Genomic DNA, 55767 nt, shown 5'->3' on the forward strand with positions numbered 1-55767 from the left:
GCCGGGGCGGGTTCAGCGGCGCGCGGGCGGCGGGCCGGTTCCGGGGCCGGCGCAACCGCCGCCACCGCCGGTTCGGCCTCGGTGCGCTCGTACTGGGCGCGGAACTTGGCCAGCAGCGGCAAGCCCAGCTGCTGCGAAAGCAGGTCGGTTTCGTTGCTGCCGTAGGCCAGTGCCACCGGCAGCACGCCGGCGCTGCGCAGGCCGTCGAGCAGGGCCTGGGCGGTGGCCACGTCGGGCATCTGGCTCAGCCCGCCGAAGTCCAGGATCACCGCGGCGCGGCCGAACAGCTTCGGCGCGCGGGCCACGCGGTCGTGCATCTCACGGGTGAGGCGTTCCACATCGAGCGTGCGGATGCGCAGGTTGGCGATTCCCACCTGGCCGATCTTCAGCTCACCGGCCTGTTCAAAATCCATGTTTGCCGCCACTTCAGGTCCCCGTCGGTCGAGGCGCGCGCTGCAGCTCGCGACGGTGGCCCACCCAGGGCACGTCGGGCAGCGCATCGCCGTAGGTGTCGTGCACCCATTGGTAACTGCACAGGTCCTTGAGCAGCATGCTGGCGCGCACGTCCACGTGCGGCATGTTGTTCTGGCCGACCTCGCGGAAGCCGAAACTGCCATGGAACAGCAGCGCCGCATCGGCGCCATGGTCCAGGAATACTTCGCAGGTCAGCTGCGGATAGCGCAGTTCGGCAAAGCTCTGGGCGTCGGCGTAGAACGCGCGGCCAACGCCACCGCCGCGGCGGCGGCTGGCCACTACGATGCGGTCGATATAGAAGAATTTCTGGCTCAGGTGCTGCTGGAACCAGGCGAAGTTGCTGCTGTCGTGCTGGCTGTCGCTGCCAAAGCCGATCAGGAAGCCGGCCAGGTTGCCGTCGCGCTCGGCGACGCGGAAATATTCAGCGGTATCGAAGAACAGGCGCAGGCGGGCGGCATCCAGAGGAAGGATGGCCAGACCGGCGTTGTTGTTCAGGGCCAGGACGGAATCGAGCTCGTGCTCGCGCACGTCGCGGATGACAATCGACATTGTGACTCCGTGGGGTAACGCGGTTGGTCCGTCAAATTGGACCCTGCGCACGATTATTGCATGCCCGGGGTGGGCTGCGGCATGAACAGGGGACCGCAGATGCATGACTTCCGTGGGAGTGCGCGACGCAGGCCGGGCCCGTAGAGTGCTGGCATGTTGGGAGTCCTCAGCCATACCCGCGTCCTCCGTCTGGCCGGCCTGTTTACCTGGGTCATGGTCGGCCTGCCACTGGCGTACTCGCAGTTCGAGAACCTGCACAGCCGCAGCGATACGGGCAGCTGGGCGATCCTGCTGTTCGTCGCCTACCTGTCCTTCGGCGCCGCGTACTACTGGCTGACCCGCCTCCTGCGCAGCGACAGCGACAGTCACACCACCTGGCTGGACCGCGGCCTGCTGCTGCTGCTGACGGTTTCGGCGCTGGGCGTCAGCTACCTCAGTGGTTCCGGCCTTGGCAGCATCCTGATGATGGTGGCTGCCGGCGTCATTCCGTGGATGCTGTCGGCGCGCCTGTGCGTGCTGTGGCTGCTGGTCAGCCAGCTGGCGGTGGCCCCGGTCTATTACATGCTGCTGCACTTCCCGCTGTTCGAAGCCGTGATGCAATCGCTGCTGTATGGCGGCTTTTCCATGTTCATCTTCGTGACCAGCCTTGTCGCGCGGCAGCAGACCCAGGCCCGCGACGAGCAGCGCAGGCTCAATTCGGAGCTCCGCGCCACCCGCGCCCTGCTGGCCGAAAGCGCCCGGGTCAATGAGCGGACCCGCATTTCGCGTGAACTGCATGATCTTCTGGGGCATCAGCTGACCGCGCTGACCCTGAACCTGGAAGTGGCCGGCCACCTGGCCGAGGGCCAGGCGCTGGACCACGTGAAGCGCTCGCACGCCCTGGCCAAGCTGCTGCTGGGCAACGTGCGCGAGGTGGTCAGCCAGTTGCGTGAGACCGGCGCCATCGATCTGGCCGCGGCGCTGCGCCCGCTGACCGAGAATGTGCCTTCGCTGGACATCCAGCTGGACATCGAGGATCCGCTGAACGTGGAGGACCCGCAGCGGGCCCACGTGCTGCTGCGCTGTACCCAGGAGATCATCACCAACGCGGTGCGCCACGCCGGTGCCCGCCACCTGTGGATCAAGGTGTACCGTGAAGCCCCCGACCGGGTGGTGGTGGAGGCCCGCGACGATGGTGTCGGCGCGGATATGGTCAATGTGGGCAATGGCTTGCGCGGCATGCGCGAGCGCCTGCAACAATGTGGTGGCCAGCTGCAGGTCGAAACCCGTCCCGGTGAAGGCTTCCGGTTGCGGGCGACGGTGCCGGCAACGGTGCTGGTGGCCACCCTTACCAAGGTTCCTGAAGGAGTGCGTTGATGATTCGCGTCTGCCTGGTCGACGACCAAACCCTGGTGCGGCAGGGGATCCGTTCGCTGCTGGCACTGGACGACGGGATCGAAGTGGTGGCCGAGGCGGCCGATGGACGCCAGGCCGTCGACCTCATCCCCACGATCCGCCCGGACGTGGTGCTGATGGACATGCGCATGCCGGTGATGTCCGGGCTGGAAGCGTTGCAGAGCCTGTCGCGCACGGCCCAGCTGCCGCCGACCATCATCCTGACCACCTTCGACGACGACCAGCTGGTGCTGGCCGGCCTCAAGGCCGGGGCCAAGGGCTACCTGCTCAAGGACGTGACCCTGGAGCAGCTGGTCGGCGCCATCCGCACCGTTGCCGACGGGGGCTCGCTGGTGCAGCCGGCGGTGACCCAGCGGCTGCTGTCGGGCCTGGAGCACATGCGCAACGAGTTCGTGAGCCTGGACCGACCCGACCCGCTGACCGACCGCGAGACCGAGATCCTGCGCCTGATGGCCAGCGGTTTCTCCAACAAGGAGATCGCCAACTCGCTGGGCGTGGCCGAGGGCACCATCAAGAACCACGTCTCCAACATCCTGTCCAAGCTGGGCGTGCGCGACCGCACCCGCGCGGTGCTGAAGGCGTTCGAACTGCAGCTGGTGTGAAGGCGGACTTCTGCTGAAAATGAACGCCAGTTGAAAGCGTTGTGGGACAAGGCATGCGGCCGTCGTTGACGGCCCATTTGCCGATACCGGCAAATAAATATCGCGCGGGGCCACGTGCTGGCCCACCTGATGCGCTATCTTTCCGCTCCTTGCCTTCTGAAAACCGCTCCCGGTATGGAAACCGGTGCGCCAATCCTGATCCATTACACCCGCGAAGCCTGCTAGGATTGGCGCTTCGCTTCAATCAACCCGGCCGTGGGATCGGCCCCGGAGACTCTCTGAATGACCCGTATTATCGAGTTCCTGATCGCCTTGGGGATCGTGGCTGGCCTGTTCGTCATCATTGGCGTTGTGCTGCCGGGCGAGCGTCACATCACTGAAAGCATCGAGACCAACCGCAAGATGACGATCGTGTACGACACGGTCAACAGCCTGCGCCGCTTCAAGGACTGGAACCCGCTCGTGCTGCGCGATCCCGCCGTTGAACTGAAGCACTCCGGCCCCGCCTCCGGCGTGGGTGCCCGCCTGGACTTCTCCTCCAAGGAGCCGTCGCTGGGCAATGGCAGCTGGGTGATCACCGAGTCCGAGCCGAACAAGCGCGTGGCCATCGACATCGAAGACGCCACCAAGGGTCACGACAAGAAGACCAGCTTCACCCTCGAGCCGACCGGCAAGGGTGGCCGCAACGTCAAGATCACCCAGGACTACAGCGTCAAGTACGGCTTCAACCTGTTTGGTCGTTATGCGGGCCTGTACGTCAGCCGTCACGTCGGTGACGACCTGAAGCTGGGTCTGTCGCGCATGGCCAACATGCTGGCCACCGTGCCGAACGTGGACTACCGCACCGCCGAAGCCCCGCTGACCGACCTGGCCATCGTGGACGCCCCGGCCGAAGATCTGCTGGTGGTCACCGCCGGTAACGTTGATCGTGGCGAAGCCACCATCAGCAAGTCGATCAAGGACAACCAGGAGTGGATCAAGCGCGTGATGGAGGCCAATGACCTCGAAGCCGCCGGTCCGTTCCGCATCATCACCACTGACTTCGGTCAGGAAAAGTACGCCTTCGACGTGGCCCAGCCGGTCAAGAAGAAGGGTACCGAAGGCGCTTCGGCTGAAGCCCTGACGGTGAAGATCGACGGTGGCGCCCCGGTCAAGTACGTGCACGTCGCACCGCACCGCACCGCGCATGCGAAGTACACCGGCCACATGGCTGGCCTGGACATCGCCCGCAACGCCCTGCGTGCCTGGGCCGTGACCGGTGGCAACGAAGTGATCGACCGTCCGTACGAGTCCTGGAACGCAGGCGTTGAGAAGTCCTTCACGCCGGAAGCGACCTACGACATCTACTGGGCCGTCAAGTAATCCGACGGTTGCCGTGATGTAACGCAGAACAGAAAACGCGCCGCTTCCTGCGGCGCGTTTTTTTTTGGAGGATGCAGCATGCTCAACCTGGAACGACGCGCGCGTAGACCTTCGCTGCTGGCCTGCCTTGGCGGGTTGCTGGCGGCCACCGCAGTGGGCCTGTCGGCCTATGCCTCGCACGGCATCGCCGAGCCGCTGGCGCAGTCGCATGTGAACACCGCTGCGCTGTTCGCATTTGGCCACGGCGTCGCGTTGGCGGTGCTCGGTCCGACCCAGCAGAACAGCGTGGGCAAGCTGGCGCTGTACGTCCTGCTGCTAGGCACGCTGCTGTTCTCCGGCAGCCTGGTGGCGGGCGCGCTGTGGCAGCTCAGTACCGGGCTGGCCCCGGTCGGCGGTACCGCGCTGATGCTCGGTTGGGTGGTGTACGGCTTCAACGCACTGAGGCGCTGACATGCCGCGCTTCCGCCGTGGGTTCGACGTGGACGAAGCGCATGCGTGGCTGTCCAGGCGCGACCGCCGGCTGGGCACCTGGATGAAGCGCCTGGGCCCGATCGAGCCACCGCCGGGCTGGGCGCGCAGTTTCGACCCGGTGGACGCGTTGGCCCGCGCGATCCTGTTCCAGCAGCTCAGCGGCAAGGCCGCTTCGACCATCGTGGGGCGGGTGGAAACGGCGATCGGCAGCACCCGCCTGCACGCGGACACGCTGTCGCGCATCGACGATGCCGGCCTGCGCACCTGCGGCGTGTCCGGCAACAAGGCGCTGGCATTGCGCGACCTGGCCCGTCGTGAAGCTGCCGGCGAAGTACCGGACCTGCGCCGGATGTCGGTGATGGAGCACGACGCCATCGTCGAGGCGCTGGTGCCGATCCGCGGCATCGGCCGCTGGACGGTGGAGATGATGCTGATGTTCCGGCTCGGCCGGCCGGACATCCTGCCGATCGACGACCTCGGCATCCGCAAGGGTGCGCAGCGCGTGGACAAGGCAGAGGTGATGCTGACGCCGAAGGAACTGGCACTGCGCGGGGAAAAGTGGGGTCCGTTCCGGACCTATGCCAGCCTGTACCTGTGGCGGATTGCGGATTTCAGCGAAGTGCCGAAGACGGCGACAAACCGGTCGCAGGATTGATCGGCGGCCGAAACATCTCCGCGTAGTGACACGCCATGCGTGTCCCCGGGGTGTCGAACGACATCGCGCCTGGTTCGTTCGTGCGATGACACGCGTGGCGTGTCACTACGCCCGGCGCCAGCACCAATGCCAGGGCTCGTAGACAATCCCGTGCGGATTACCTCGCGGATAGCTCATCTGGAAGCCATGCGCTCCGGCATGCTGCTGCAGCCACTCAAACGCGGGAGTCGCCTCGAAACTCTCCTCGGCAGGTGGTTCGCCGGGCGCACTGATGTCCAGCGCCCGCCCGCTGTGATGCTCGCTGTACCCGGGCGCGGCATTGACCTGCAGAATGTCCGCCACTTCAAGCCCGCGCGCACGCTTCCGGTCAAAGATGCCCAGCTGGTAATCATGGCTGCGATAGCCCGAGATGGCGTCCAGCACCACGCCCTCGCGCGCGGCATGCTGCTGCATGCGCTGCCATCCCTGCGCCGCGCCCTGCTGCAGCCAGAGCGGCCGGCGGTAGCGGTCAAAGCCGGCCAGTGACAACCGCGCAGGCTCCGCTTCCAGTACGAGCCCGGTATCGTCCTCATATCGCTCCGCGTCGATGCCCAGTTCCTCCAGCCGCGCCTGCAGCCCGCTCAGCGGCAGCAGGTCATCGGGGGCATGGGCACGCCGCGTGCCACTCAGGGCCTCATCAAGGGCGTCCAGCGCCTCCTCGATGCCCGGCTCGCGCATCAGGTGCGGCACCAGCGGCAGCAGCCCGTGTGCGGTGGCGGCCGCCAGGTACTGGCCGTCGCGCTTGCGCCGCAGTACCCAGCGCGCCCGGGCCAGCGCCCGCGCGTCGGCATTGCTGCGCGCGCGCAGCAGGCCACCGGGCCACAGTTCGATGTCGGGGGTGTTGATCAGCAGGGCAGGGTATCGGCGCATGCGCCCAGCTTAGCGCGTGGCCTGCGCGTTCAGCGCATCGAGCAGCGCACGCGGGTTTTCCGGGCTCAGCAGCAGCGCACTGCCGTCGCGCAGCGGCAGGTACAGCACGCGGCTGGCATCGGTCACCAGGCAGAACATCTTCCTGCCGCCGCTGCGGTAATGGCCGGACTGGAAGCCGGGCATGCCGAAGCCGTTGATCTTGATGCCCGGCTTGAACTCGGCGTGCTCGGCCAGGTCCACGATGCGGGCCCGGTCCAGCTGCAGTGCCGAGACCGCGGTGCGCCGGCGGTAGAAGGTGGCGGTGACCACCAGCTCGCTGCCCTGCAGTTCTATGCGGCGGCGAAAGAACGCCCAGGTGAGCACGCCGCTGACCAGCAGCAGGAACGGCAGGGTGATCGCCAGATCCATCGGGGTGCGCTGTTCGGACTGCAGCGTAGTGGCCACGATCATCACTGCCACGCCCAGCATGGGCAGCCACAGCCAGAGCAGGCGCGAGACCGGGGCGGGCGCGACCGCGAATTCCCTGCGGGTGTCCGAGAGGGTGTTCATCCCTGTTCCTTGATCCACGCGGCGACATCGTCGATCAATGTTGGCGACACCGTACCAGCGGCACGGTATTCCTCCAGCGAACCAGGGCCTTCCCCGGCGATGCCCAGGTGGTTCAGTGCCAGGTAGCGGTGGAAGCGCGCTTTCGGCCCTTCCGGCAGGCCCTGCGTCCAACGCTGCCAATCGGCGTCCACCACCTGGAAGTCGCGCCCGCCCTGCAGCAGCAGGATCGGCTGCTTCAGCGACTGTGCGTCGGCAACCGGATCCACCGCGTCGAACGCGCGCCAGTAGCGGGCCGGTTGACCGAGCGGCAGGTCCTTGGGAGCCACCACGCCGGTACCACGCGCGGCAGCGATCTGTGCGTCGAGCCTGTCCAGCGCGGCCTGCTCGTCGGCGCTGATCTCGCCATCCAGATTGAGCAGGTAGCGGTTCTGTTCGGGCAGGAGGGTCAGCAGGGAACGCGCGGGTGCCGACCACAGCACCACGCCGGCGACCTTGCCCGAGTGCGCGGCAATGCGCGGGGCGAGCATGCCACCCTGGCTGTGGCCCATCACGTAGATCTGCTTCGGGTCGATGCCCGGCGTGTTGGCCAGCAGGGCAACGGCGGCCACCGCGTCGTTGGTGGTCTCATCGTCCATGGTGTAGTCGCCGTCGCTGAAATCCTGCGGCCGCACGCGGGTGCGCTTTTCGTAGCGCAGCACCGCGATGCCCTGCGCGGCCAAGCCACGCGCTACGTCCAGGAACGGGCGGTTGGGGCCGATGGTTTCATTGCGGTCCTGCGGACCCGAGCCGTGCACGAGCACCACGGCCCGGAACGGGCCGGCACCGTTGGGAAGCGCCAGGGTGGCCGGCAGCGGCCCCTTGCCGGCCACGATCTGCAGCTCGCGCTCGGTGTAGGTGGCTGAGGCGGGCGGCGGCGGTGGGGACGCTGCGGCTGCCGGCTGGAGATACAGGGCTGCAACGCGCCCCTCGGCATCCACGGCAATGGTGGCCGTGACCGCGCCGCTGCCGAACTGCAGCGATTGCTGGACGACCTGCAAGCCCTGCTGCTCGACCACGCGCGCTGCACCACGGCTGCGCAGCCCGCCGAACGACTGCCACAGTGCCTGCAGCGACGCGGCGGGTGCGGCCTTCGCCATTTCCGGGGTAAACATGGCTTCGGCAGCGGCCACGTCGCCGGCGTCCAGCCTGTCCAGCAGTTGGCTGGCCGTCTGCTGGGGCGTGGCCGCGTTTGCCGCCACTGCCACCGACGCCAGCATCCACGCAACCAGATACCTGCTCCAGGTGCGCATGTCAGCTCTCCTTCTTGAAGAACAGCAGCGCCACACCCATCGGGGTGCCCTGCAGCACGTTCACCAGCTCCCAACCGAGTTGGCCCTGGCGGTTCATTTCGGCCTGCAGGTCCTCCGGCTTCAAACCGGTCCACGACGGCTTCACTTCAACGGTCAGGTACGTCCAGCGCTTGCTCATTCCTTGCTCTCCGGATCAGGTGCGGGTTTGGGAAGGCGTCCAGCCTTGCGCAGTGCGTCGCGCAGCACGTACTCGATCTGCGCGTTGAGGCTGCGGAGCTCGTCGTCGGCCCAGCGCTGCGCCGCTGCCAGCACGTCGGCATTGATACGCAGCGGATAGGCTTTCTTCTCACTCATGCTCAGTACAACGAGCCGACGTTGACGATCGGCTGGGTACCGCGGTCGGAACACAGCACGGTGAGCAGGTTGCCGACCATCTGCGCCTTGCGCTCTTCATCCAGCTGCACGACGTTGTTCTTCTGCAGTTCGGCCAGGGCCATTTCGACCATGCCGACCGCACCGGCGACGATGCGGGTGCGTGCGGCGATCACTGCGTTGGCCTGCTGGCGCTGCAGCATGGCCTGGGCAATTTCCGGGGCGTAGGCAAGGTGGCTGATGCGGGCGTCGAGCACCTGCACGCCGGCGTCGGCCAGGCGCTCGGCCAGTTCGTCCTTGAGGTGCTGCGAGATCTCGGCGGCATGGCTGCGCAGTGAGAGCTGGCCTTCCTCATGCTGGTCGTAGGGGTAGCTGGTGGCCATCGCGCGCAGCGCCGATTCGGACTGGATGTGCACGAAGCTCTCGTAGTCGTCGACGTTGTAAACCGCTTCGGAAGCGTCCACGACCTGCCAGACGATGACGGCGGCGATTTCAATCGGGCTGCCGTCCAGTTCGTTCACCTTGAGCTTGCCGCTTTCGAAGTTGCGCACGCGCTGGCTGACCTTCTTCTTGCTGAAGAACGGGTTGTTCCAGCGCAGGCCGTTGTCCTTGACCGTGCCGACGTACTTGCCGAAGAGGCTGAGCACGGCGGCCTGGTTGGGCTGGACGGTGTAGAGGCCTACCAGGCTGAACGTGCCTGCCAGCCCAAGCAGCAGGCCGCCGAGGATCAGGAGCAGATTGACGTTGCCGCGCTCTACGCCAGAAAGGAACATCCAGGCCGCCACGGCCAGCAGGGCCAGGATGGCCAGCAGGAAGGGGACGCCGGAGAGCGAGCGGACGGGCTTTTCTTTCATGGCGGGGCATCCTTTGCGGTGGGTTTCAGCTATTGATATCAATTTGATATCACTTCTGCAAGGGGCGGGCTGGGGTCGGGTCCGGCCTGTCAGCGGGAGCAGGCCATTCATTGACGTCTGACCAGGCACGGATGTGACCGCCGCGCACCGTCGGCGGTGCACGGCTCTACAATGCGTTCCCGTCCGCTGTCCGGAATGAAGCACCATGATTACCCTCGGCACCCCGCTGTCCCCCTCCGCCACCCGTGTCCTGCTGCTGGGCTCGGGCGAACTGGGCAAGGAGGTCGCCATCGAGCTGCAGCGGCTGGGGGTGGAGGTGATCGCGGCCGACCGCTACGAGAACGCGCCGGCGATGCAGGTGGCGCACCGCTCGCACGTGATCGACATGCTGGATGCGATGGCGCTGCGCGCGCTGATCGCGGCGGAGAAGCCGCACCTGATCGTGCCGGAGATCGAGGCGATCCATACCGAGACGCTGGTCCAGCTGGAGCAGGAAACCGGTCAGCGGGTGGTGCCGACGGCGCGCGCGGCGCGGCTGACGATGGACCGTGAGGGCATCCGGCGGTTGGCGGCGGAGACGCTGGGGTTGCCGACCTCGCCGTACCGCTTCGTGGATACGGAGGCGGAGTACCGGGCGGCGGTGGCGGCGATCGGGCTGCCGTGCGTGGTGAAGCCGGTGATGTCGTCGTCGGGCAAGGGCCAGAGCACGCTGCGCAGCGAGGACGATATCGCGCCGGCGTGGGAGTACGCGCAGACCGGCGGTCGGGCGGGTGCGGGGCGCTGCATCGTGGAGGGCTTCATCGACTTCGACTATGAGATCACGCTGCTGACGGTGCGGCATGCGGGCGGGACGTCGTTCTGCGCGCCGATCGGGCATTGGCAGAAGGACGGGGACTATCGCGAGAGCTGGCAGCCGCAGCCGATGTCGGCGGCGGCGCTGGCGCGGGCGGAGGAGATTTCGCAGGCGATCACCGACGACCTGGGTGGCTGGGGGTTGTTCGGGGTGGAGTTGTTCGTGAAGGGCGACGCGGTGTGGTTCAGCGAGGTGTCGCCGCGGCCGCACGATACGGGGCTGGTGACGCTGGCGTCGCAGGAGCTGAGCGAATTCGCGCTGCATGCACGGGCGATCCTGGGCCTGCCGATTCCGCTGATCCGTCAGAGCGGTCCGTCGGCGTCGTGCGCGATGCTGGCGCACGGCGAGGGCGTGCCGGTGTTCAGCAACGTTGAGGCGGCACTGGTGCATCCGGACACGGCGCTGCGCCTGTTCGGGAAGCCGAGCGTGCACGGGCATCGGCGCGTGGGTGTGACGTTGGCGCGTGGCGCGGACGTTGATGAAGCGCGGAAGATTGCGCGTGAGGCGGCTGAGGCGATTTCTATTGAGTTGCGCGCGTAAAGCGCTGGCGTTTCTATCTCTACGTGCTGGGGCGACCGTCGGGCAGCCCCGCTCCGAGATATCGCGTGCCTTCGGCCCGCGATATCCGAGCATTCCACCTTAACCCCCCGCCTTCGGCGCGCCCCCTTCAACAAGAAGGGGGCTTTCCTCCAGATGGTCTTTTGGTGCCGTCGGGACCTGACACGCATGGCGTGTCACTACGCGGATTCTGCTTTGGTAGGGTCGGTCCCCAGACGACTGCCGTGAAATCCGCCGCGCCCGGTAACGCATTCGAATAATCGGAACGGCTTTTACCGCACGTCCACCCACACCAGATGGTGGTCGCTGCCATCGGCAATCTTCGCCTCGGGCGTTTCATTCGCGGGCCAGAACACGCCGCTGCCGATGTAATTGAATCCCACCGACGGCAGCACGTAATCCAGGCGCATGGTGCCGGACTTGGGGCCGAAATCGCCGGTGGCGTGGAACGGGGCGCCCTTCCGCACGATGCCCTTTTCGGCGTACGCCAGGCTGGTCTGTTCTGCACCGACGCTGCGCGGGGTGGGGTAGCGCAGCACGCGCGCGTTTTCGATCAGTTCGACGATGGCGTCATGGCGGCCATCGCCGTCCACGGGATCGTTGTTGAGGTCGCCGAGGATCACGAAGCGGGCGTCCTGGGCGAGGCCGCCGCACTGGCCACGGTCGTCGCAGAGCCAGGGCTTGTCGCCGGCGGAAAGGTATTCCTGCCACAGCCGCAGTTCGTCGTGGTTGCGCGCGGCGTTGCGCTTTTCCGGGCCGTCGAACACGGGCGGGGTGGGGTGGGAGACCAGCGCATGCACCACGCCGTTGGGGGTGTTCACCGGGACGTCCCAGTGCGACTTGGAGGACAGGCGCAGCTGCGACCAGACGTGGTCGTTGTAGAAGGACTTGCCCGTGCGCGGGTCGATCGGGCGTAGCGCGCCGGGCATCGTGCTCCACTTCAGCAGCTGGAAGCTGCGCACCTTGGCTTCGTCGATCGGGTAGCGCGAGAGCACCAGCATGCCGTACTGGCCGGCGTGGAGACCGTAACCCCAGGCGTCGTTGCCACGGGCGCGGCCGTCGCCGCCGATCTGGCCGTTGTTGTCCAGGTCCAGGCCGCTCTGCACGCCGGTGTTGACCGGGGCCAGGTAGCGGTAGGCGAAGTGCAGGGGCTCGCCGCCGCCGGGCTGGGCCACTTCCAGATAGCGCTGCTGGAACAGGTCGGCGGCGCGGTGGGCGTCGTCGAAGTCGAATTCGTTGAGCAGCACCAGGTCGGGGCGGACCTGCTGCAGCACCGCGGCGATCTTGCGCGCGTGCGCGCTGTCGCCTTCGAGCTCGGCGATCAGGCCGCCGGTCTCGTCGCTGTACAGCGAGGTGTTGTAGGTGGCGATCCGCAGCGGTGCGGGGGCGGCATCCGGCATGGCGGCGGTCTTGGTCGAGGTTTGCGCGCAGGCGCCGCAGAGCAGGGCCAGGGCGAGGATCAGGGGATGGGCTTTCATGCGCCTATTCTGCACGGGCGCGCGTTGCAATGGCGGGTCAAATGCCGTCGCGGGCGTCGTCGAACGCGTGCCAGCGGCGGCCGTCGTAGGCCTCCAGCGGACGGAAGCGGCGCTTGTAGTCCATCTTGCGGTGGCCGCGGATCCAGTAGCCGAGGTACAGGTGCGGCAGCTGCTCGCGACGGGCCCACGCGATCTGCTGCAGGATCGCGAAGGTGCCCAGGCCGCGCTGGGCATGATCGGGGTCGAAGAAGGTGTAGACCGCCGAGAGCCCGTGCGCGGTGACGTCGGTGACCGCCACCGCCAGCAGGGGGCCGCGGTGGCCATCCACGGCAGGCCCGCGGACCTCCAGGAACCGGCCCTGCGACCACTGGCCGATCAGGAACTGGTCGAACTCGTGCGGGCCGTGCTCGTCCATGCCGCCCTGGGCATGCCGGTGGGTCAGGTAGCGGTGGTACAGCGCGAACTGTTCGTCGGTCTGCTCGGCGGCGACGATGCGTACTTCCAGGTCGTCGTTGCGCGCCAGGCAGCGGCGCTGGCTGCGATCAGGCGCGAAGCGGGCCACCGGCACGCGTACCGAGACGCAGGCGTGGCAGTTGGCGCAGTGCGGGCGGTAGACCAGGTCGCCGGAGCGGCGGAAGCCCCAGCTCAGGGCCATCGGATACAGGCTGCCGAGGCGCTGGTCGTGCGGATCCAGCACCAGGTCGCGCGCAGCGCGGTCCGGCCAGTAGCCACAGGGATGGTCCCCGGTCTGGAACAGGCGCAGCTCGTCGTCGCGGTCGGTGTGGATCGCCATGGCCACAGCATAGCGCCGGGGCGTCGCAGGCGCCGCGACTGTCTGGTGAATGAACGCGACCGTGTGGGCTGTCAACGCGGGTCGCGTCCGGGCGTTTTCTCTCCCGTGGGTGCCGAGCACCGCACGACGCTTCCCCCCAAAGAACCGGAGTACCCCATGCGCAACCGCAAACCCCTTCTGCTGCTGGCCCTGCTGATGACCACCGGCGCTGCCGGCCTGGCGGTGGCCGCCGATACCCCGACCGCGCCCGCCGCGCCGGCCCGCGTGAAGCTGGATACCAACGGTGACGGTTTCGTTGACCGCACCGAAGCCGCCAAGGCGCCGCGCCTGGCCGAGAAGTTCGACAGCCTGGACACCAACAAGGACGGCAAGCTTTCGCGCGAAGAAATGCCGCGCTGGCAGGGCAAGCGCCACGGGCGTGGCCCGGGTGGCGGCCACGAGCGCATGGAAAAGCTGGATGCGAACAAGGACGGCCGGATCAGCCGTGACGAAGCCAAAGCCGACCCACGGTTGGCGGAACGTTTCGACAGGATGGACGTCAACAAGGACGGCTACCTGGACAAGACCGACCGCGAGCTCGGCATGAAGCAGCACCGTGACGCGTGGTTCGCTGCCGCCGACACCAACAAGGACGGCCAGCTGAGCAAGGCCGAGTTCGACGCAGCGAAGAAGCCGTTCGGTGGCCCGCGCGGCGACAAGCCGCCGATGCCGCCGAAGGCGAAATAATCGGGTAGAGCCGCGCTCTGCCCGGCTGCGAAAACAAAAGCGCCGGTCAATGACCGGCGCTTTTTCATGCCTCAGATCAACCGGGCATCCCACGCCATCGCCAGCACGATGCCGATCACCAACAGGTTGGTCACGATCAACGCAGGCCGACCATACATCGACTGATACACCCAGCTCGGCCCTTTGCGTCCATGCCGCGCCGCATCGCGCGCGATCATCGGCGCCATGATGCGTTGCAGGGGCACCAGGCACTGGTAGTTCACCACGCCGGTGCCGAGCACCATGACGATCAGCGGCCAGTGCAGCGGCACGTGCAGCATCGTCAACGCGAGTACGGCCATGCAGACGAGCATTGCGGTGAAGGTGCTGTAATGCACGAAGCGAAAGACGGCAGCGCGTTCGGCCGGTGTCTCGGTGTAGCACAGCAGGTAGCGCCCGCCGAGGTAGCTGCCGATGATGCCGCCGAGCATGCCGGTGATTGCCACGCCCAACCCCATCCCGGGGCTCATCAGCGGGGTCTGGCTGACCGCCGCGCCGAGCGAGCCCATCGCAGCACCGCCAGTCAGGCTGGCGCCGCCCAGCCCTAACTTGCCGCTGCCCACGCCCACGCCGGTACCCAGCAGGATCGCGGCACTGGCGGTGCCCGGCGCGGCAATCATCACCATCGACACCACCGTGGTGGCGAACGCGGCGCCGGGCGCACTGCTGCGCGCGAAGTCGCCGAAGCGGCGCAGCATCTCTTCCCGCACCGAGGCGCGCGCACGCGACAGGCGCTTGCGCACGGCCGCGTCGCTCAGGCCGAGCAGGTCGGCCACCTGCTGCGAGCGTTGGCCTTCGCGGTAGTACAGCAGGAGGGTTTCGCGGCTGTCTTCGGGCAGTGCCGAAATGATCTCTTCGGCAGCCAGTTCTTCTTCCACCCGCTGCAGGTAGTCCGGCGCGCTGGGGCTGGGGTCGGCGGCCATGCTGATCGCGATCTCGGCCGCTTCACCGGACAACGGCCGGCCGCGGTTGGCGCGCAGCCAGTCGCGGGCCAGGTTGCGGGTGATCTGGCGCAGCCAGGGCAGGAAGCTGGCGGTGCTGTGCAGCTGGTTGAGCTGCTGCCAACCCTTGATGAAGGCTTCCTGCGCGATGTCTTCGCTGGCCTGCACGTCGCGGGTAATCGCCAGCGCGATGGCGGTGACGGTGTTCTGGCAGGCCAGCACGATGCGGCCATAGGACTGCTGGCAGCCGCTGGCGGCGGCGGGCAGTTCGCGTTCCAGCGTGTCGGTCAGGGGCAGGGTGGTCATGGCGTCGATCCCGGCGGGTGGTGACATCATGACGGGGTGGGGCGCGGAATGTGACCGCGCCCCGGGCGGGGTCTTACGGTTGTTGCACCGGCTGGATGCGCACGCGGACCTCTTCCTCTTCCTGCGCCGGTGCCGGTTCGTTTGCCGGGGTCTGCGGCTGTGCCTGCTGCACGGGCGCCGGTACCGCGGTGGGCGCGCTGCGGTGGCGCATCATCACCACCATCGCTACGGCAGCGATGACCAGCAGCAGACCGATGCGGATGCGCCAGGCCCAGTTGCGGCGCGGCGCGGTTTCGGCGACCTGGTCGCGGAAGGCGAATTCGGCGGTAGGGTGGTCGCGCCGGGTGGTTTCCAGCAAGCGCGCGTCGCGCAGGATCTCGCGGGCGCGGGGCTGGTCGTTGGCGTGCACCACCCACAGAGTGGGGTGGGTGCTGGCCTTGCTGGTGTCGAGGTAGCTGAACTGGCTGCCGCGCTTGCTGTGGTACGAACGGCCGTTGGTGATGCGCACCTCGATGCCGGCATCGCGCAGCAGCTGGGCCACGCCTTCCACGGTTTCAACGCGCTGGCTGCTGAAAATCTGACGCATGGCGAATTATTCCTTGGCCGGTACGGCGGCGGCCGCGGCACTGTCGTCGACCACGCGGATCAACCCTTCCTGCGCGGTGCTGGCAACCAGGATGCCGTTACGGGTGTAGAACTGGCCACGTGCCAGCCCGCGCGAATCCTGCGCGCTGGGACTGTCCAGCGAGTACAGCAGCCAGTCGTCGGCGCGGAACGGGCGGTGGAACCAGATCGCGTGGTCGAGCGAGGCCATCTGCACGTGCGGGTGGTAGTAGCTGATCCCATGCGGGAAGGTCGCTGTGCCCAGCAGGTGGAAGTCGGAGGCATAGGCCAGCAGTGCCTGGTGCAGTTCCGGGGCGTCGCCGACCGGCTCGCTCAGGCGCAGCCACACCTGGTGGTAGGGCGGGCGCTTGGGCGGGTTCAGTTCGTCACGCGGGTAGACATGGCGGAACTCGAACGGGCCGCCGCGCGACAGCCAGCGCTGCACCTTGATCGGCAGCCGCTCCAGCACTTCGGCCGGCAGCGGACGGTTCGGTTCGATGTCTTCCGGCTGCGGCACTTCGGGCATCTTGTGCTGGTGCTCGGCGCCGGTCTCGGCCTGCTGGAACGAGGCCGCGCAGAAGAAGATCACCTTGCCGTGCTGGATCGCGGTGACCCGGCGCACCGAGAAGCTGCCGCCGTCGCGGGTGCGGTCCACGTCATAGACGATCGGGTGGTCGATGTTGCCGGCGCGCAGGAAGTAGGCATGCAGCGAATGCACGTGGCGGCCGTTGTCGACGGTCGCCTGTGCGGCCGAGAGCGCCTGGCCCAGCACCTGGCCGCCGAACACGTACTTGGTGCCGATGTCGCGGCTCTGGCCACGGAACAGGTTGTCTTCCAGGCGTTCGAGCGTGAGCAGGTCGATCAGCTCGGAAACGACGGGTTCTTGCGGCTGGGACAAGGCGGCGGCCTGCAGGGGGACGAACAGGAATTATACGGGTGGTGGCCCCGCCTCAGGATTTACCCAATCGAGCCACCAGCGTCTGCAGCGCCTGCTGGGCGTCCGGCGCGTACCAGGCTTCGACGAACCGGTCCAGCTGGATCAGGTCGGCATGCAGGGCCTCGTGCAGGTCGGCGCGGGCGACGCTGCGGGTGTGCAGCATCGGCTGCCGGGGCAGCTTGAGCAGACGAGCCAGCCAGGCTACCGCGCGCGGCACCACCTCGGCCGGGGCCGCCAGCTCGTCCACCAGCCCGATCTCCAGCGCACGCTCGGCCGGCACCATCTCACCACCGATCAGCAGCTGCGAGGCCCGGTGGTGCCCCACCACGCGGCGCATCAGCCGCTGGATGCCTTCCGGCGCCACCAGCCCCACCTGCACTTCGTTCAGGCCGATCACGGTCGGCTGCGCCGGGTCCGCGCTGCGCGCCATGATCCGGTAGTCGCAGCACAGCGCCAGCACGCAGCCGCCGGCCGGGGCATGCCCGGTCAGCGCGGCCACCACCGGGATCCGGCTTTCAGCGAGGGTGCGCACCGCGCCGAAGAAGGCCTGCCAGCTGTCCAGCAGCTTGTGCCTGTCCTCGCCGTGGCTGAGCAGGTGCGGCACGTCCATGCCGGCGCTGAAGATGCGCTCGCTGCCCGACAGCACGATCCCGTGCGCGTCGTCGGCCATCGCCTGGTTGATCGCCTGGATCAGGTGACGGCACAGCTCGGTGTCCAGCGCGTTGACCGGCGGGCGGGCAAGCCGCAGCTCGCGGATGGGGCCATGGTTGATCACCTCGATAAGCGTCGTCATGCTGCGATCTCGTTGCGGGCAGGGAACTGAGGCGATGATAACCAAACCATTCGTGTGCGTATTGTTGGGTCTGTGTGCGGCCGCAGCATCTGCGGGTGCGGCGGAGCCGGCGTGTGTCAGCCTCAAAGGGGGCTGGGTGCGGTTGCCGCCGCCGGGGATGACGATGGCGGCCGGCTACGGAACGATCCGGAATGACTGCAAGGCCGCAGTGACCGTGGTCGGCGTGGGCAGCAAGGCCTTCGATGATGTGTCGCTGCACGAGACCACGATGGCCGATGGCGTCAGCCGGATGCGCGCGGTGGAGGCGTTGCCGATTGCGCCCGGGGAAGAGGTCACATTGAAGCCGGGCGGGCTGCACCTGATGTTGATGGAGCCGGTGGTGAAAGTGACGGAAGGCGCAGAGCTGCCTGTGCGCCTGAGCCTGGAGGACGGGCGCAAGGTGGATGGCACGTTGCAGGTGCGGCGGTAGGGTCGCACCCCAGTCGACCGCACGTGGGCTGTCCACGTGCGGTAGGGCATGACCTCAGATCGAAAAAGGCTGTTGCAGGGCGTCAGCTCGACGCGCTGCGAATGGCGTCCGGCAGCGGGGCGCTCTTTCCGGTCTGCGTGTCCATCCAGACCACGACCACATTCCCATCCGAATACAACGTGCTGTCGTTCTTCTGGTCGACGATGCGGTGGCCGATGGTCACGCTGCTGTTGCCCAGGCGCTCGACGAACAGCTCCACCACGATGTCGTTGGGCCACACGATCGGCAGGCGATAGTTCACGTTGGTCGCAGCCACCACGGGTGCGATGCGGTCGGTCATCGACACGCCTTCCACGCCCAGCATCCAGCGCACGCGCGCTTCTTCCAGGTAGGAAATGTACTTGGCGTTGTTGACGTGGCCCATGCTGTCCATGTCGCGCCAGCGCACGCTGATCGGTACGCGGGCCAGGATCTTGTGTTCGCTGCTCATTACTTCTTCTTCGCCTTCGTGGTCTTGGCAGGGCTGGTCTTGCTGGGGGTGGTGGCGCGCTTGGCCGCGACCGCCTTCTTGGCGACCTTGGCCGGCTTTTCCGGCTTGGCCTTGCGCGGCGGACGCGCGTCGGGCTTGTTGGCCGTGGCCGCCGGACGTTCCGGACGCGCACTGGTCGACGGCAGCATCTTGGCCAGGAACTGGCCGGTGTACGACGCCGGGTGCGCCGCCACGTCTTCCGGCGTGCCGGTGACCAGGATGGTGCCACCGCGATGGCCACCTTCCGGCCCCAGGTCGACGATCCAGTCCGCGGTCTTGATCACGTCCAGGTTGTGTTCGATCACCACCACCGTGTTGCCTTCGTCGCGCAGCTTGTGCAGCACGCCGAGCAGCGCCTCGATATCGTGGAAGTGCAGGCCGGTGGTCGGCTCGTCCAGGATGTACAGCGTGCGCCCGGTATCGCGGCGCGACAGTTCCTTGGACAGCTTCACGCGCTGCGCTTCACCGCCGGACAGCGTGGTCGCGCTCTGGCCCAGCTTGATGTAGCTCAGGCCCACGTCGACCAGCGTTTCCAGCTTGCGCGCGATGCTCGGCACCGGCTCGAACAGCTTCAGCGCATCTTCGACGGTCATCTGCAGCACGTCGTTGATGTTGTAGCCCTTGTACAGGATCTCCAGCGTTTCGCGGTTGTAACGCTTGCCATGGCACACGTCGCAGGGCACGTACACATCCGGCAGGAAGTGCATCTCCACCTTGATCAGGCCATCGCCCTGGCACGCTTCGCAGCGGCCGCCGCGCACGTTGAAGCTGAAACGCCCCGGCGAATAACCACGCGCACGCGCTTCCGGCACCTGCGCGTACAGCTCGCGCAGCGGCGTGAACAGGCCGGTGTAGGTGGCCGGGTTGGAACGCGGCGTGCGTCCGATCGGCGACTGATCGATGTCCACCACCTTGTCGAACAGGTCCAGGCCATCGACCGACTTGTACGGTGCGATCGGGTGCGAGGAACCGTTGATCTCGTTGGCCGCCAGCGAGAACAGGGTGTCGTTGATCAGGGTCGACTTGCCCGAACCGGACACGCCGGTGATGCAGGTCAGCAGGCCCGACGGAATGTCGAGGTCCACGCCCTTGAGGTTGTTGCCGCTGGCACCGCGCAGGTGCAGGGTCATCTTCGGATTCGGCTTGTGCCGCCGCGCCGGGATCTCAATCGCGCGCTTGCCCGACAGGTACTGGCCGGTGAGCGAACGCGGCGCCTCCAGGATGTCCTGCAGGGTGCCTTGGCCGACAATCTCGCCGCCGTGCACGCCCGCGCCCGGACCGATGTCCAGCACGTAGTCGGCCAGGCGGATCGCGTCTTCGTCATGCTCGACCACGATCACCGTATTGCCGAGGTCGCGCAGGCGGGTCAGGGTGCCGAGCAGGCGCTCGTTGTCGCGCTGGTGCAGGCCGATGGACGGCTCGTCGAGCACGTACATCACGCCGACCAGGCCGGCGCCGATCTGGCTGGCCAGGCGGATGCGCTGCGCCTCGCCACCGGACAGGGTGTCGGCCTTGCGCTCCAGGGTCAGGTAATCCAGGCCGACATCGACCAGGAAGCCGAGGCGTTCGCCGATCTCCTTGACGATCTTCGCGGCGATCTCGCCGCGCCAGCCCGGCAGGCTCAGTTCGCTGAAGAACTTCAGTGCCTCGTCGATCGGCAGCACCACCAGCTCCGGTAGCGGACGATCGGCCACGAACACGTTGCGTGCCGCCTTGTTCAGGCGCGCGCCGTTGCATTCCGGGCACGGTTGTTCGCTGATGTACTTGGACAGCTCCTCGCGCACCGCCGGTGACTCGGTTTCCTTGTAGCGGCGTTCGAGGTTGGGAATGATGCCCTCGAAGCGGTGCTTGCGCTGGGTGCGGCCACCGGCTTCGGTGAAGTAGGTAAAGGTGATCGTTTCGTCGCCGCTGCCGTACAGCACGGCCTGCTGCACCTTGGCCGACAGCGAGTTCCACGCGGCGTCCACGTCGAACTTGTAGTGCTTGGCCAGCGAGGCGATCAGCTGGAAGTAGTAGGCGTTGCGACGGTCCCAGCCACGCACCGCACCGGCGGCCAGCGACAGCTCCGGATGCACGACCACGCGCGAAGGGTCGAAGAACTCGGCGATGCCCAGGCCATCGCAGCCGGGACAGGCACCCATCGGTGCGTTGAACGAGAACAGACGCGGTTCCAGCTCCGGCAGCGAGTAGTCGCAGACCGGGCAGGAGTACTTGGAGGAGAACAGTGCCGGCGTGGCGTCGGCGGTGTCCAGGCTCTGCACCGAGGCCATGCCATCGCCGAGCTTCAGCGCGGTCTCGAAGCTCTCGGCCAGGCGCTGCTTGATGTCCTCGCGCGGGCGGAAGCGGTCGATCACCGCCTCGATGGTGTGCTTCTGGCGCAGCGCCAGCGGCGGCACCGCATCGATTTCATGCAGCTCGCCGTCCACGCGCACACGCACGAAGCCCTGCGCGCGCAGCTGGTCGAACACCTGGGCGTGTTCGCCCTTGCGGTCGCGGATGACCGGGGCCAGCAGCATGTAGCGCTGTTCCGGGTCCAGGGTCAGTACCTGATCGACCATCTGGCTGACCGTCTGCGCTTCCAGCGGATAGCCGTGGTCCGGGCAGCGCGGAGTGCCGACGCGGGCGTACAGCAGGCGCAGGTAGTCGTAGATCTCGGTGATGGTGCCGACCGTCGAACGCGGGTTGTGCGAGGTCGACTTCTGCTCGATCGAGATGGCCGGAGACAGGCCTTCGATGTGGTCCAGGTCCGGCTTTTCCATCACGCTCAGGAACTGGCGCGCATAGGCCGACAGCGATTCGACGTAGCGGCGCTGGCCTTCTGCATAGATGGTGTCGAACGCCAGCGAGGACTTGCCCGAACCGGACAGGCCGGTGATCACGATCAGCTTGTCGCGGGGCAGGTCGAGGTCGAGGTTCTTCAGATTGTGCGTCCGCGCGCCGCGGATGCGGATGAAATCCATCGCCATGGGGGATCCGGTTGTGGGGGCGTTGGCTGGGTGCCGGGCCAGCAGGGAACGGCAATCGGTCAGCCTACCGAGGTGACCAGATGGGGGCAATGGGCGACAATGCCAGCCCGATGTCTCACCTGATGAGACAGGCCGACAGGCAGGGGTCAGATCCCTTTTCATCACGTGAAGAGGGATCTGACCCCGTTCCGGCCCGGCCTCCAGGCCGTTCAGGGGTTGACTTGACCCGCGCCCGCTGATCTGCGTACAATTCCGCTCCTGTCCGCCCTCGATGGCGGCAGCTCAGACCACAATAACTACAGAGGAAGGCCTGGTCATGTACGCAGTACTGGTCACCGGCGGTAAGCAATACCGCGTGGCGCAGGGCGAAAAGCTCCGCATTGAAAAGCTCGAAGTCGAAGTCGGCAGCGAGATCAAGTTTGACAACATCCTGATGCTGGGTGACAGCGACGGCGTGAAGCTGGGCGATGCGCTGAAGGGCGCTGCCGTCACCGCCAAGGTCCTGTCCCAGGGTCGTGCTGACAAGGTCCGGATCATCAAGTTCCGTCGCCGCAAGCACCACATGAAGCGCCAGGGTCACCGTCAGTACTACACCGAAATCGAGATCACCGGCATCGCCGGTGGCAGCAAGTAATAAGGAGAAGCAGTCATGGCACATAAAAAGGGCGTAGGCTCATCGCGCAACGGTCGCGACTCCAACCCGAAGTACCTCGGCGTCAAGATCTTCGGTGGCCAGGCCATCGATGCCGGCAACATCATCGTGCGTCAGCGCGGCACCCAGTTCCATCCGGGTACCGGCGTCGGCCTCGGCCGTGACCACACCCTGTTCGCGCTGGTCGACGGCAAGGTGGAGTTCTCGGTGAAGGGCCCGAAGAAGCGTCGTACCGTCAGCGTCGTCGCCGAAGCCTGAGCTTCGCGAGACCCGGGCGTCGCCCCCGCCTAGGCGTGGGGCCGCTTGCGAAAGCCCCGCTTCGGCGGGGCTTTTGTTTTTCACGTTAGACTCTGCGGTCGGGCTTTCCCTGCCCACCGCCTCCAGGTGGCATCCAGAATCATGAAACTTGTAGACGAAGCAGAAATCCAGGTTACCGCCGGCAATGGCGGCAACGGCTGCGTCGGTTTCCGTCGCGAGAAGTTCATTCCGCTGGGCGGCCCGGACGGCGGCGACGGCGGCAATGGCGGCAGCGTGTACATCCGCGCCGACGAAAACCTCAATACCCTGGTCGACTTCCGCCACGAGCGCATCTTCAAGGCGCAGCGCGGCGAGAACGGCATGGGCCGCCAGGCCTACGGCAAGGGCGGCGAAGACCTCATCATTACCGTGCCGGTCGGCACCGTGGTGATGAACGTGGCCACCGACGAAGTCATTGGCGACCTGACCCAGCACGACGACATCCTGCTGGTGGCCAAGGGCGGCAAGGGCGGCCTGGGCAACATGCACTTCAAGAGCTCCACCAACCGTTCGCCGCGCCAGTCGCTGCCGGGCGAAGAGGGCGAGGAGCGCCTGCTCAAGCTGGAACTGAAGCTGCTGGCCGACGTGGGCCTGCTGGGCTTCCCGAATGCCGGCAAGAGCACCCTGATCCGCGCCGTGTCCGCTGCCACCCCCAAGGTGGCCGACTACCCATTCACCACCCTCTACCCCAACCTGGGCGTCGTGCGCGTGGAGAACTACCGCAGCTTCGTGATCGCCGACATTCCCGGCCTGATCGAAGGGGCTGCCGACGGTGCCGGCTTGGGCGCGCAGTTCCTGCGCCACCTGCAGCGCACCCGCCTGCTGCTGCACCTGGTGGACATCTCCCCGATGGAAGGCGGCGTGGAAATCTCGCCGATCGAGCAGGTCCGTGCGATCGAGCGCGAGCTGGCCAAGCACGACCCGGAGCTGCTGGAAAAGCCGCGCTGGCTGGTGCTGAACAAGGCCGACCTGATGTTCGAGGACGAGGCCAAGGCCGCAGCCGAGAAGATCATCGCCGAGCTGGGCTGGACCCAGCCGTGGTACCTGGTCTCGGCGCTGGGTCGTGAAGGCACCTGGCCGATCATGACCAACATCATGGCGTTCTTCGACCGCCAGAAGGAAGACGAGGCGGATGCGCGCAACGCGCTCTGACGTTCTCGTTGCCTCACAGAAAAACCCGGCCTTGGCCGGGTTTTTCTGTGGGCGTCGCAGCCGGGCAGAGCCCGGCTCTACCGCCCGGCTGCCGTCGCACCCCAACGCAAAAAACCCGGCCGGGGCCGGGTTCTTCTCTTCACCTTGGTCGAAGCCACGCAGTGCGTGGCTCTACGGCCTTGGATCAGGCAGCGGCCTTGATGGCCTTGATGCGCGCGGTCAGGCGGCTCTTGTGGCGAGCGGCCTTGTTCTTGTGGATCAGACCACGCGAGCTGAAACGGTCGAGGATCGGCTGGGCGACGGCAAAGGCTGCCTCGGCGCCGGCGGCATCGTTGGCATCCAGAGCCTTGATAACCTTCTTGACAGCGGTGCGCAGCATCGAACGCTGAGCCGTGTTGCGCGCGTTGCGCACGACGGTCTGCTTGGCGCGCTTCTTGGCGGACTTGATATTGGCCACAGTGGTGGTTTCCTGAAAAATCGGTGTAATGGGAACAGCAAGCTGGAAAGTATGATGGCTCGAAAAATGTACGTCAAGTCAATTGTCAAGAGGAAACACGGGTGAGTTCACCAAGGATGTTGCGCGGGCTGCTGTCTTTCAGCAGCATGACCATGATTTCACGGGTGCTGGGGCTGGTCCGCGACCAGGTCATCACCACCACCTTCGGCACCAATGCGGTGACCGACGCCTTCTGGGTCGCCTTCCGGGTGCCCAATTTCCTGCGCCGCCTGTTTGCCGAGGGTTCGTTCGCCACCGCGTTCGTGCCGGTGTTCACGGAAGTGAAGGAAACCCGCTCCCATGAGGAACTGCGCGAGCTGATGTCCCGCGTGGCCGGAACGCTGGGGGCGGTACTGCTGCTGGTCACCGCGCTGGCGCTGATCTTCGCGCCGCAGCTGGCCACGCTGTTCTCAAGTGGGGTAGAAACCGACCCGGCCAAGCATGGCCTGCTGGTCGACCTGTTCCGGCTGACGTTCCCGTTCCTGCTGTTCGTGTCGCTAACCGCGCTGGCGGGCGGGGCGCTGAACAGCTTCCAGCGCTTTGCCATGCCCGCGCTGACCCCGGTGATCCTCAACGTCTGCATGATCGCCGGCGCGCTGTGGCTGGCGCCACGGCTGGGCGGCACCCCGGAAAAGCAGATCCTGGCGCTGGGCTGGGCGGTGCTGGCCGCCGGCATGCTGCAGCTGCTGTTCCAGCTGCCTTCGCTGAAGGGCATCAACCTGCTGACCCTGCCGCGCTGGGGCTGGAACCACCCCGGCGTGCGCAAGGTGCTGACCCTGATGGTGCCGACCCTGTTCGGCTCGTCGGTGGCGCAGATCAACCTGCTGCTCGACACCGTTATCGCGGCCAAGCTGACCGACGGCTCGCAGTCGTGGCTGTCGCTGGCTGACCGCTTCCTGGAGCTGCCGTTGGGCGTGTTCGGGGTGGCGCTGGGCACGGTGATCCTGCCGGCGCTGGCCCGCCACCATGTCAGTACCGACAAGGCCGGCTTCTCCAGCGCGCTGGACTGGGGCCTGCGTACCACGCTGCTGATCGCGGTGCCGGCCATGCTCGGCCTGTTGCTGCTGGCCGAGCCGCTGATCGCCACGCTGTTCCAGTACCGCCAGTTCACCGCGTTCGACACCCGCATGACCGCACTCTCGGTGTACGGCCTGAGCCTGGCGCTGCCGGCCTTCGCCCTGCTCAAGGTGGTGCTGCCGGCGTTCTACGCCCGCCAGGACACCCGGACCCCGGTGCGTGCGGGCCTGGTCGCGCTGGTCGCCAACATGGTCTTCAACTTCATCCTGCTGGCGATCCTGTACCAGGTGATGGTGCCCGAGGCGCTCAAGGCACAGGGCGTCTGGGTCGCGCTCGGCAAGCAGCCGGGCCTGCACCTGGCGCTGGGCATTGCCAGCGCGCTGTCCAGTTACCTGAACCTCGGTCTGCTCTGGTACTGGCTGGGCAAGACCGACGTCTACCAGCCGAAGGCAGGGTGGGGCGGTTATATGGTCCGGCTGGTCCTGGCCTGCGGCGCCATGGTCGCGGTGCTGCTGGTGCTGCGCGGGCAGATGCCGGGCTTCACCGGCATGGACAAATGGCACCGCATCGGCAACCTCACGCTGCTCGTCGGCGGCGGCGGCCTGACCTACCTGGTCGCCCTGGTCGCCATGGGCTTCCGCCCGCGCCACCTGCGCGAGCATTGATCCAGGTGCGGCGCGGCCATATCTCTCTGGTCATGCCGCATTTTTGCCCGGTTGCGGTAGGGCCACGCCCTGCGTGGCTTGGCTGGACACCCCAGCTATACTTGCCGGTCATGCACTGCAACACGTTGGCCCACACCGGCCGGATCTCCCCCAGATGAGCACCCTGTTCCGATCCATCGAAGGCAAGCCCCTGTTCCCGCGCGGAAGCGTGGTCTGCATCGGCGCATTCGACGGCCTGCACCTGGGCCATCGTGCGCTGGTGCGGCATGCCGTGGCGCGTGCCCGGGCGCTGGGCGTGCCCGCCGTGGCGGTCGCCTTTGAACCGCTGCCGCGCGAATACTTCGCCCAGGGCGAGCCGCCGCCGCGGCTGACCTTGGCCCGCGACAAGGTGGCGATCCTGCGCGAGTGTGGCGTGGACGCGATCGGCCTGCTGCGTTTCGACGCGCGCATGGCCGCCATGCCCGCCGAAGCCTTCGTCGAGCAGCTGCTGGCCCAGCGCCTGGGCGCGCGCGAAGTGTGGATCGGCCCGGAGTTCTGCTTTGGCAACCGCCGTCGCGGCGACCTGGCCCTGCTGCAGGCCATGGGTGCGCAGCTCGGCTTCAGCGCCGGCGAGATCGAAGCGGTGGACCTGCACGGTGACCGCATTTCCAGCACGCGCATCCGCCAGCTGCTGCGCGACGGCGACTTCACCCGCGCCGGCGACCTGCTCGGGCGCCCGTATGCCATCAGCGGGCGGGTCGTGCGCGGCCGCCAGCTCGGCCGCACCCTGGGCTTCCCCACCGCCAACCTGCGCTTCCCGAAGACCCCTGCGCTGGCAGGCATCTACGCCACCTGGGTGCACGGCGTGTTCGACCAGCCGTGGCCGTCGGTGTCCAGCTTCGGCACCCGTCCCACCGTGGACGGCGTGGAGCCCCTGCTGGAGGCGCACCTGTTCGACTTCCAGGGCGACCTGTACGGTCGGCACATCGAAGTCGAATTCGTCGCCAAGCTGCGCAACGAAGAAAAGTTCCAAGACCTGGCGGCGTTGACCGTCCAGATGCACCGCGACGCCGATCAGGCGCGTCGCATCCTTTCCGAACACAGATTGCGAGCCACTGCGTGAGCCAGGACTACAAAGCCACCCTTCATCTGCCGGCAACCGAATTCCCGATGCGCGGCGACCTGCCCAAGCGCGAGCCGGGCATTCTGTCGCGCTGGGAAGACGAGGGCCTGTACGCCCGCCTGCGCGAAAACGCGCAGGGTCGCCCGCTGTTCGTGCTGCACGACGGCCCGCCGTACGCCAACGGCCAGATCCACCTGGGCCATGCGGTCAACAAGATCCTCAAGGACATCATCGTCAAGTCGCGCTACCTCGCCGGCTTCGATGCGCCGTACGTGCCGGGCTGGGACTGCCACGGCCTGCCGATCGAAATCGCGGTCGAAAAGAAGTGGGGCAAGGTCGGCGTCAAGCTCGATGCCGAACAGTTCCGCCAGAAGTGCCGCGAGTACGCCGAAGAGCAGATAGACCTGCAGCGCCGCGACTTCAAGCGCCTGGGCGTGATCGGCGATTGGGACAACCCGTACAAGACGCTGAGCTTCGACTTCGAAGCCAACGAGATCCGCGCGCTGTCCAAGATCTTCGCCAACGGTCACATCGTGCGCGGCGCCAAGCCGGTGCACTGGTGCTTCGACTGTGGCTCGGCCCTGGCCGAAGCGGAGATCGAATACCAGGACAAGACCTCGCCGGCCATCGACGTGGCCTACGTGGCGCGCGACAGCGCGCAGCTGGCCGCGCGCTTCGGCGTGAGCCTGCCGGCCGATGTCGAAGTGGCCGTGCCGATCTGGACCACCACCCCGTGGACCCTGCCGGCCTCGCTGGCGGTGTCGCTGGGTGCGGACATCCAGTACGCGCTGGTTGAAGGCCCGGCGCATGCCGGCAAGCGTCGCTGGCTGGTGATCGCCGCCAGCCTCGCCGAGCGCGCGCTGCGCCGTTACGGCGTGGAAGACGTGGTCGCGCATGGCCATGCCGCCGGTGCAGCGCTCGAAAACCTGCTGCTGGCCCATCCGTTCTACCCGCAGCGCGACATCCCGCTGCTCAACGGCGCGCACGTGTCCGACGAAGACGGTACCGGTGCGGTGCACACCGCCCCCGGCCACGGCCAGGAAGACTTCGTGGTCAGCCAGAAGTACGGCCTGCTGGACAAGTACAACGCCGGCCAGGTGACCCCGATCGACGGCCGTGGCGTGTACCTGGAATCGACCCCGCCGGCCGGTGACGTGGTGCTGGCTGGCCAGCACCTGTGGAAGGCACAGGAGGCCATCGTCGGCGTGCTGCGCGACAACGGTTCGCTGCTGGCGTTCCATCCGATCCGCCACAGCTACCCGCACTGCTGGCGCCACAAGACGCCGGTAGTGTTCCGCGCCACCCCGCAGTGGTTCATCTCGATGGACAAGGCCAATCTGCGCAACGATGCGCTGGCCGCCATCGACACCGTCGGCTGGTTCCCGACCTGGGGCAAGGCGCGCATCCAGAGCATGGTCGACGGTCGCCCCGACTGGACCATCTCGCGCCAGCGCACCTGGGGCGTGCCGATCGCCCTGTTCACCCATCGCCAGACCGGCGAGATCCACCCGCGTTCGGTGGAGCTGATGCAGCAGGTCGCCGACCGCGTCGAAGCCGAGGGCATCGACGTGTGGTATTCGCTGGATGCCGCCGAACTGCTGGGCGCCGAATCGGCCGATTACGAGAAGGTCACCGACATCCTCGACGTCTGGTTCGACTCGGGCGTGACCCATGAAGGCGTGCTTGCCGCGCGTGGCTTCGGCAAGCCGGCCGACCTGTACCTGGAAGGTTCCGACCAGCACCGCGGCTGGTTCCAGTCCTCGCTGCTGACCGGCGTGGCGATCGACAAGCGCGCCCCGTACAAGCAGTGCCTCACCCACGGTTTCACCGTGGACGAGCACGGCCGCAAGATGTCCAAGTCGCTGGGCAACGGCATCGAGCCGCAGGACATCATGAACAAGCTGGGCGCGGACATCCTGCGCCTGTGGATCGCCTCGGCCGACTACAGCAACGAGATGTCGCTGTCGCAGGAGATCCTCAAGCGCAACGCCGACGCCTACCGCCGCCTGCGCAACACCGCACGCTTCCTGCTGGGCAACCTGGACGGTTTCGATCCGGCCCAGCACCTGCAGCCGCTCGACCAGATGGTCGCGCTGGACCGCTGGATCGTGCATCGCGCGTGGGAGCTGCAGGAGAAGATCAAGGCAGCCTACGACGGCTACAACGTGGCCGAGATCGTGCAGCTGCTGCTGAACTTCTGCAGCGTGGACCTGGGCTCGCTGTACCTGGACGTGACCAAGGACCGCCTGTACACGATGCCGACCGATTCGCACGGTCGCCGTTCGGCGCAGAGCGCGATGTACCACATCGCCGAAGCGTTCACCCGCTGGGTCGCACCGATCCTGACCTTCACCGCCGACGAGCTGTGGGGCTACCTGCCGGGCGAGCACGCCGGCCACGTGCTGTTCACCACCTGGTACGACGGCCTGGCGCCGCTGCCGGCCGATGCCCAGCTCAACGCCGCCGATTTCGACCAGCTGCTGGCCGTGCGCGAGCAGGTGGCCAAGGTGCTCGAGCCGATGCGTGCCAATGGAGCGATCGGTGCGGCACTGGAAGCGGAGATCACCATCGCCGCCAGCGAAGAGCAGGCCGCGCGCTGGCAGCCGCTGGCCGATGAACTGCGTTTCCTGTTCATCAGTGGTGACGTGCAGGTGCGCCCGGCGACCACCGACGAGGTGTTCGTCAGCGCCCAGCCGACCGCCAAGGCCAAGTGCGTGCGTTGCTGGCACCACCGCGCCGACGTCGGCGGCAATGCCGACCACCCGGAACTGTGCGGCCGCTGCGTGAGCAACATCACCGGTGCCGGTGAAGTGCGGAGCTGGTTCTGATGGCCGCGCCCCGTCCGCATCCGAACGCCCTGGTCTGGCTGCTGCTGTCGGTGGCCATCATCGGGCTGGACCAGTGGTCCAAGGCCTGGGTCCTGTCGAGCCTGCCGGAGTTCCAGCCGGTGGTGGTCATCGATGGCTTCTGGAACTGGTACCGCACCTACAACACCGGTGCGGCGTTCAGTTTCCTGAGCGACGCCGGTGGCTGGCAGCTGTGGTTCTTCACCGCGCTGGCGGTGGGCATCAGCGGCCTGATGGCGTTCTGGCTCTCGCGCACCCCGCGCGCCCACTGGCGCAGCGCGGTGCCGTACGCGCTGGTGATCGGCGGTGCGATCGGCAACGTGATCGACCGCCAGGTGCACGGTCACGTGGTCGACTTCATCCAGTGGTACGTGGGCGAGCATTACTGGCCCGCGTTCAACATTGCCGATGCGGCGATCGTGGTCGGCGCCATCGGTATCGCCGTGTTCGGCCTGTTCGACGGCAAGTCCGCCAAAAAGGCGGATAATGCCAACCCGTAACCCCTTGCCGGCCGCTGCCGGGAGATCTGTCTGATGGATGTGCTGCTCGCCAACCCGCGTGGATTCTGTGCCGGTGTCGATCGTGCGATCGAGATCGTCAAGCGCGCGATCGAAACACTGGGCGCGCCCATCTACGTGCGCCATGAAGTGGTGCACAACCGCTTCGTGGTCGACGACCTCAAGCAGCGCGGCGCGATCTTCGTTGAAGAGCTCGACGAAGTGCCGGACAACAACACCGTCATCTTCAGCGCGCACGGCGTGTCCCAGGCCGTGCGCCAGGAAGCCGACCGCCGTGGCCTCAAGGTGTTCGACGCGACCTGCCCGCTGGTGACCAAGGTCCACTTCGAAGTCGCCCGCCACTGCCGCGCCGGTCGCGACGTGGTGCTGATCGGCCACGCCGGTCACCCGGAAGTGGAAGGCACCATGGGCCAGTGGAAGCAGGAAGCCGGCAATGGGCACATCTACCTGGTCGAAGACGTGGAGCAGGTGGCCACGCTGGAACTCAACCAGCCGGAAAACTTTGCCTACACCACCCAGACCACGCTGTCGGTGGACGACACCCGCGGCATCATCGACGCCCTCCGCGAACGCTTCCCGGCGATGCAGGGCCCGAAGAACGACGACATCTGCTACGCCACCCAGAACCGCCAGGACGCCGTGCGCGACCTGGCCAAGCGCTGCGACCTGGTGCTGGTGGTCGGCTCGCCGAACAGCTCCAATTCCAACCGACTCAGCGAACTGGCCCGCCGTGACGGCGTCGAGTCCTACCTGATCGACGGTGCGCACGAGATCGACCCGGCGTGGGTGGTGGGCAAGAAGCACATCGGCCTCACCGCCGGTGCCTCGGCCCCGCAGGTGCTGGTCGACGGCGTGATCGAGCGGTTGAAGGAGCTCGGTGCCACCGGCGTCGGCGAGCTCGAGGGCGAACCGGAATCGATGGTGTTCGCGCTGCCGAAGGAACTGCGGTTGCGGTTGATTTCGTAAAGTCTGTGGCGCGGCTGTTGTCGTCGTCCCGCGACGCTTCGCCGGTAGGGTCGCATCCCAATCGACCGCCGATAACTTCGCCCCACGCGACGAAGGCATGACCTCAGACCGCAAGGCTCTTCGCGGCGCCCCAAAACCGTGACCTTTGGCCATGGGTCCACGCACCCCCGAGGTCTAGCATCGATCCTTTCGTATGCTGGAATCTTCGCCTGATGAAACTGCGTGCCGCCGTCCTCTCCGTGCTTCTCGCTGCCACCGCCACCGGTGTCCACGCGCAGACGCCACCGCCGCATGACGTTGCCTTCCCGGGCCTGCTGCGCATCGACGTGGACGCACGCGACATCGGCCGCCGCATCTTCAAGGTCAAGGCCACCGTGCCGGCCCAGCCCGGCCCGCTGACCCTGCTGTACCCGCAATGGCTGCCCGGCGCACATTCGCCCAGCGGCCCGGTCGACAAGGTCGCCGGCCTGGTGGTCACCGCCAACGGCAAACCGCTGGCGTGGAAGCGCGACCCGTACAACGTGTACGCCTTCACCGTGGACGTACCCCAAGGCGCCAGTGAAGTGGTCGCCGAATTTAAATTTCTCTCCTCGCAGGGCGCAGGGCAGGGCCGGGTGGTGATGACCCCGGAAATGCTCAACCTGCAGTGGATCGCCAACTCGCTGTACCCGGCGGGCGTGATCACCCGCAACATCCAGGCCCAGGCCAGCGTCACCCTGCCGCCGGGCTGGGCCTACGCCACCGCGCTGGATACCGAGCGCCGCGACGGCGACACCGTGGTGTTCAAGCCGATCAGCTACGACCACCTGGTCGACTCGCCGCTGTACGCCGGCCGCCACTACCAGCAGTTCGACCTCGACCCCGGCGCCAAGGTCCCGGTGCGCCTCAACGTGTTCGCCGACGACGCCAAATCGCTGGTCGCCAAGCCCGAACAGCTGCAGGCACACCGCGCACTGGTGCAGCAGATCTACAAGCTCTACGGCGCCCGCCACTTCGACCGCTACGAATTCCTGCTGGCCCTGACCGACAAGCTCGGCGGCATCGGCCTCGAACACCAGCGCTCCAGCGAAAACAGCGGCGACACCGGCTACTTCACCGAGTGGGACAAGACCTGGCTCGGCCGCGACCTGCTGCCGCACGAGTTCAACCACTCCTGGAACGGCAAGTACCGCCGCGGCGCCGACCTCACCACCGCCAACTTCAACGTCCCCATGGGCGACAGCCTGCTCTGGCTGTACGAAGGCCAGACCCAGTTCTGGGGCCACGTGCTGTCCGCGCGCTCGGGCTTGTGGACCACCGACCAGACCCGCGACATGCTCGCCAACGTGGCCGCCACCTATGATCGCGGCCGCCCCGGCCTGGCCTGGCGCAACCTGCAGGACACCACCAACGACCCCACCATCGCCCAGCGCCGCGCGCTTGCGTACCGCAACTATCAGATGAGCGAGGACTACTACTCCGGCGGCCAGATGGTGTGGCTGGAAGTGGAAGGCAAGCTGCGCGCGCTCACCGGCAACAAGCGCAGCCTGGACGATTTCGCCAAGGCCTTCTTCGGCATGCACGACGGCGACTGGGACGTGAACCCGTATACGTTCGAAGACGTGGTCGGCACCTTGAACGGCATCGCCCCGTACGACTGGGCCAGCTTCCTGCGCGAGCGCCTGGACGGCCACGGCCCGCTCACCGGCGGGTTGGAAGCAGCAGGCTGGAAGCTGGTCTACACCGACACCCCCAACGACGCGTTCAAGGCACAGGAAACCCGCGCCAAGAACACCAACCTTCTGTACTCGCTGGGCCTGGCGCTGAATGACGCCGGCGCCATCAGCGACGTGCTGTGGGACAGCCCCGCCTTCAACGCCGGCCTCTCCCCGGGCATGACCGTACTTGCCCTCAACGGCCGCGTGTTCAAGGGCGAAGACCTCAAGGACGCTGTGACCGCAGCCAAGACCGACAAGGCACCGCTGACCCTGCTGGTAAAGAACTTCGACCACATCGACACGGTCAAGCTCGACTACCACGGCGGCCTGCTGTACCCGAAGCTTGAGCGCATCGCCGGCAAGCCCGACCGCCTGGCCGAGCTGTGGAAGGCGCGATGAACCTGCGCCGCGACGCGCCGATCCTGCTGGCGGCGACAGCCGCCATCATCGGCGCGTCGCTCGACGGCGACGGCCGCTGGCTGCATTGGATAGCCAAGCCGCTCACGACACTGCTGATCGCCGCCATCGTCTGGCGCGCGACTTCGGCACCGCCCGGTTACCGCCGCGCATTGCTGCTCGGCATGGGGTTCTCCTGCATCGGCGACATCGCCCTGATGCTGCCATTCGACGCCTTCGTCCCCGGCCTGATCGCCTTCCTGCTCGCGCACGTCTGCTACATCGTCGCCTTCCGCGCAGGCTTCAGGGCAGGGAAGGGGTTGCTGCTGGCAAGCGTACTACTAGCCCTGTTCGCCGGCATTAACCTGGCCGGCCTATGGCCGCTGCTGCCAGCCGACCTGCGCATTCCGGTCGTCGTCTACGTAGTAGTGCTCGCCCTCATGGCCACACTCGCGCTCGCACGCGCGTGGTCGCGCAATCCACTCGGCGCATCCCCCGGTACGCACTGGGCCGCCATAGGCGCAGTGCTCTTCGTCATAAGCGACTGCACCCTAGCTTGGGACCGCTTCGGCGGCGGCCTGCCTCTAGCATCCCTATGCGTGCTCGCCACCTACTACGCAGCCCAATACTGCATAGCACGCTCGGCAGTCTCCGCGCGCTGACCGTTCGCGAACCCAGACGACCTCAACTCATCAAAAACACCGGCGGTAGGGTCGGTTCCCAAACGACCGCCGACCCTGCCAATCACTGCTGTAACGCATGACCCTGGCCGGAGACACGCTCCTGCCCGTATCAATCACTCCCCAACATCCCCCGCACTCTCACACCGCTTCCCCTCCGCACACAACCGATCCAACAACGCCAACGCAACCCCATTACTCCACCCAAACCCATCCTGCAGCGGATACTCCCCGCCACCCCCACCGCCCGCAGACCCATCCACCACATACTTCTCCACCAACTTCCCCTCGCGGTCATAAACCGTCTGCACCGTCCGCAGGAACCGCACCCCGATCTGCCGCGCCAGCGCATCCTGCCGATACCGCTGCAACCCATCCACCGCCACCCACTGCAACGGCGCCCACCCATTCGGCGCGTCCCACTGCTGCCCCGTGTTCTCCGTGGTCGTCAACAACCCACCCGCGCGCACCAACTGCGCCTGCACCGCATCCGCGGTACGCCGCGCCTGCGCTTCATCCGCCACCTGCAACCACAACGGAAACAGCGCTGCCGCCGTCAGCGCAGGGCGGGGCGTACCACGTTCGAGATCGCGATCCGCATACCACCCCTGCCGCTCATCCCACAGCAGCGTATTGATCGCCCGCTTGCGCTGCTCGGCCTGCCGCTGGAACTCACGCGCCGCACTGCGCTCGCCAGAAACACGACTCGCCCGCGCCAACGTCACCTCCAGGTGGAACAACAAACTGTTCAAATCCACCGGCACGATCTCAGTGGTATGGATGCTCCCCAGCTCCGCCGGATGCACCAGCCACCGCGAACTGAAATCCCATCCAGACTCCGCCCCCGCACGCAGATCCCGATACACCTGCGAAGGCGCCCGATCCGGCACCGTCGCCGCCGTGGCCAGGTCATCCGTCCACGACTCCGTACGCGGCACCGCCCGCGCATCCCAATAGCGGTTGAGCAGGCTGCCATCATTCATCCGCACCACGCGCTCACTGGCCGAACCGGGAGCAAGTCCTTCCGCCCCACGCATCCAGAACGCATGCTCGGTGCGCAGCTGCGGCAGATAGCGGCGATACGCCTCATCGCCTTCATGCGTCGCCAGGAGATCCACCATCAGGCTGAAGAACGGCGGCTGCGACCGGCTCAGGTAGTAGCTGCGGTTGCCGTTCGGAATATGCCCGTACTGATCCAGCTGCCACGCGAAGTTGTCCACCATGTCGCGCACCTGCTGCCAGCGCCCGCTGGAGGCCAGGCCCAGCAGGGTGAAGTAGCTGTCCCAGTAATACACCTCGCGGAAGCGCCCACCCGGCACCACGTACGGCTTGGGCAAAGGCAGCAGCGACCCGCGCGGATCCACCGTCTCGGTGGTGCGGGTCAGTACCGGCCACAGCCCCTCGATATGCCCGCGCAGGGTTTCACCGGCAGGCGGCACGTAGGGTGTGCCCTCGGCAGGTACCGTGAAGTGCTCAGCCACAAAGGCGGGCAGGGCGTACCCCGGCTGCCCCTGGGCCCGCGCCCACTCCGCCAGCAGGGCATCCGGGTCCTGATGCGGCACCGCGTCTGCAAAGGTCTTCTGGTCCTTGAACAGGTGCGCGCGCTGGACCTGCTGGAACAGGGGTTGCCACTGCTGGTCCGGTGGCTGCGGGGCCTGGGCGGGCGGGGCAGCTGCCGCCGCAGCGGAACAGAGCAGGGTGGCCAGCAGCAGGCCGGGCAAGCGCACGGGTGACTTCATGAACGGCATCCGGAAGGCAACACCCCTGACTCTAGGGGCAGGAACGTCAACATCGGGTGCGGCCCGGCCAGCACAGGTTCTACCGCCGATTGACCCACCCAGCCGCTCCCCTTAGAATTGCGTGCTCAGCCGGAATAGCTCAGTTGGTAGAGCGGCGCATTCGTAATGCGTAGGTCGCAGGTTCGATTCCTGTTTCCGGCACCAGTTACAAATGAATGACTCGCAGAAAGCCAGCTATTGCTCGCTTTTTGGTAACGGGGCGGCAACTGCCTATTTGCGGGTCGCAGCCTGCGCGACGCCCTATCGCTATCCATGCAATACTCAAATCGAGATTGGCTGGGTCATCATGGCAAATCAGCGGAAGCTACTTTTCTCCGTATCTGACAGGGTCGATGGTCACGACGTGACCCCGCAGACGGTACCGCTTGGCCTACTCAAAGAGTTCGTGAAGGACGTGGCCTCATTCATCCGTGGTGATGACAAGGCAATTGACACTAAGGATCTACTAGTGTCGGTAGTTGAAGGCTCATTTGCCCTCCAGAGCTACGGCGAACTGCCTGAGGAATTGGCCATTTGGGGGGACCTCGAGCGCCTTTCAAAAGGCGTCTTGGACGGGGTCGACGCAAAACGTGCGGGCGTGGCAGAGAAGTGGCGGTTGGACGCTTTAAGGCACCCTGGGCGTACTTTCAAGATTGCTGATCCCGCGCACGACTACCTCATAGCGATTAACTCGGATACATACTTTTCGCGTGAGTTCACCGCCCAGTGGGTGTTGGTCGAACGTTACCTCTCCGGCATTGTCGAGGATTGGGGTGGTCTGACTTCACCAAACATTCATCTTAGACTGGAGGACGGGTCTTCCATCAAGGTAGACGCTACACGTGCCCAGATTCGCGGGTATGAGCGAAACCCGGTCTACCGCTTCGTGGTGATCCGCGCGGAGCTTGAAGAGGACCTGGTCAGTGGCGATAGGCGTAACGCCAAGTTTATCGACTTTGCCGACTACCAGCCACGCATCGATGAAGACGAATACACGAACGCTACGGAAGTTGGTCGGCGCGCATGGAATGACATTGGTGATGCGGCTGAATGGGTCAGAGCACTGAGAGGGAGTCGAGAGTGATAATGCGCCCAGTAATGCTCGATACCAGCTTCCTCATCGCCTATGCCGATCCCTCGCGTGCTTATCATTTGGTCGCTAAAGAGTATTTTCGCGAAGCAATTCGTCTACAGCTTCCGATGCTTCTGTCTACGCTGGTGGTGGCGGAATTTGAGCGTAAACAGGCAATTAGTACTCTCGGTCTTGGGAACTTTCGTGTTGTGCCGTTTAATTTTGACGACGGACAAGAGGCTGCGAAACTTGCCAACGAGCTTTTTCCTAAGGACGCTGAAAACGACAGAGTTTGCTTGGTGGCGGACGTCAAAATTGTGGCGCAGGCAAAGCGTTCAGGTGCTGCAGTGTTGCTGACGGAAGACCGCAAAAGCATGGCAAAGTATGTTGATGGGCTGCGCGCTAAGGGTCTAATTGACTGTTATCCCATCCTCACGGAAGACGGATTTGATGCAGGTAGGCTTGTCAATCCGGCCACCCGGGCTTTAATGCTGCCGATCCCGAGCGCAGGGTAGCAAGTAACGTTCGAGCAAGCCCTTTGGCGAGCTGCGTCGCGCGCTTGGTAATGGCTTATCTGTGGAGAAAAAGGGGGGGCGTGGCTGAGCTGCGGATGATATACTTGTGGCCAATCACGCAGTGCTTGGGCGCGATGATATCGGTTCAGTACCAGGCGCGGCGCACCATTGCCGGCCGCTTGATGCCATGGGCGCTATTCGGTTATAGCTCGCCGTGGAGCTCCTCCATCGCTCGATCAACACTTTCGCCTCCATCCAGCTACGGAGCTACTCGCGATTGAGTAACTCGTCCCGCAGCTCTCCGCCAAACCTCTCCACGAATCCGCACTACCTACGGTCTCAAGGTGCGTCGAGCGCTGCTGCGAACGGTGGATCCAGCGCCGCGCCACGAACTCTGTCGATTGAAAGCGCCGACTTAACTTCAGCTTGGATGGTTAGAAGTCTGCTTTTACAGTAAAGCGCAAAGTCCGCATGTACGCCCCGATCTGGGCTGGCGTGGCATCGGTTGGGCAGCGCTCAACAAACCTACTGAACTCGTCGACAATTGCTACGTCAAAGTTCTCCCACTCAGCGAACTTGTAGGCGAATCGAACAAGGTCGCAGAGTAAGTAGGTCTCCTTTCCCTTGTGCGGGTTCTTTGGTCGGTGAGTAATTTTTCCATCGACATTTGTGATTTCGATGTGATCGGAGTACGCATCATAATGCGGGTGTATAATCACATACGAGTCGGGTGTGGTCGGCATGCATTGGCCGGCCCTTAGTTTTTTTGTAAGGACATTCTTATTTCCCTTGGAAATGTTGCACTCTTTGCATGCCATAGCAAGGTTGCATGGCTCATACATGAATTTTGCATGGGTTGACTTCGGGATAACGTGCTCCACATCCCAGGTCAAACCGTGGGTTTCCTTCTTTACGGATCGGCAGTAGGCGCATCTGAAGGATTGCTCTGCCAGGTAGTGATCTCGAAGCGATTTTCTGAGATTCACGATGGGGCCGGTGGTCTTGTCCCATTCTTCGTGAGAGACGCCGTCATAGCTTTGGACGTGGAGCAAATCATCCCCATGGAACGTGATTGCCTTCACCGATCACCTCAATGCCAGAACTTGGTCGACCAGATGCCGCACTGGATCAACTTCTGAGAGAGATTCTCTTATGTCGGCAAGCATTGATATCTTCTCCGCATCATCGGGGCTTAAATCTTGTCTCTTAGAAAGTTTGGAAAGAATGCTAAGCGAGACGCGGATTAAGTACTCGTTATTCAGGCCCGGGGCATTGAAAATCTGAGCAAGCTGAAAGTCGGCGGATCTATTCGCATAGTCTTTGGATTGATGAAGTTGCTGTTCCTCAAGGTCTAGAACAAATCCATTTTTTGTAGTAAGTCCGGCGACGATTTGTGGTGAGTGGGTTGCTATTATGAAATGGCAGCCCGTGTAGCCGCTGAAGGCCCTTTGTAGCTTGCCTATGACGTCTGTTTGCCACTCAGGGTGCAGGCTTATTTCCGGCTCGTCAATGCATATCAGGGAATTGTCCTGAATAGATCCGGCAATTCCTAGTATCATTGTCAGCATGCACTGTTGCCCAGAGCTTGCCTGAGAGAGTTTCACCTTTCGCTTGGTGGAGCGCGTGTACAGCGTGAGGTCGGCTATTTTGAGTGCTCCTGAATTCAAGCCTTCCATGATCTCGGGTGACGAAATGGCGGCATGTGTTCGTATTCCGGAGATAAGGTCAATTTCGCAGTTGATGCCATTCCTCGAGCCGATATACGAAAGTGTGTGATGCAGGCGATCAAGCGACCAGTGTTCTTTCGAGCGTCGATTCGAGTGGCCTTCTTCCAGTAGCATCCAATGGATCGACGACTGCGGATCGTTCTCACTCTTAATGAAGCTTCTATAGCGTGGACTTACCAGAATTTTAAATTCGAGATGGGGTGCGAAGTCGAGGTACTTTAAAATGTCAAGGAGATCCGAATGCTTCGAATCTGTTCCTTCCAGCCCGCCGATTATAGATGTGAGGCTTCGCGTTAGGGAGGTGGGGCCGCCGTGTTCGGACGGCGCAATGTAGTGATATTTTGAGAATGTATAGCTGGGTTCCCGGGGTCGTGGGAACCGATCGTGTCTTCCAGTAGAAACAGCAATGACTCTGGAGGGGGTCAGGTTGGAGTTTGGCGAAAGCAGCATCTCGCCAACATTCGAGGCTGCCGTTATGTCGTGCGCTACTTGAGGGTCGAGAATTGACTTCGAGTCGTGATCGAAGATGTAGTGACTTACAATTTTACGTAATAGTCGGCTTTTGCCTGTTGCATTGCGCCCCACGATAAGGCTAAAGACGTTCGTTTCCGAGTCGCTTCGGCCGAAAGTTAGGGGTGTCCACGCTCCTTCGCTCGCTACTGCTTTGATCGTAAATGCCATCTTCTGACCGTAAGTTATTGGAGGTGGTGGTTGCTTATGCGCGGAGTCGCCTGGCGGTTGATCTCATTCAAAGGCCAGTCTTGTCAAGTGCTTTTGTTGCGTGGAACTTGAAAGATGCCCGGGGGCGGGAGCGATCGGGTCCATAACCGCTAGCTAATGATATGTTGAGTCTAGGCCACTTCTGAGCGCAACAGTTGGCCATGGCCGGCCATTCTGTTTGTGCCGATCGCGCAGGTGGCAGCTCACCCAGGATTGAGGTGTTTGTGCGATCGGGATCAACTTCAAACGAGCTGGAACGCACATGGCTGGTATGTCACTGTGGTACTGGCTTCTCGTACTCATCGTGCTGGCCGTGCCTGTTGCCACCGTCGTGGCGGTTCTTCTCTTTGTGAGTCTCCACCGCCGAGCAGGCAAATGATTGGGCAGGAGTTCGTCATCTTTCTTTCGGACCGACCAAACTGCCGGTTGTTCGCCACAGTCCGTTGGGCGACCCCACATACCAGCTGGCGAAGGTAACTGCCCATTGCGCCTGCTGCGAGGGCGACCACTGCACGATGCGCCGGATCAAGGATGCGCCTGGCGTGGTCCGAAAGCCGCGGCAGGGTTGCCAACAGTTGGGCGCTCAGCAGCAGTGCGAGCACATCCAGCCTCGCCATATCCACCAACGCAGCCAAGGGCGCCAGCTCCGGGTTGCAGGCCATCAGCACCACCACGACGATGGTGGAAACCGCCAGCACCCGGCGACTGGTTGTGCTGGCGGTGAATCTACTGAGAGCGGAGAACAGGGGCACGGAGGTTACTCGCGTGGGGTCTTTATCCAATCATGGCGCCGTCAGCAGCCGGCTTCAACGCCCCCCTGGGGTGGCCGCGGCGATCTTCTCCAGCGCCTGGTCCAGGGTAAAGGACGCCGCCTTATGGTGCGGCGGGAACTCCTTTTCGTAATGCGTAGGTCGCAGGTTCGATTCCCGTTCACGGCGCCGGTTGCAGCGAAAGCCCCGGCTTTGGTCGGGGCATTTTGTTTTTGCGGAGTGACCGCCATTCGTCTCGGCTGCCGCGGGGACCGCCCTTCAAACGCCGCGCCCGGTGCATCATAGGCACCCGTCCAGACGTCCTCCAGTTTTCCCCCATGCGTCCCGAAGAACTCCTGCCCGACAACACGAACGAAACCGAACGCGGTGGCCTAGTGATCCGCAAAGGCACCGTGGGTGCCTTCCTCACCTCGGTGCAGGTGTGGGGCGACCCTGCCGCCAGTGCAGATGCCAAAGCCACGGCAGAGGCGGATATGGTGTCGGTTCTGCCAGCGATGCAGGCGCTTGGTCTGTTCGAGGTGTTCGAGCTGCGCGACCCGGCGCTCAGGGCGTTGGTGGCCAGGCACCTGCCTTAACCTCAGGTCTGCTGTTTCCACCAATCTTTTCGACCTCTGCCGGTTCGTCGCGCGCGCTCCTTTCGCTGCGCTTCCTGCTGTTCCTCAGGGGAGCGGCGGTCAGGCCCGAAGCACATGTGATTGAACATGCCGGCGCGCTCAGCGCGCCCGTGAGTAGTGGTGTCGTGGTGGGTTGTCGTCATCAGCACAGGCTAGCGGCGGTCGGTGTCACTCGTTGAGACGACGCGACACCCCTCTCGGTTCCTTGAGGGCAGAGGGGGATGCCTACCGGTTGATCGTTACCAGTCTCCGCGCATGCCCGAACACCAGCTGGCGCAGATAACCACCCATCGTACCTGCCGCCAGACCGACCATTGCACGTCGCGCCGGATCAAAGGTGAGCGGGGCGCGGTCCACCACCCAAGGCAGGGTAGCCAGCAACTGGCTGCCCAGCAGCAGGGCCAGTACATCCAGCCCCACCATATCCACCAGCGCAGCCAGGGGGACCAGCTCCGGATTGCTGGCCAACAGCAGCACCACGGCTACCGTGGAAATCGCCAGCATCCGGCGACCTGTCGTGCTGGCGGTGAATCTACGCAATGCGGAGAGCAGGGGCACGGAGGAAGCTCGCGTGGGGTGTGTCTCGGATCATGGGGCCGTTACCGGCGTGGTTCAACGGCCCCCAGAGGCCGTATCGGCGATCTTCTCCATGGCCTGTTCCAGGTTGAAGGAGGCCGCCTTCTGGCGCGGCGGGAACTCCTTGAACGAGTCCAGGAACGGCTGCACCACCGCCATGCCCAGGTTCACCTGCGGCACGTGGTCGATGAACCAGTCGTAGTAGGTGTTGGAGGTGATGTCCGCGCGTTCGTACGGGTCGGTGCGCAGGTTGAACAGCTTGGGCACGCGCAGCACCACCAATGGCTCGGACCAGATCCGCATCGTGCCCTGCACGCGCTGTTCCATGAACACGATTTTCCAGTTGCCGGCACGCAGCGCAACCAGGTTGCCATCGTCGTCGAAATACACCAGCCCTTTGCGCGGGCTGGGCACGCCTTCTTTGGTCAGGAAGTCGACCAGGTTGTAGCCGTCGATATGCACCTTGTAGGTGGTGTCGCCAATGCTGTGGCCCTTCCTGAGCTTGTCCACGATCTTCGGTTCGCCGGCGAGCGCAAGGAAGGTGGGCAGCCAGTCGTGGTGCTGCACGATGTCATTGCTGACCAGCCCGGCCGGCACATTGTTCGGCCAGCGCACCAGCAGTGGAATGCGGAACGCGCCTTCCCAGTTGGTGTCCTTCTCGTTGCGGAACGGCGTCATCGCACCGTCCGGCCAGGTGTTCATGTGCGGGCCGTTGTCGGTGGAGTAGATCACGATGGTGTTCTCGGCGATGCCCAGCTCGTCCAGCACGTCCAGCACCGTGCCCACGTTCTTGTCGTGGTCGATCATCGTGTCGTGATAGCGCGACTGGTCCTCGCCTGCCTGGCCCACGCTTTCCGGCTTGGTGTGCGTGCGGAGGTGCATGTGGGTGAAGCACACCCAGGTAAAGAACGGTTTTCCGGCCGCATGCTGGCGCTTGATGAAGTCCACCGCGCAGTCTGCGAAATCATCGTCGCAGGTTTCCATGCGCTTCTTGGTCAGCGGCCCGGTGTCTTCGATCCGTTGCTTGCCGACACGGCCCCAGCGCGGTTCCTCGGTGCTGTCGTCCTTGTCGGTGGCGAAGCTGCGCAGCACGCCGCGTGGCCCGAGCTTCTTGAAGAATGCCGGGTCCTTCGGGTAGTCCGGCAGCTCCGGTTCCTCTTCGGCATTGAGGTGATAGAGGTTGCCGTAGAACTCATCGAAGCCATGCGCGGTAGGCAGGAACCGGTTCTGGTCGCCCAGGTGGTTCTTGCCGAACTGGCCGGTGGCGTAGCCTTGTTCCTTGAGCAGTTCGGCAATGGTCACGTCCTCGGCCTGCAGGCCAACCGGAGAGCCGGGAATGCCGACCTTGGTAAGGCCGGTGCGGAAACCACTCTGGCCGGTAATGAACGAGGCGCGGCCGGCGGTGCAGCTCTGTTCGCCGTATGCATCGGTGAAACGCATGCCTTCACGGGCGAGCCGGTCGATGTTGGGCGTGCGGTACCCCATCAGGCCATCGCTGTAACAGCTGAGGTTGCTGATGCCGATGTCGTCGCCCCAGATCACCAGGATGTTGGGTTTGGCTGCGTTCTTCGAACTCATGGGCTTGCCTCCGATGGATGCGCCAAGATTGGAATTCCGGCGGGGGCTTGGCATCCGAAGGACTACTGAAGCGTGCTGCGTAGTTGTACTGGGGCGGCGTGAATGAGTTAACGTCGGGGCATGCTCCCGTCAGGTCTTGACATGAAAACTGCCGTTTTCAGCGCCCGTCCCTACGACCGGCACTTTCTGGAGGCCGCCAACCAGCAGGGCGGTACGGTCGATGTCTTCACGTTCGCCTATTTCGATGTAGGCCTCGATCTGGCGACCGCAACGCTGGCGCAGGGGTGCCAGGCGGTATGCGTGTTCGTCAATGATCGCTTGGATGCACCGGTGCTTAAGGCCCTGCATTCGCTGGGTGTACGTGCGGTACTCCTGCGTTGCGCGGGCTTCAATAACGTCGACATTGCGGCGGCGGAGCAGCTGGGCCTGTTCGTGGCGCGGGTACCGGCGTATTCCCCCGAGGCGGTGGCGGAGCATGCGCTGGCGCTGATCATGACGCTCAACCGGCAGACCCATCGGGCCTACAACCGGGTGCGCGAGGGTAACTTCATGCTGGACGGGTTGCTGGGCCGCACGCTGCATGGCAGGACCGTTGGCATTGTGGGCACCGGCAAGATCGGCCTGGCCACTGCGCGCATCATGAAAGGCATGGGCTGCACGGTGCTGGGGTTCGATCCGTACCCGTCGGCCGCGTTTGCGGAGATTGGTGAAGCGGTGGCGCTGGACGAGCTGCTGACACGTTCAGACATCGTGTCGCTGCATTGCCCGCTCACGCCGGACACCCACCACCTCATCAATGAGGAGTCGTTGGGGCGGATGAAGCCCGGCGCGATGCTGGTGAACACCTCGCGCGGTGGGCTGGTGAATACCGATGCGGTGGTGCGCGCGCTGAAGTCACGCCACCTCGGGCACCTGGCCATCGACGTGTACGAACAGGAAAGCGCGCTGTTCTTCCAGGACCTCTCGGGGGAGATCATTGACGATGACCTGTTCCAGCGCCTGATGACCTTCCCGAACGTGCTGGTGACCGGTCACCAGGGGTTCTTCACGGTCGAGGCATTGCAGGAAATCTGCAGCATCACCTTGGGAAATCTGGCCGACTTCGCCAACGGGGTGGAGTGCAGGAACAGGGTGGCGGCTGCCTAGGCAGCCTTGGCCTCCCGGTCTTCCACGCCGGTGTAACGGACGACGGGCTTTTCGGGCTCGCCGTTCACGAGCCCAAGGGGCTCGCCGTTCCAGAGCGGTGTGATGACAATCCTGCCCTGGAAGGCTTCTATCCGCACCTGCGCGCCGACCGCGAAGCCGAAGGTCCGCATCCAAGCGCCGCTCAGGGTGATCAGGGGGAGGGGGCCGAACTCGTCGCGGCAGTGCTCGTCGATCTGCAGGACCGCGCGGATGTTGTGGGCGTAGCGGGGCCGGTAGCGGGGCAAGAGCGGCAGCGGCGGGGTGGGCGATTCTAGGGGCGACTGGTCCGGAGCGAGGGTCATTTGTTTGCCTCCATCAAGGGAATGGCCCTCGCCGGTCAGGGCGAGGGCGTCGGGAGGTCAAAACCGTGCAAGTCATACGGCGGGCATATTCCCCGTGAAGGGTCTTGTATTAGCCGCCCTCCCGACATGGGACACCACTAGTTTCGACTTGCGGAGTTTTGAGCTCCGGGGGCGACCTTGGGCAGATCTGCCAGATGAGGCAAAGTGATTGTTTCTGTTGAATTTTCGATTTCGATAGGCTGTGCCTACTGATTGACGTGACTGGCCCGTGCAGCGCGTGAAATGGTGCTTTGGGGTGTGATCGTGGGCACAATTGGGGGTGGCGGCTGCGGCGATAGCCGGAGCGCGGGTTGGCCAGAGCGGTGTCGCGAAAGGCGCACGCGTGGTCGTGGGTGCGTCGGCCGTTCCAGCCGGGCAGGACCCGGCTCTACCGCAGCGGGGCAGAGCCCCGCTCTACCCGCAGCAGCCGGGCAGATCCCGGCCCCAATCCGGGCCGCCGTTTGCGCGATGCCGGATTCATGTCTATACATGTGACCGCGACTTTGCCGAATTCGGCAACTGCCCGCGCCATGCGACAACGTGTCGCAGCCATTTCCGGGCTGATCCTGCGCCAGATCATTGTCAATGGACTTCTTAAATGGTGCATAACGGCATAAAATCAGGGGGCTGACATGTACGTCCTCCGTGCCGCCCCCTTGGGACCGGTACACCCGGCTTTGGCTGGCGGGGCGCGCTTGAGATGGCATTCCCTACGCAATTGGATCGACCGATGATTCCGTTGAAACCCCTTGGGCGCTGGTTGCGCCCGGGCCTGCTGTTTGCGTTGTCCGTGTTCCTGACGGGCTGCAGCTCGGCCATTCTCGACCCGAAGGGCCAGATCGGCCATGACCAGAAGACGCTGCTGATCACGGCTACCGTGCTCATGCTGCTGGTGGTCGTGCCGGTCATCATCATGACCCTCGCCTTCGCCTGGAAGTACCGTGCCTCGAACACCAAGGCCCGTTACGAGCCGAAGTGGTCGCATTCCACCGCCATCGAAGTGGTGGTGTGGTCGATCCCCTGCATGATCGTGCTGGTGCTGGCCGTGCTGACCTGGCGCTCTTCGCACTCGCTCGACCCGTACCGACCGCTCGAGTCGGAGACCAAGCCGGTAGTGATCGAAGCCATTTCGCTGGACTGGAAGTGGTTGTTCATCTATCCGGAAGAGAACATCGCGACGGTCAACGAGATCACCTTCCCGGTCGATACCCCGTTGAACTTCAAGATCACGTCCGATTCGGTGATGAATGCGTTCTTCATCCCGCAGCTGGGCACGATGATCTACTCGATGACCGGCATGGAGACCAAGCTCCATCTGATCGCCAACGAGATCGGTGAGTTCCCGGGCATGTCCTCGCACTACAGCGGCGCGGGCTTCAGCAAGATGCACTTCACGGCGCATTCGGTGACCAACGAGCAGTACCAGCAGTGGCTGGCCAAGGTTCGCGCCGAGTCCAGCACGCTGAACAAGGACGCGTTCGCCGCCCTGGTGGCCGACCGCAACCACGACTGGCATCCGGTCACCTATTTCGGCAGCAGCGAAGCGGGCCTGTTCGACTGGGTCATCGCCAAGCACATGGGCAACAACCAGCACTACGGCATGAACCACACGGGCATGTCGCATGGTGCTGCTGGCGAAAGCCACGAAGGCCATGAAATGCCGGCCGGTGACCATGAAGGCCACGACGCCGCTGCCGCTCCGGCAGGTGCCGCTGCGGCCGACCATGCCGAACACACTGCAGACGAGCACGCCGCCGCCGGTCACGCCGGTCACGCAGGCTCGGGAGAATAAGCATGAATCTGTTGGGCAAACTGACATTCGCGGACATCCCGCACGACCCGATCATCATGACCACGCTGGTAGGCGCGGGCATCGGTGGTCTGCTCCTGCTGGCAGTCATCACCAAGTTCAAGCTGTGGGGCTACCTCTGGAAGGAGTGGTTCACCTCGGTCGACCACAAGAAGATCGGCGTGATGTACCTCATCGTCGCCTTCGTCATGCTGCTGCGCGGTTTCTCCGACGCCATCATGATGCGTACCCAGCAGGCGCTCGCCGTCGGCGGGTCCGAGGGTTACCTGCCGCCGCACCACTACGACCAGATCTTCACCGCCCACGGCGTGATCATGATCTTCTTCGTGGCGATGCCGCTGATCACCGGCCTGATGAACCTGGCCGTGCCGCTGCAGATCGGTGCGCGCGACGTCGCGTTCCCGTTCGTCAACTCGCTCAGCTTCTGGCTGTTCGTGTCCGGTGCGGTACTGATCATGCTGTCGCTGTGGATCGGTGAGTTCGCCGCCACCGGCTGGCTGGCGTTCCCGCCGTTGTCGGGCATCGAATACAGTCCAAGCGTCGGCATGGACTACTACATCTGGGGTCTACAGGTCGCAGGCCTGGGTACCACGCTGAGCGGTATCAACTTCTTCATCACCATCCTGAAGATGCGTACCCCCAGCATGAAGCTGATGCAGATGCCGGTGTTCACCTGGACCGCCCTGGTGACCAACGTGCTGATCGTCGCCGCCTTCCCGGTGCTGACCATCACCCTGGTGCTGCTGACCCTGGACCGTTACTTGGGTACGCACTTCTTCACCAATGACGGTGGCGGCAACGCCATGCTGTACATCAACCTGATCTGGATCTGGGGTCACCCGGAGGTGTACATCCTGGTCCTGCCGGCGTTCGGTGTGTTCTCCGAAGTCATCGCGACCTTCTCGCGCAAGGCGCTGTTCGGCTACAAGGGCATGGTCTACGCCACCGCCTGCATCGGCGTGCTGTCGTTCATCGTGTGGCTGCACCACTTCTTCACCATGGGCTCGGGTGCCAACGTCAATGCCTTCTTCGGCATCACGACGATGATCATTTCGATCCCGACCGGCGTGAAGATCTTCAACTGGCTGTTCACCATGTTCCGCGGCCGCGTGCACTTCACCACCCCGGTGCTGTGGACCATCGGCTTCATGGTCACCTTCGTCATCGGCGGCATGACCGGCGTGATGCTGGCGATTCCGGCCATCGACTTCGTGCTGCACAACAGCCTGTTCCTGATCGCCCACTTCCACAACGTCATCATCGGCGGCGTGGTGTTCGGCATGTTCGCCGGCATCACCTACTGGTGGCCGAAGATGTTCGGCTTCCGCCTGAACGAGTTCTGGGGCAAGTGCGCGTTCTGGTGCTGGTTCATCGGCTTCTACGTGACCTTCATGCCGATGTACGTGCTGGGCTTCATGGGCATGACCCGCCGCCTGCAGAGCACGGTCAACCCGGCTTACGAGCCGCTGCTGCTGATCGCCGCCGCAGGTGCGTTCATCGTCGGTGCCGGCATCCTGTGCCAGATCATCCAGGTGGCCGTGTCGATCCGCGACCGCAAGAAGACCGTCGACCTGACCGGCGACCCGTGGGATGCCCGTACGCTGGAGTGGGAAACCTCTTCGCCGCCGGCCTTCTACAACTTCGGCACCCTGCCGGAAGTCACCGAGCTGGACGATTTCTGGGAGCGCAAGCAGCGTGGTGAAGCCTGGCCGAAGCCGGCCAAGTACACCGACATCCACATGCCGCGCAACACCGGCACGGGCGTTGTCATCGGTGCCTTCAGCCTGGTGTTCGGCTTCGCGATGATCTGGCACATCTGGTGGCTGGCCATCGTCGGCTTCGTCGGCATGATCGCCACGTTCATCTACCGCACCTTCGACCAGGACGTGGACTACTGGGTCCCGGCCGCCGAGGTGGAACGCATCGAGAACGAACACCGCAAGCACCTGGAAGCCCAGGGCCTGGTGAAGTCGGAGCTGAAGGCATGAGCACCAATACCTCGACCCTGAGCCACGGGCACGCCGCGCACGCGGCGGCCCATGGCCATGACGACCACGAGCACCACGACACCGGCGGCAACACCGTCTTCGGTTTCTGGGTGTACCTGATGAGCGACTGCCTCATCTTCGCCTCGCTGTTCGCCACCTACGTGGTGCTGGCGGGCGGTACCGATGGTGGCCCGACCGCGAAGGACCTGTTCGAACTGCCGTTCGTTGCATGGGAAACCGCGCTGCTGCTGACCTCCTCGCTGACCTTCGGCCTGGGCATGATTGCCATGCACCGCAAGCAGATGGGCCAGATGTACCTGTGGCTGGGCATCACCTGGCTGCTGGGCTTCGGCTTCATGTGCATGGAAGTGTGGGAGTTCCAGCATCTGATCCACCAGGGCTACGGTCCGGACCGCAGTGCCTTCCTGTCGGCGTTCTTCGCACTGGTCGGTACCCACGGCCTGCACGTCAGCGCTGGCCTGCTGTGGCTGCTGGTGATGTTCGTGCAGCTGAAGAAGTACGGCCTGACCCCGACCAACAAGACCCGCATGGCGTGCCTGAGCCTGTTCTGGCACTTCCTGGACCTGATCTGGATCGGCGTGTTCTCCGTCGTCTACCTGAAGGGAGCGCTGTAATGGCACATGACAATCACGCACACGACCATGGTCACGGCGCTGGCGGCGAGAGCCACGGCACCGTCAAGTCCTACCTGGTCGGTTTCCTGTTGGCTGCGGTGCTCACCATCATCCCGTTCTGGGCAGTGATGAAGGGCGGCCTGCCGGTGTTCACCACCGGTGTGATCATCATCGTGGCTGCGATCCTGCAGATCTTCGTGCACCTGATCTTCTTCCTGCATCTGAACCGCTCGTCGGAACAGCGCTGGAACGTCAGTGCGGCGGCCTTCACCGTGGTGGTGATCGGCATCATCGTCGCCGGCACGCTGTGGGTCATGCACAACATGAACGTGCACATGATGCACTGACGTCTCCGGATGTCGCGCATGCAGAAAGGCCGCCCGGAAGGGCGGCCTTTTTGTTTGTCCTACGACCAGATGAGGTGTAGCGGTAGGGTCGGTTCCCAAACGACCGCCGATAACGGTGCAACGTTCTTTAACGCATGATCCCCAAACGAAGGCGCGTTTCCGTCACAGGTCATGCGTTACCGAACGTTGATGCGTTATCGGCGGTCGTTTGGGAACCGACCCTACCGCGGGGCTTACCCCGGCGATCTCACGGGCGCCGATTCCGTCACGCGCATCACGCCGCGTTGCGCAGGAACTCGTCGGCGTCTACCGGCCTGCCCAGGTGGTACCCCTGCAGCAGGTCGCAACCCAGCTCATTGAGATACGCGCGCTGCCCGGCCGTCTCCACACCCTCGGCCACGATCTGCAGCTGCAGCGAGCGGCCCAGTGCGACGATGGAGGAAACAATTGCCGCATCTTCGGCGTTCTCTTCCAGTTCGCGCACGAACGCGCGGTCGATCTTCAGCTCGGTGGCCGGCATGCGCTTGAGGTACAGCAGGCTGGAATAGCCGGTACCGAAATCGTCGATGGAGATCTTTACTCCCATCTCGGTCAGGCCATGCAGGATCTGCAGGCTCGCTTCCACGTCCTGCATCGCAGTGGTCTCGGTCACTTCCAGGGTCAGGAAGTGCGGCGCCAGCGCGTGCTTCTCCAGCGTGTTCTTCACCGTTTCCAGCAGCGTGGTCGAGGAGAACTGCAGCGGTGACAGGTTCACCGCCATCGACCACTCCGGATGCCCGGCGTCGTGCCACTGCCGCAGCTGCGCGCAGGCCTGGTCCAGCACCCAGTCGCCCAGCGGCAGGATCAGGCCGCTGCGTTCGGCGATGGGAATGAAGGTGTCCGGCCCCAGCAAACCCAGGCCCGGGTGCTGCCAGCGCACCAGCGCTTCGGCGCCGATCACGCCGCCGCCGTCGGCGCGGAACTTGGGCTGGTAGTGCAGCACCATTTCATCGCGCTGCATCGCGCGGCGCAGCTCCTGCAGCAGCTTGAGCTGGCGGTTGGCACTGACGTGCATGGACTCGGTGAAGAACGTATGGCCATTCCGGCCTGAATCCTTGGTGTGGTACATCGCCGCGTCGGCGTGTGCCATCAGCTCGCGTTCGGTGGTGGCGTCGGTCGGGTACATCGCGATGCCCAGGCTGGCGGTGACCTGCAGCTCCACGCCGTCGATCTCGAACGGCTCGCCCACCGTGGCGATGATGCGCTCGGCAATTTCGGCCGCATCTTCCGGCACGTCCAGCTGGATCACGATGACAAACTCGTCGCCGCCCAGCCTGGCGAAGGTGTCATGGCCGCGCAGCAGCCCCTTCACCCGCTCGCTGACCTGGATCAGCAACTTGTCGCCGGTCTGGTGGCCGTAGGCGTCATTGACCGCCTTGAACCCGTCCAGGTCGCAGAACATCACCGCGAAGCTGAAGTCGCGACGCTTGGCCTTCTCGATGGTCTGCTCGATCCGGTCCTGCAGCAGCATGCGGTTGGGCAGCTGGGTCAGCGGGTCGTGCAGGGCGGCCTGCAACAGCTTCTCGTTGGCCTGGGCCAGCGACTCGGCCAGCATGCCGGTGCGGGTGCGCATCTGGCGGTCGAACAGTGAGGCGATCAGCGCGATGCCCAGCGTGCCCAGGGTGGTGACGATGACCAGTACCGCCAGCCATTTGGTGTCCAGGCCGTCGGCATAGACGGCGCCGCAGATGCTGCCTTCGGAGAAGTTGGCGGCGGCCATGCCGGTGTAGTGCATGCCGACGATGGCCACGCCCATGACCAGCGAGGCGAGCCCGCGCAGCAGCAGCGGACGGCGTTGTTCGGTGCGCAGGCGGAACGCGATCCACAGCGCCGCGCCGGCCGCTACGATGGCGATCAGCAGCGAAGCGCCGAACCACCACGGGTCGTAATCGATGCCCGGGTTCATGCGCATGGCGGCCATGCCCAGGTAGTGCATGCAGGCGATGCCCAGCCCCATCAGCACCGCGCCGGCGATCAGCCGCGGCCACGGCAGCGCGGCGTGCGAAACCAGCCACAGCGCGTAGGTCGAGGCGCCGATCGAGGCGGCCAGCGAGTACAGGGTGATGGCCAGGTCGTAGCCGATCGGGATGGGCAGGTGGAAGGCCAACATGCCAACGAAGTGCATGGACCAGATGCCCAGGCCCATGGCGGCGCCGCCACCGGCCAGCCACCAGCGCGCCACGCGGCCTTCGGTGCTGGCCAGCCGGCCGGCCATGTCCAGCGCCGTGTAGGAGGCGAGGATGGCAACCAGCAGCGAGAAAACGACGAGACTCTGGCTGTAGGTGCCGGTCATGGAGAAGCCTGGGAGGACATGGGGAAGGGAAGGCGGGGACACCCGCCACGGTATCGGCCGGGGCGGCACAAGGTTGAGCGGGGGCATTCAGCCGGCGGTTGGGCGCACGTCTCGGTTGCTGCGACGCGGCTCGGCTATCCTGCCGCACAGAGAATGAATTGGAATTGACATGGCCAAGCGGCTTACCGCCTACGTGTGCACCGAATGCGGCGCGGAATACAGCAAGTGGCAGGGGCAGTGCACCGAGTGCGGTGCCTGGAACGTGCTGAGCGAGATCACGCTGGAAAGCGCGACCGCCGCCAAGTCGCCGGCCGCGCGCCGCTCGGGCTGGGCCGGCAAGGTCGACGCGCCGAAGATCATGGCGCTCAAGGACGTGCAGCAGACCGAACACCTGCGCGTGAGCACCGGCGTCGGCGAGTTCGACCGCGTGCTCGGTGGCGGCCTGGTCGAAGGTGCGGTGGTGCTGGTCGGCGGCGACCCGGGCATCGGCAAGTCGACCCTGCTGCTGCAGGCGGTGGCGAAGATGGCCGCCGGGTTGCCGGTGCTGTACATCACTGGCGAGGAGTCGCTGTCGCAGGTGGCCGGTCGCGCCGTGCGGCTGGACCTGCCGCTGGACAACGTCAACGCGCTGGCCGAGACCCAGGTCGAGGCGATCCTGCAGCACGCCAGCGCGGCCAAGCCGAAGTTGATCGTGGCCGACTCGGTGCAGACCCTGTGGACCGAGTCGCTCACCGCCGCGCCGGGCTCGGTGAGCCAGGTGCGCGAGAGTGCTGCGCGGCTGGTGCGCTTTGCCAAGGAAACCGGCACCGCCGTGTTCCTGGTCGGCCACGTCACCAAGGAAGGCGGCATTGCCGGCCCGCGCGTGCTCGAGCACATGGTCGATGCCGTGCTGTACTTCGAAGGCGAGAGCGGCAGTCGCTTCCGCCTGCTGCGCGCGTTCAAGAACCGCTTCGGTGCGGTCAACGAGCTGGGCGTGTTCGCGATGGGCGAGAAGGGCCTGAAGGAAGTGTCCAATCCCTCGGCGATCTTCCTGTCCGGCGGCAGCACCCGTCAGCCGGGCAGCTGCGTGATGGTCACCCGCGAAGGCACCCGGCCGCTGCTGGTGGAGGTGCAGGCACTGGTGGACGCCTCGCCGCTGTCCAACCCGCGCCGCGTGGCGGTGGGCCTGGAGCAGAACCGGCTGGCGATGCTGCTGGCGGTACTGCATCGCCACGGCGGGGTCCTGGTCGGCGACCAGGACGTGTTCGTGAACGTGGTGGGCGGCATCCGCGTGCAGGAAACCGCCGTCGACCTGCCGGTGCTGCTGGCGGTGCTGTCCTCGCTGCAGGACCGCCCGCTGGCCGAGAAGACGATTGCCTTCGGCGAAGTCGGCCTGTCCGGCGAGATCCGCCCGGTGCCCAACGGCGAAGACCGCCTGCGCGAAGCCGCTACCCACGGCTTCAAGCGCGCCATCGTGCCGAAGGCCAATGCGCCGAAGACCGGCAGCGTGAAAGGCATGGAGGTCATTGCGGTGGAGCGGCTGTCGGAAGCCATTGACGCGATCTGAATCCGTCGCCTTGCTGTGCTAGTTTTCCGCTACTGGACCCGATGAAAACGACTGCATGCAAGACGCGCCCCTGGATGTAACCGGCCCCAGCGAGATCCGCCGCGCCGGTGTCGACCTCAACGGATTGATGACGGTCCTTGGGAAACACCTGTACTCGACTCCGGTGGTGGCGCTGCGCGAACTGGTGCAGAACGCGCACGATTCGCTGCGGCGGCGGCGCTTGGAGCAGGTCGACTGGCAGGACGCGGGCCGGATCGAAGTGCATGGGGATGCGGCCAACGGGATCGTGCGCATCATCGATACCGGTGCCGGCCTGACCCAGCAGGAGATCCACGATTACCTCGCCACCGTTGGCGTGGGCTACACGCGCGGCCTGCGCCAGGCGGGTGCGGACGACGAAGGATTGATCGGCATGTTCGGGCTGGGGTTTCTCTCCGCCTTCGTGCTGGCGCGCCGGGTCATCGTGCGCAGCACCTCTTACCAGCAACCCACGCTGGGCCATTGCTACGTTTCAAGCAATGCGGAGCAGTACACGGTATCGCCGATGCCGGCGCGCGCGGTCGGCACCGAGGTGGTGCTGGAGCTGCACGCGAGCTACGCGCACCTGGCGCAGGAGTCCAGGCTGCGCGACATCCTGGGGCGCTACTGCGCGCTGTTGGGCGAGCCCATCCACATCGGCCATGATCCGCGTGCGGTAAATCCCGAGCCGCCGCCGTGGCGGCCGCGGGCCGGAGTAGCGTTGCACCCGCTGCAGGCGCAGCGCCGCGCGTTGGAATTCGCCGCGCAGTTCGAGCGCAGCTTCGAACCCATTGCCTGCATGCCGGTGGGCGCCGAGGGACAGAGCGACGCGGTCGGGCTGCTGTGGGTACAGGATGGCGCGACCTACGGCACCAGCGACAACCGCAACCTTTCGGTGTTCGTGCGCGGCATGCTGCTCGACGACGACGCGCGCGACCTGTTGCCGCCGTGGGCCGGCTTCATCGGCGGGGTGATCGAGTCCGGCCGGCTGACGCCAACCGCCAGCCGCGAGGACCTGCAGCGCGATGACACCTATCACGCGGTCCAGCACACCTTGTCCGAGGCGCTGATCGACGGCCTGGCCGGCATCGCCCGACAGCAGCCCGAGGCATGGCGACGGATACTGGTGCGGCACAATGAAGCACTGCTGGGCGCATCGCTCTGCGACGATCGCCTGTTCTCGCTGCTGCTCGAGCACGTGCGCGTTCCCAGTTCGCACGGCGACATCAGGGCCGGTGAACTGCCGTCGGGAGGCGCGGTCCACGTGATCCTCGACAGTGGCGGCGGCTTCGAGGAAATGCTGTTCCGTGCGATGGGCGTGCCGGTGGCGCATGGCAACCGCTATGCGGTGGTGCCGTTCCTGCGGCGCTGGGCCCAGGCCAAGGGCGTGCGCCTGGTGGAGCTGGGGACCGAGCAGGGCAACCGCGCACTGTTCCGTACCGACACCCTGCCCGAGGCGGAACTGGACTGGCTGCAGACCCATCTGGGCGACGGCGAGCAATTGCTGCCCGCACACTTCAGCCCGGTCGAGCTGCCGGTGGTGGTGGTGCCGGACCGCGACGCCGAGCTGAAGCGTCGCCTGGAAGACGACGAGAACAACAGGCGCGTGTCGACCGCCGCGCTGCGCCTGGCGCGACAGTTCACCGCCCAGATCGACGCGCGGTCACCCACGCGCCTCTACCTCAACCTGGACAATCCCGCTGTGCAGGCGCTGCTGGCCGCACTGCGCGTCGGCAACCCGCAGGCTGCCGCTGCCGCGCGCCTGCTGCGCTCACTGAAGGTCATCATCAGTGCGCAGGGGCGTGCGCAGGAAGGTGGCGTTGCCAGTGGCGACCTCAACCGCGCGTTTGGTGGCATTGCCGAAGCATTGCAGCAGATGCTGCAGGCACGCTGAAACTTTCATTGCAACGATACGCAACACAGGACGGCATCGCGTGGATATCTGGAACTGGGTTTGGAAGCTGCAGCACGACCTCGACGAGGCAGGACAGGCACAGGGCGCGCAGTTGCTGGCGCGGTTATCCGATGAGGTCTGCGAGCTGCGCATTGACCGCGTGGAGGCACTGCTGCCGGAAGCGCGCGCGCTGGGTAAGTCGCTGGCCAATCCGTGGGTGGAGGTGTTCGTTGGCCATTGGGAACTGCGCAACCGGGTAGGCAACCGCCTCGAGGGTGAGGCGGCGCTGGGCGATACCGTTGCGTTGTTCGAGCGCGCCCATCGCGACGATACCGTGGAGTGCCCCCAGTCGGTGTGCGTCACCC

General features: G+C 65.1%; 53 protein-coding genes, 1 tRNA gene and 1 pseudogene (1 of these 55 only partly in view). 30 read left to right on the forward strand and 25 right to left on the reverse strand.

The window, feature by feature from the left end; all coding sequences use genetic code 11:
- Both minC and RYM47_RS11705 read right to left on the reverse strand, forming a co-directional pair.
- Nucleotides 1–413: pseudogene (gene minC, locus RYM47_RS11700) on the reverse strand (septum site-determining protein MinC); the annotation flags it as partial.
- Nucleotides 414–426: 13 nt separating this feature from the next.
- The gene (locus RYM47_RS11705) at nucleotides 427–1023 is read right to left on the reverse strand and encodes a GNAT family N-acetyltransferase (RefSeq protein ID WP_070206831.1); all 597 of its coding nucleotides are present in this window, start codon (nucleotides 1021–1023) and stop codon (nucleotides 427–429) included.
- 153 nt (nucleotides 1024–1176) lie between these two features.
- On the opposite strand from RYM47_RS11705, the gene RYM47_RS11710 reads away from it, so the two are divergent.
- From RYM47_RS11710 to RYM47_RS11730, 5 genes are all read left to right on the forward strand, one after another.
- On the forward strand, nucleotides 1177–2379 hold the full coding sequence (locus RYM47_RS11710; protein ID WP_054171238.1) for a sensor histidine kinase: 1203 nt from the start codon (nucleotides 1177–1179) through the stop codon (nucleotides 2377–2379).
- Nucleotides 2379–3020 carry a response regulator transcription factor gene (locus tag RYM47_RS11715; protein ID WP_315388081.1) on the forward strand — a complete coding sequence of 214 codons (642 nt, stop codon included), beginning with the start codon at nucleotides 2379–2381 and terminating at the stop codon, nucleotides 3018–3020. The genes RYM47_RS11710 and RYM47_RS11715 overlap by 1 nt, the downstream gene beginning before the upstream one ends.
- A gap of 282 nt (nucleotides 3021–3302) precedes the next feature.
- On the forward strand, nucleotides 3303–4382 hold the full coding sequence (locus tag RYM47_RS11720; protein WP_315388082.1) for an SRPBCC family protein: 1080 nt from the start codon (nucleotides 3303–3305) through the stop codon (nucleotides 4380–4382).
- 78 nt (nucleotides 4383–4460) lie between these two features.
- Nucleotides 4461–4832: a DUF423 domain-containing protein gene (locus tag RYM47_RS11725; RefSeq protein ID WP_315388084.1), complete on the forward strand. Its 372-nt coding sequence runs from the start codon at nucleotides 4461–4463 to the stop codon at nucleotides 4830–4832.
- A 1-nt stretch (nucleotide 4833) separates the two neighbouring features.
- Complete coding sequence (locus tag RYM47_RS11730; protein ID WP_315388086.1) at nucleotides 4834–5508, forward strand: DNA-3-methyladenine glycosylase; 675 nt, start codon at nucleotides 4834–4836, stop codon at nucleotides 5506–5508.
- Between the two features lie 105 nt (nucleotides 5509–5613).
- On the opposite strand, the gene RYM47_RS11735 is transcribed toward RYM47_RS11730, so the two are convergent.
- From RYM47_RS11735 to RYM47_RS11760, 6 genes are read right to left on the reverse strand one after another with little or no spacing between them, the layout of a single operon-like run.
- Nucleotides 5614–6417 carry a D-alanyl-D-alanine carboxypeptidase family protein gene (locus RYM47_RS11735; RefSeq protein ID WP_315388087.1) on the reverse strand — a complete coding sequence of 268 codons (804 nt, stop codon included), beginning with the start codon at nucleotides 6415–6417 and terminating at the stop codon, nucleotides 5614–5616.
- Nucleotides 6418–6426: 9 nt separating this feature from the next.
- A complete protein-coding gene (locus RYM47_RS11740; protein ID WP_315388088.1) occupies nucleotides 6427–6966 on the reverse strand; it encodes a PH domain-containing protein in 540 nt (179 codons plus the stop codon).
- The gene (locus RYM47_RS11745; protein ID WP_315388090.1) at nucleotides 6963–8255 is read right to left on the reverse strand and encodes an alpha/beta fold hydrolase; all 1293 of its coding nucleotides are present in this window, start codon (nucleotides 8253–8255) and stop codon (nucleotides 6963–6965) included. The genes RYM47_RS11740 and RYM47_RS11745 overlap by 4 nt, the downstream gene beginning before the upstream one ends.
- A gap of 1 nt (nucleotide 8256) precedes the next feature.
- Nucleotides 8257–8433 (reverse strand): DUF4177 domain-containing protein, encoded by a 177-nt coding sequence (locus RYM47_RS11750; RefSeq protein WP_102944044.1) that lies wholly within the window; start codon nucleotides 8431–8433, stop codon nucleotides 8257–8259.
- A complete protein-coding gene (locus RYM47_RS11755) occupies nucleotides 8430–8609 on the reverse strand; it encodes an Arc family DNA binding domain-containing protein (protein WP_070206839.1) in 180 nt (59 codons plus the stop codon). The genes RYM47_RS11750 and RYM47_RS11755 overlap by 4 nt, the downstream gene beginning before the upstream one ends.
- A 2-nt stretch (nucleotides 8610–8611) precedes the next feature.
- Nucleotides 8612–9481: an SPFH domain-containing protein gene (locus RYM47_RS11760; protein WP_315388094.1), complete on the reverse strand. Its 870-nt coding sequence runs from the start codon at nucleotides 9479–9481 to the stop codon at nucleotides 8612–8614.
- Between the two features lie 205 nt (nucleotides 9482–9686).
- Between RYM47_RS11760 and purT the strand changes: the two genes are divergently transcribed.
- Entirely contained in the window at nucleotides 9687–10874 is a 1188-nt protein-coding gene (purT, locus tag RYM47_RS11765) for a formate-dependent phosphoribosylglycinamide formyltransferase (RefSeq protein WP_315388096.1), read from the forward strand.
- Nucleotides 10875–11164: 290 nt separating this feature from the next.
- Here the strand turns inward: purT and RYM47_RS11770 are convergent, their stop codons facing one another.
- Nucleotides 11165–12370, reverse strand: a complete 1206-nt coding sequence (locus RYM47_RS11770; RefSeq protein WP_315388097.1) for an endonuclease/exonuclease/phosphatase family protein — start codon at nucleotides 12368–12370, stop codon at nucleotides 11165–11167.
- Between the two features lie 37 nt (nucleotides 12371–12407).
- The gene (locus tag RYM47_RS11775; RefSeq protein WP_315388099.1) at nucleotides 12408–13163 is read right to left on the reverse strand and encodes an arginyltransferase; all 756 of its coding nucleotides are present in this window, start codon (nucleotides 13161–13163) and stop codon (nucleotides 12408–12410) included.
- Between the two features lie 156 nt (nucleotides 13164–13319).
- Between RYM47_RS11775 and RYM47_RS11780 the strand changes: the two genes are divergently transcribed.
- Nucleotides 13320–13889, forward strand: coding sequence for an EF-hand domain-containing protein (locus RYM47_RS11780; protein WP_315388100.1), 570 nt, complete (start codon nucleotides 13320–13322; stop codon nucleotides 13887–13889).
- A 71-nt stretch (nucleotides 13890–13960) separates the two neighbouring features.
- Here the strand turns inward: RYM47_RS11780 and RYM47_RS11785 are convergent, their stop codons facing one another.
- The 4 genes from RYM47_RS11785 to RYM47_RS11800 all read right to left on the reverse strand — a co-directional run bounded on the left by RYM47_RS11785 (nucleotide 13961) and on the right by RYM47_RS11800 (nucleotide 17508).
- Nucleotides 13961–15175, reverse strand: coding sequence for an RNA polymerase sigma factor (locus RYM47_RS11785; protein ID WP_315388101.1), 1215 nt, complete (start codon nucleotides 15173–15175; stop codon nucleotides 13961–13963).
- Between the two features lie 73 nt (nucleotides 15176–15248).
- A complete protein-coding gene (locus tag RYM47_RS11790) occupies nucleotides 15249–15761 on the reverse strand; it encodes a pathogenicity-like protein (protein ID WP_315388103.1) in 513 nt (170 codons plus the stop codon).
- A 6-nt stretch (nucleotides 15762–15767) separates the two neighbouring features.
- Nucleotides 15768–16676, reverse strand: coding sequence for an acyl-CoA thioesterase II (tesB, locus tag RYM47_RS11795; protein ID WP_315388104.1), 909 nt, complete (start codon nucleotides 16674–16676; stop codon nucleotides 15768–15770).
- 52 nt (nucleotides 16677–16728) lie between these two features.
- Complete coding sequence (locus RYM47_RS11800) at nucleotides 16729–17508, reverse strand: enoyl-CoA hydratase/isomerase family protein (RefSeq protein WP_315388105.1); 780 nt, start codon at nucleotides 17506–17508, stop codon at nucleotides 16729–16731.
- A 34-nt stretch (nucleotides 17509–17542) separates the two neighbouring features.
- Between RYM47_RS11800 and RYM47_RS11805 the strand changes: the two genes are divergently transcribed.
- On the forward strand, nucleotides 17543–17977 hold the full coding sequence (locus tag RYM47_RS11805) for a copper chaperone PCu(A)C (protein ID WP_315388281.1): 435 nt from the start codon (nucleotides 17543–17545) through the stop codon (nucleotides 17975–17977).
- A gap of 82 nt (nucleotides 17978–18059) precedes the next feature.
- On the opposite strand, the gene RYM47_RS11810 is transcribed toward RYM47_RS11805, so the two are convergent.
- A complete protein-coding gene (locus RYM47_RS11810; RefSeq protein WP_070209172.1) occupies nucleotides 18060–18467 on the reverse strand; it encodes a thioesterase family protein in 408 nt (135 codons plus the stop codon).
- Nucleotides 18467–21472, reverse strand: coding sequence for an excinuclease ABC subunit UvrA (uvrA, locus tag RYM47_RS11815; RefSeq protein ID WP_315388107.1), 3006 nt, complete (start codon nucleotides 21470–21472; stop codon nucleotides 18467–18469). The genes RYM47_RS11810 and uvrA overlap by 1 nt, the downstream gene beginning before the upstream one ends.
- A gap of 316 nt (nucleotides 21473–21788) precedes the next feature.
- Between uvrA and rplU the strand changes: the two genes are divergently transcribed.
- From rplU to cgtA, 3 genes are all read left to right on the forward strand, one after another.
- Entirely contained in the window at nucleotides 21789–22106 is a 318-nt protein-coding gene (rplU, locus tag RYM47_RS11820) for a 50S ribosomal protein L21 (protein ID WP_315388108.1), read from the forward strand.
- A 15-nt stretch (nucleotides 22107–22121) separates the two neighbouring features.
- Nucleotides 22122–22382: a 50S ribosomal protein L27 gene (rpmA, locus tag RYM47_RS11825; protein ID WP_019184517.1), complete on the forward strand. Its 261-nt coding sequence runs from the start codon at nucleotides 22122–22124 to the stop codon at nucleotides 22380–22382.
- A gap of 141 nt (nucleotides 22383–22523) precedes the next feature.
- Nucleotides 22524–23573: an Obg family GTPase CgtA gene (cgtA, locus tag RYM47_RS11830; protein ID WP_070209176.1), complete on the forward strand. Its 1050-nt coding sequence runs from the start codon at nucleotides 22524–22526 to the stop codon at nucleotides 23571–23573.
- Between the two features lie 184 nt (nucleotides 23574–23757).
- Here the strand turns inward: cgtA and rpsT are convergent, their stop codons facing one another.
- Complete coding sequence (gene rpsT / locus RYM47_RS11835) at nucleotides 23758–24030, reverse strand: 30S ribosomal protein S20 (RefSeq protein WP_070209177.1); 273 nt, start codon at nucleotides 24028–24030, stop codon at nucleotides 23758–23760.
- A gap of 116 nt (nucleotides 24031–24146) precedes the next feature.
- Here rpsT and murJ point away from each other — a divergent pair, with 116 nt between their 5' ends.
- The 7 genes from murJ (at nucleotide 24147) to RYM47_RS11870 (ending at nucleotide 33938) form a co-directional block, all read left to right on the forward strand.
- A complete protein-coding gene (gene murJ, locus RYM47_RS11840; protein ID WP_315388282.1) occupies nucleotides 24147–25751 on the forward strand; it encodes a murein biosynthesis integral membrane protein MurJ in 1605 nt (534 codons plus the stop codon).
- 154 nt (nucleotides 25752–25905) lie between these two features.
- Complete coding sequence (locus tag RYM47_RS11845; RefSeq protein WP_315388112.1) at nucleotides 25906–26853, forward strand: bifunctional riboflavin kinase/FAD synthetase; 948 nt, start codon at nucleotides 25906–25908, stop codon at nucleotides 26851–26853.
- The gene (gene ileS, locus RYM47_RS11850; protein WP_315388113.1) at nucleotides 26850–29681 is read left to right on the forward strand and encodes an isoleucine--tRNA ligase; all 2832 of its coding nucleotides are present in this window, start codon (nucleotides 26850–26852) and stop codon (nucleotides 29679–29681) included. The genes RYM47_RS11845 and ileS overlap by 4 nt, the downstream gene beginning before the upstream one ends.
- Nucleotides 29681–30199 (forward strand): signal peptidase II, encoded by a 519-nt coding sequence (gene lspA / locus RYM47_RS11855; protein ID WP_315388114.1) that lies wholly within the window; start codon nucleotides 29681–29683, stop codon nucleotides 30197–30199. Before ileS ends, lspA begins: the two co-directional genes overlap by 1 nt.
- 33 nt (nucleotides 30200–30232) lie before the next feature.
- Entirely contained in the window at nucleotides 30233–31183 is a 951-nt protein-coding gene (ispH, locus tag RYM47_RS11860) for a 4-hydroxy-3-methylbut-2-enyl diphosphate reductase (protein ID WP_315388115.1), read from the forward strand.
- Between the two features lie 212 nt (nucleotides 31184–31395).
- Nucleotides 31396–33279 carry a peptidase M61 gene (locus RYM47_RS11865; protein ID WP_315388116.1) on the forward strand — a complete coding sequence of 628 codons (1884 nt, stop codon included), beginning with the start codon at nucleotides 31396–31398 and terminating at the stop codon, nucleotides 33277–33279.
- Complete coding sequence (locus tag RYM47_RS11870) at nucleotides 33276–33938, forward strand: lysoplasmalogenase (RefSeq protein WP_315388117.1); 663 nt, start codon at nucleotides 33276–33278, stop codon at nucleotides 33936–33938. The genes RYM47_RS11865 and RYM47_RS11870 overlap by 4 nt, the downstream gene beginning before the upstream one ends.
- A gap of 134 nt (nucleotides 33939–34072) precedes the next feature.
- On the opposite strand, the gene treA is transcribed toward RYM47_RS11870, so the two are convergent.
- The gene (gene treA, locus RYM47_RS11875; protein ID WP_315388118.1) at nucleotides 34073–35695 is read right to left on the reverse strand and encodes an alpha,alpha-trehalase TreA; all 1623 of its coding nucleotides are present in this window, start codon (nucleotides 35693–35695) and stop codon (nucleotides 34073–34075) included.
- Between the two features lie 128 nt (nucleotides 35696–35823).
- Between treA and RYM47_RS11880 the strand changes: the two genes are divergently transcribed.
- The 3 genes from RYM47_RS11880 (at nucleotide 35824) to RYM47_RS11890 (ending at nucleotide 37321) form a co-directional block, all read left to right on the forward strand.
- Nucleotides 35824–35899, forward strand: a tRNA-Thr gene (locus RYM47_RS11880).
- A 7-nt stretch (nucleotides 35900–35906) separates the two neighbouring features.
- Complete coding sequence (locus RYM47_RS11885) at nucleotides 35907–36818, forward strand: hypothetical protein (protein ID WP_315388120.1); 912 nt, start codon at nucleotides 35907–35909, stop codon at nucleotides 36816–36818.
- A 14-nt stretch (nucleotides 36819–36832) separates the two neighbouring features.
- Nucleotides 36833–37321, forward strand: coding sequence for a PIN domain-containing protein (locus tag RYM47_RS11890; protein ID WP_315388123.1), 489 nt, complete (start codon nucleotides 36833–36835; stop codon nucleotides 37319–37321).
- Nucleotides 37322–37755: 434 nt separating this feature from the next.
- Here the strand turns inward: RYM47_RS11890 and RYM47_RS11895 are convergent, their stop codons facing one another.
- From RYM47_RS11895 to RYM47_RS11905, 3 genes are all read right to left on the reverse strand, one after another.
- Nucleotides 37756–38403: an HNH endonuclease gene (locus tag RYM47_RS11895; RefSeq protein WP_315388124.1), complete on the reverse strand. Its 648-nt coding sequence runs from the start codon at nucleotides 38401–38403 to the stop codon at nucleotides 37756–37758.
- Nucleotides 38404–38406: 3 nt separating this feature from the next.
- Nucleotides 38407–39729, reverse strand: a complete 1323-nt coding sequence (locus RYM47_RS11900) for an AAA family ATPase (protein WP_315388126.1) — start codon at nucleotides 39727–39729, stop codon at nucleotides 38407–38409.
- A 338-nt stretch (nucleotides 39730–40067) separates the two neighbouring features.
- Nucleotides 40068–40520 (reverse strand): hypothetical protein, encoded by a 453-nt coding sequence (locus tag RYM47_RS11905; protein ID WP_315388127.1) that lies wholly within the window; start codon nucleotides 40518–40520, stop codon nucleotides 40068–40070.
- A gap of 335 nt (nucleotides 40521–40855) precedes the next feature.
- On the opposite strand from RYM47_RS11905, the gene RYM47_RS11910 reads away from it, so the two are divergent.
- Nucleotides 40856–41113, forward strand: coding sequence for a hypothetical protein (locus tag RYM47_RS11910; protein WP_315388128.1), 258 nt, complete (start codon nucleotides 40856–40858; stop codon nucleotides 41111–41113).
- A 264-nt stretch (nucleotides 41114–41377) separates the two neighbouring features.
- On the opposite strand, the gene RYM47_RS11915 is transcribed toward RYM47_RS11910, so the two are convergent.
- Together RYM47_RS11915 and RYM47_RS11920 are read right to left on the reverse strand one after the other, a co-directional pair.
- Nucleotides 41378–41710 (reverse strand): hypothetical protein, encoded by a 333-nt coding sequence (locus RYM47_RS11915; RefSeq protein WP_315388130.1) that lies wholly within the window; start codon nucleotides 41708–41710, stop codon nucleotides 41378–41380.
- A 54-nt stretch (nucleotides 41711–41764) separates the two neighbouring features.
- Nucleotides 41765–43306, reverse strand: coding sequence for an arylsulfatase (locus RYM47_RS11920; protein ID WP_315388131.1), 1542 nt, complete (start codon nucleotides 43304–43306; stop codon nucleotides 41765–41767).
- A gap of 141 nt (nucleotides 43307–43447) precedes the next feature.
- Between RYM47_RS11920 and RYM47_RS11925 the strand changes: the two genes are divergently transcribed.
- On the forward strand, nucleotides 43448–44452 hold the full coding sequence (locus RYM47_RS11925; protein ID WP_315388132.1) for a 2-hydroxyacid dehydrogenase: 1005 nt from the start codon (nucleotides 43448–43450) through the stop codon (nucleotides 44450–44452).
- Here the strand turns inward: RYM47_RS11925 and RYM47_RS11930 are convergent.
- Nucleotides 44449–44793 (reverse strand): SymE family type I addiction module toxin, encoded by a 345-nt coding sequence (locus tag RYM47_RS11930; RefSeq protein WP_315388133.1) that lies wholly within the window; start codon nucleotides 44791–44793, stop codon nucleotides 44449–44451. The genes RYM47_RS11925 and RYM47_RS11930 overlap by 4 nt on opposite strands.
- Before the next feature lie 769 nt (nucleotides 44794–45562).
- Here RYM47_RS11930 and cyoA point away from each other — a divergent pair.
- Genes cyoA through cyoD form a run of 4 tightly spaced genes read left to right on the forward strand, consistent with a single transcriptional unit; the run spans nucleotide 45563 to nucleotide 49612 of the window.
- Nucleotides 45563–46624: a ubiquinol oxidase subunit II gene (gene cyoA, locus RYM47_RS11935; protein ID WP_315388134.1), complete on the forward strand. Its 1062-nt coding sequence runs from the start codon at nucleotides 45563–45565 to the stop codon at nucleotides 46622–46624.
- Between the two features lie 8 nt (nucleotides 46625–46632).
- Nucleotides 46633–48630: a cytochrome o ubiquinol oxidase subunit I gene (cyoB, locus tag RYM47_RS11940; RefSeq protein WP_315388283.1), complete on the forward strand. Its 1998-nt coding sequence runs from the start codon at nucleotides 46633–46635 to the stop codon at nucleotides 48628–48630.
- Nucleotides 48627–49265: a cytochrome o ubiquinol oxidase subunit III gene (cyoC, locus tag RYM47_RS11945; protein WP_315388135.1), complete on the forward strand. Its 639-nt coding sequence runs from the start codon at nucleotides 48627–48629 to the stop codon at nucleotides 49263–49265. The genes cyoB and cyoC overlap by 4 nt, the downstream gene beginning before the upstream one ends.
- A complete protein-coding gene (cyoD, locus tag RYM47_RS11950; RefSeq protein WP_315388137.1) occupies nucleotides 49265–49612 on the forward strand; it encodes a cytochrome o ubiquinol oxidase subunit IV in 348 nt (115 codons plus the stop codon). Before cyoC ends, cyoD begins: the two co-directional genes overlap by 1 nt.
- A gap of 274 nt (nucleotides 49613–49886) precedes the next feature.
- Here cyoD and RYM47_RS11955 read toward each other — a convergent pair whose 3' ends face one another.
- Nucleotides 49887–51944 carry an EAL domain-containing protein gene (locus RYM47_RS11955; RefSeq protein WP_315388139.1) on the reverse strand — a complete coding sequence of 686 codons (2058 nt, stop codon included), beginning with the start codon at nucleotides 51942–51944 and terminating at the stop codon, nucleotides 49887–49889.
- A gap of 169 nt (nucleotides 51945–52113) precedes the next feature.
- On the opposite strand from RYM47_RS11955, the gene radA reads away from it, so the two are divergent.
- The 3 genes in view from radA to RYM47_RS11970 are tightly spaced (at most 55 nt apart) and all read left to right on the forward strand, a layout consistent with a single transcriptional unit that may run on beyond the window.
- Nucleotides 52114–53490: a DNA repair protein RadA gene (radA, locus tag RYM47_RS11960; protein WP_315388141.1), complete on the forward strand. Its 1377-nt coding sequence runs from the start codon at nucleotides 52114–52116 to the stop codon at nucleotides 53488–53490.
- Between the two features lie 55 nt (nucleotides 53491–53545).
- Complete coding sequence (locus RYM47_RS11965) at nucleotides 53546–55402, forward strand: ATP-binding protein (protein WP_315388142.1); 1857 nt, start codon at nucleotides 53546–53548, stop codon at nucleotides 55400–55402.
- A gap of 40 nt (nucleotides 55403–55442) precedes the next feature.
- Nucleotides 55443–55767: the 5' end (the start) of a hypothetical protein gene (locus tag RYM47_RS11970; RefSeq protein WP_315388144.1), read on the forward strand. Its footprint extends 1976 nt past the window's final position; only the first 325 of its 2301 coding nucleotides appear in the window; its start codon is at nucleotides 55443–55445; its stop codon lies off the right edge, out of view.

The organism is uncultured Stenotrophomonas sp. (genome assembly GCF_963519125.1).
GTDB lineage: Bacteria > Pseudomonadota > Gammaproteobacteria > Xanthomonadales > Xanthomonadaceae > Stenotrophomonas.

What these genes read in the sequence shown, in the direction of transcription:
- purT (WP_315388096.1), top strand. Translation starts at nt 9,687, where the DNA reads ATGATTACCCTCGGCACCCCGCTGTCCCCCTCCGCCACCCGTGTCCTG.
- radA (WP_315388141.1), top strand. Translation starts at nt 52,114, where the DNA reads ATGGCCAAGCGGCTTACCGCCTACGTGTGCACCGAATGCGGCGCGGAA.
- RYM47_RS11775 (WP_315388099.1), bottom strand. Translation starts at nt 13,163, where the DNA reads ATGGCGATCCACACCGACCGCGACGACGAGCTGCGCCTGTTCCAGACC.
- RYM47_RS11780 (WP_315388100.1), top strand. Translation starts at nt 13,320, where the DNA reads ATGCGCAACCGCAAACCCCTTCTGCTGCTGGCCCTGCTGATGACCACC.
- RYM47_RS11790 (WP_315388103.1), bottom strand. Translation starts at nt 15,761, where the DNA reads ATGCGTCAGATTTTCAGCAGCCAGCGCGTTGAAACCGTGGAAGGCGTG.
- cyoA (WP_315388134.1), top strand. Translation starts at nt 45,563, where the DNA reads ATGATTCCGTTGAAACCCCTTGGGCGCTGGTTGCGCCCGGGCCTGCTG.
- RYM47_RS11770 (WP_315388097.1), bottom strand. Translation starts at nt 12,370, where the DNA reads ATGAAAGCCCATCCCCTGATCCTCGCCCTGGCCCTGCTCTGCGGCGCC.
- RYM47_RS11705 (WP_070206831.1), bottom strand. Translation starts at nt 1,023, where the DNA reads ATGTCGATTGTCATCCGCGACGTGCGCGAGCACGAGCTCGATTCCGTC.
- RYM47_RS11745 (WP_315388090.1), bottom strand. Translation starts at nt 8,255, where the DNA reads ATGCGCACCTGGAGCAGGTATCTGGTTGCGTGGATGCTGGCGTCGGTG.
- RYM47_RS11890 (WP_315388123.1), top strand. Translation starts at nt 36,833, where the DNA reads ATGCTCGATACCAGCTTCCTCATCGCCTATGCCGATCCCTCGCGTGCT.
- RYM47_RS11900 (WP_315388126.1), bottom strand. Translation starts at nt 39,729, where the DNA reads ATGGCATTTACGATCAAAGCAGTAGCGAGCGAAGGAGCGTGGACACCC.
- RYM47_RS11725 (WP_315388084.1), top strand. Translation starts at nt 4,461, where the DNA reads ATGCTCAACCTGGAACGACGCGCGCGTAGACCTTCGCTGCTGGCCTGC.
- RYM47_RS11755 (WP_070206839.1), bottom strand. Translation starts at nt 8,609, where the DNA reads ATGAGTGAGAAGAAAGCCTATCCGCTGCGTATCAATGCCGACGTGCTG.
- rpmA (WP_019184517.1), top strand. Translation starts at nt 22,122, where the DNA reads ATGGCACATAAAAAGGGCGTAGGCTCATCGCGCAACGGTCGCGACTCC.
- RYM47_RS11730 (WP_315388086.1), top strand. Translation starts at nt 4,834, where the DNA reads ATGCCGCGCTTCCGCCGTGGGTTCGACGTGGACGAAGCGCATGCGTGG.
- RYM47_RS11800 (WP_315388105.1), bottom strand. Translation starts at nt 17,508, where the DNA reads ATGACGACGCTTATCGAGGTGATCAACCATGGCCCCATCCGCGAGCTG.
- RYM47_RS11715 (WP_315388081.1), top strand. Translation starts at nt 2,379, where the DNA reads ATGATTCGCGTCTGCCTGGTCGACGACCAAACCCTGGTGCGGCAGGGG.
- RYM47_RS11845 (WP_315388112.1), top strand. Translation starts at nt 25,906, where the DNA reads ATGAGCACCCTGTTCCGATCCATCGAAGGCAAGCCCCTGTTCCCGCGC.
- RYM47_RS11720 (WP_315388082.1), top strand. Translation starts at nt 3,303, where the DNA reads ATGACCCGTATTATCGAGTTCCTGATCGCCTTGGGGATCGTGGCTGGC.
- cyoC (WP_315388135.1), top strand. Translation starts at nt 48,627, where the DNA reads ATGAGCACCAATACCTCGACCCTGAGCCACGGGCACGCCGCGCACGCG.
- RYM47_RS11735 (WP_315388087.1), bottom strand. Translation starts at nt 6,417, where the DNA reads ATGCGCCGATACCCTGCCCTGCTGATCAACACCCCCGACATCGAACTG.
- RYM47_RS11925 (WP_315388132.1), top strand. Translation starts at nt 43,448, where the DNA reads ATGAAAACTGCCGTTTTCAGCGCCCGTCCCTACGACCGGCACTTTCTG.
- RYM47_RS11930 (WP_315388133.1), bottom strand. Translation starts at nt 44,793, where the DNA reads ATGACCCTCGCTCCGGACCAGTCGCCCCTAGAATCGCCCACCCCGCCG.
- cgtA (WP_070209176.1), top strand. Translation starts at nt 22,524, where the DNA reads ATGAAACTTGTAGACGAAGCAGAAATCCAGGTTACCGCCGGCAATGGC.
- lspA (WP_315388114.1), top strand. Translation starts at nt 29,681, where the DNA reads ATGGCCGCGCCCCGTCCGCATCCGAACGCCCTGGTCTGGCTGCTGCTG.
- ispH (WP_315388115.1), top strand. Translation starts at nt 30,233, where the DNA reads ATGGATGTGCTGCTCGCCAACCCGCGTGGATTCTGTGCCGGTGTCGAT.
- rplU (WP_315388108.1), top strand. Translation starts at nt 21,789, where the DNA reads ATGTACGCAGTACTGGTCACCGGCGGTAAGCAATACCGCGTGGCGCAG.
- RYM47_RS11870 (WP_315388117.1), top strand. Translation starts at nt 33,276, where the DNA reads ATGAACCTGCGCCGCGACGCGCCGATCCTGCTGGCGGCGACAGCCGCC.
- treA (WP_315388118.1), bottom strand. Translation starts at nt 35,695, where the DNA reads ATGAAGTCACCCGTGCGCTTGCCCGGCCTGCTGCTGGCCACCCTGCTC.
- RYM47_RS11710 (WP_054171238.1), top strand. Translation starts at nt 1,177, where the DNA reads ATGTTGGGAGTCCTCAGCCATACCCGCGTCCTCCGTCTGGCCGGCCTG.
- RYM47_RS11740 (WP_315388088.1), bottom strand. Translation starts at nt 6,966, where the DNA reads ATGAACACCCTCTCGGACACCCGCAGGGAATTCGCGGTCGCGCCCGCC.
- RYM47_RS11865 (WP_315388116.1), top strand. Translation starts at nt 31,396, where the DNA reads ATGAAACTGCGTGCCGCCGTCCTCTCCGTGCTTCTCGCTGCCACCGCC.
- RYM47_RS11965 (WP_315388142.1), top strand. Translation starts at nt 53,546, where the DNA reads ATGCAAGACGCGCCCCTGGATGTAACCGGCCCCAGCGAGATCCGCCGC.
- RYM47_RS11750 (WP_102944044.1), bottom strand. Translation starts at nt 8,433, where the DNA reads ATGAGCAAGCGCTGGACGTACCTGACCGTTGAAGTGAAGCCGTCGTGG.
- RYM47_RS11805 (WP_315388281.1), top strand. Translation starts at nt 17,543, where the DNA reads ATGATAACCAAACCATTCGTGTGCGTATTGTTGGGTCTGTGTGCGGCC.
- RYM47_RS11785 (WP_315388101.1), bottom strand. Translation starts at nt 15,175, where the DNA reads ATGACCACCCTGCCCCTGACCGACACGCTGGAACGCGAACTGCCCGCC.
- RYM47_RS11910 (WP_315388128.1), top strand. Translation starts at nt 40,856, where the DNA reads ATGCGTCCCGAAGAACTCCTGCCCGACAACACGAACGAAACCGAACGC.
- RYM47_RS11955 (WP_315388139.1), bottom strand. Translation starts at nt 51,944, where the DNA reads ATGACCGGCACCTACAGCCAGAGTCTCGTCGTTTTCTCGCTGCTGGTT.
- cyoD (WP_315388137.1), top strand. Translation starts at nt 49,265, where the DNA reads ATGGCACATGACAATCACGCACACGACCATGGTCACGGCGCTGGCGGC.
- RYM47_RS11810 (WP_070209172.1), bottom strand. Translation starts at nt 18,467, where the DNA reads ATGAGCAGCGAACACAAGATCCTGGCCCGCGTACCGATCAGCGTGCGC.
- uvrA (WP_315388107.1), bottom strand. Translation starts at nt 21,472, where the DNA reads ATGGCGATGGATTTCATCCGCATCCGCGGCGCGCGGACGCACAATCTG.
- RYM47_RS11760 (WP_315388094.1), bottom strand. Translation starts at nt 9,481, where the DNA reads ATGAAAGAAAAGCCCGTCCGCTCGCTCTCCGGCGTCCCCTTCCTGCTG.
- RYM47_RS11885 (WP_315388120.1), top strand. Translation starts at nt 35,907, where the DNA reads ATGAATGACTCGCAGAAAGCCAGCTATTGCTCGCTTTTTGGTAACGGG.
- murJ (WP_315388282.1), top strand. Translation starts at nt 24,147, where the DNA reads ATGTTGCGCGGGCTGCTGTCTTTCAGCAGCATGACCATGATTTCACGG.
- RYM47_RS11920 (WP_315388131.1), bottom strand. Translation starts at nt 43,306, where the DNA reads ATGAGTTCGAAGAACGCAGCCAAACCCAACATCCTGGTGATCTGGGGC.